Source organism: uncultured Tateyamaria sp., from assembly GCF_947503705.1.
Taxonomy (GTDB): Bacteria; Pseudomonadota; Alphaproteobacteria; order Rhodobacterales; family Rhodobacteraceae; genus Tateyamaria.
In genome coordinates this window covers 1-55641 of sequence record NZ_CANNES010000009.1, presented here as the reverse complement: position 1 = coordinate 55641, position 55641 = coordinate 1, and the positions used below count along the sequence as shown (strand labels likewise).

Annotated in this window: 54 protein-coding genes, 1 tRNA gene, 1 pseudogene and 1 riboswitch (1 of these 57 only partly in view); of the genes and pseudogenes, 30 read left to right on the top strand and 26 right to left on the bottom strand. The window is 58.6% G+C overall.

Annotated features, from left to right (window positions below; translation table 11 throughout):
• The 3 genes from lnt to Q1A44_RS17510 form a co-directional block, all read left to right on the top strand.
• Window positions 1-109, top strand: partial view of an apolipoprotein N-acyltransferase gene (lnt, locus tag Q1A44_RS17520; protein ID WP_299627875.1) — the final stretch only. Its footprint begins 1406 nt before the window's first position; 109 of the gene's 1515 nt are visible here — the last part of the coding sequence; the start codon falls outside the window, past its left edge; the stop codon is at window positions 107-109.
• 9 nt (window positions 110-118) lie between these two features.
• Window positions 119-169: riboswitch (SAM-SAH riboswitch) on the top strand.
• A 3-nt stretch (window positions 170-172) separates the two neighbouring features.
• Window positions 173-1354: a methionine adenosyltransferase gene (gene metK, locus Q1A44_RS17515; RefSeq protein WP_299627873.1), complete on the top strand. Its 1182-nt coding sequence runs from the start codon at window positions 173-175 to the stop codon at window positions 1352-1354.
• A gap of 116 nt (window positions 1355-1470) precedes the next feature.
• The gene (locus tag Q1A44_RS17510; protein WP_299627871.1) at window positions 1471-2013 is read left to right on the top strand and encodes a hypothetical protein; all 543 of its coding nucleotides are present in this window, start codon (window positions 1471-1473) and stop codon (window positions 2011-2013) included.
• A 51-nt stretch (window positions 2014-2064) separates the two neighbouring features.
• Here Q1A44_RS17510 and Q1A44_RS17505 read toward each other — a convergent pair whose 3' ends face one another.
• Window positions 2065-2637 carry a hypothetical protein gene (locus tag Q1A44_RS17505; RefSeq protein ID WP_299627869.1) on the bottom strand — a complete coding sequence of 191 codons (573 nt, stop codon included), beginning with the start codon at window positions 2635-2637 and terminating at the stop codon, window positions 2065-2067.
• Between the two features lie 602 nt (window positions 2638-3239).
• Here Q1A44_RS17505 and rpsA point away from each other — a divergent pair.
• The 6 genes from rpsA (at window position 3240) to trpB (ending at window position 8163) form a co-directional block, all read left to right on the top strand.
• On the top strand, window positions 3240-4916 hold the full coding sequence (rpsA, locus tag Q1A44_RS17500) for a 30S ribosomal protein S1 (protein WP_299627867.1): 1677 nt from the start codon (window positions 3240-3242) through the stop codon (window positions 4914-4916).
• 310 nt (window positions 4917-5226) lie between these two features.
• A complete protein-coding gene (gene ihfB, locus Q1A44_RS17495; protein ID WP_299627865.1) occupies window positions 5227-5511 on the top strand; it encodes an integration host factor subunit beta in 285 nt (94 codons plus the stop codon).
• Entirely contained in the window at window positions 5512-5862 is a 351-nt protein-coding gene (locus Q1A44_RS17490) for a LapA family protein (protein WP_299627863.1), read from the top strand.
• A gap of 9 nt (window positions 5863-5871) precedes the next feature.
• Window positions 5872-6522, top strand: a complete 651-nt coding sequence (locus Q1A44_RS17485; RefSeq protein ID WP_299627861.1) for a phosphoribosylanthranilate isomerase — start codon at window positions 5872-5874, stop codon at window positions 6520-6522.
• Entirely contained in the window at window positions 6519-6854 is a 336-nt protein-coding gene (locus Q1A44_RS17480; RefSeq protein WP_299627859.1) for a hypothetical protein, read from the top strand. Before Q1A44_RS17485 ends, Q1A44_RS17480 begins: the two co-directional genes overlap by 4 nt.
• A 61-nt stretch (window positions 6855-6915) precedes the next feature.
• Window positions 6916-8163, top strand: coding sequence for a tryptophan synthase subunit beta (gene trpB, locus Q1A44_RS17475; protein WP_299627857.1), 1248 nt, complete (start codon window positions 6916-6918; stop codon window positions 8161-8163).
• Here the strand turns inward: trpB and Q1A44_RS17470 are convergent, their stop codons facing one another.
• The 5 genes from Q1A44_RS17470 to Q1A44_RS17450 all read right to left on the bottom strand — a co-directional run bounded on the left by Q1A44_RS17470 (window position 8164) and on the right by Q1A44_RS17450 (window position 12462).
• On the bottom strand, window positions 8164-8532 hold the full coding sequence (locus Q1A44_RS17470) for a DUF2237 domain-containing protein (RefSeq protein WP_299627855.1): 369 nt from the start codon (window positions 8530-8532) through the stop codon (window positions 8164-8166). It abuts the gene before it with no gap.
• A gap of 4 nt (window positions 8533-8536) precedes the next feature.
• A complete protein-coding gene (locus Q1A44_RS17465; protein WP_299627853.1) occupies window positions 8537-9706 on the bottom strand; it encodes a serine hydrolase in 1170 nt (389 codons plus the stop codon).
• Window positions 9707-9724: 18 nt separating this feature from the next.
• Window positions 9725-10768: a DUF2332 family protein gene (locus Q1A44_RS17460; RefSeq protein ID WP_299627851.1), complete on the bottom strand. Its 1044-nt coding sequence runs from the start codon at window positions 10766-10768 to the stop codon at window positions 9725-9727.
• Complete coding sequence (gene pth / locus Q1A44_RS17455) at window positions 10765-11448, bottom strand: aminoacyl-tRNA hydrolase (protein ID WP_299627849.1); 684 nt, start codon at window positions 11446-11448, stop codon at window positions 10765-10767. Before pth ends, Q1A44_RS17460 begins: the two co-directional genes overlap by 4 nt.
• A gap of 369 nt (window positions 11449-11817) precedes the next feature.
• Window positions 11818-12462, bottom strand: coding sequence for a 50S ribosomal protein L25/general stress protein Ctc (locus Q1A44_RS17450; RefSeq protein ID WP_299627847.1), 645 nt, complete (start codon window positions 12460-12462; stop codon window positions 11818-11820).
• A 147-nt stretch (window positions 12463-12609) separates the two neighbouring features.
• Between Q1A44_RS17450 and Q1A44_RS17445 the strand changes: the two genes are divergently transcribed.
• Complete coding sequence (locus Q1A44_RS17445; RefSeq protein WP_299627845.1) at window positions 12610-13773, top strand: MFS transporter; 1164 nt, start codon at window positions 12610-12612, stop codon at window positions 13771-13773.
• Here Q1A44_RS17445 and Q1A44_RS17440 read toward each other — a convergent pair.
• The gene (locus tag Q1A44_RS17440; RefSeq protein ID WP_299627843.1) at window positions 13767-14357 is read right to left on the bottom strand and encodes a sulfotransferase family 2 domain-containing protein; all 591 of its coding nucleotides are present in this window, start codon (window positions 14355-14357) and stop codon (window positions 13767-13769) included. The two genes, Q1A44_RS17445 and Q1A44_RS17440, sit on opposite strands and share 7 nt — an antisense overlap.
• Window positions 14357-15523: an alpha-hydroxy acid oxidase gene (locus tag Q1A44_RS17435; protein WP_299627842.1), complete on the bottom strand. Its 1167-nt coding sequence runs from the start codon at window positions 15521-15523 to the stop codon at window positions 14357-14359. Before Q1A44_RS17435 ends, Q1A44_RS17440 begins: the two co-directional genes overlap by 1 nt.
• A 162-nt stretch (window positions 15524-15685) precedes the next feature.
• Here Q1A44_RS17435 and Q1A44_RS17430 point away from each other — a divergent pair, with 162 nt between their 5' ends.
• The 6 genes from Q1A44_RS17430 (at window position 15686) to Q1A44_RS17405 (ending at window position 20686) form a co-directional block, all read left to right on the top strand.
• Window positions 15686-16828: a twin-arginine translocation pathway signal protein gene (locus Q1A44_RS17430; protein WP_299627840.1), complete on the top strand. Its 1143-nt coding sequence runs from the start codon at window positions 15686-15688 to the stop codon at window positions 16826-16828.
• The gene (locus tag Q1A44_RS17425) at window positions 16821-17270 is read left to right on the top strand and encodes a MarR family transcriptional regulator (protein WP_299627838.1); all 450 of its coding nucleotides are present in this window, start codon (window positions 16821-16823) and stop codon (window positions 17268-17270) included. Before Q1A44_RS17430 ends, Q1A44_RS17425 begins: the two co-directional genes overlap by 8 nt.
• A gap of 169 nt (window positions 17271-17439) precedes the next feature.
• On the top strand, window positions 17440-18138 hold the full coding sequence (locus Q1A44_RS17420) for a tRNA (guanosine(46)-N(7))-methyltransferase TrmB (RefSeq protein WP_299627836.1): 699 nt from the start codon (window positions 17440-17442) through the stop codon (window positions 18136-18138).
• Window positions 18139-18249: 111 nt separating this feature from the next.
• The gene (aroA, locus tag Q1A44_RS17415) at window positions 18250-19596 is read left to right on the top strand and encodes a 3-phosphoshikimate 1-carboxyvinyltransferase (protein WP_299627834.1); all 1347 of its coding nucleotides are present in this window, start codon (window positions 18250-18252) and stop codon (window positions 19594-19596) included.
• A complete protein-coding gene (locus tag Q1A44_RS17410; RefSeq protein ID WP_299627832.1) occupies window positions 19596-20072 on the top strand; it encodes a hypothetical protein in 477 nt (158 codons plus the stop codon). Before aroA ends, Q1A44_RS17410 begins: the two co-directional genes overlap by 1 nt.
• Complete coding sequence (locus Q1A44_RS17405) at window positions 20069-20686, top strand: d(CMP) kinase (RefSeq protein WP_299627830.1); 618 nt, start codon at window positions 20069-20071, stop codon at window positions 20684-20686. Before Q1A44_RS17410 ends, Q1A44_RS17405 begins: the two co-directional genes overlap by 4 nt.
• A 38-nt stretch (window positions 20687-20724) precedes the next feature.
• On the opposite strand, the gene trpA is transcribed toward Q1A44_RS17405, so the two are convergent.
• The gene (gene trpA / locus Q1A44_RS17400) at window positions 20725-21519 is read right to left on the bottom strand and encodes a tryptophan synthase subunit alpha (RefSeq protein ID WP_299627828.1); all 795 of its coding nucleotides are present in this window, start codon (window positions 21517-21519) and stop codon (window positions 20725-20727) included.
• Between the two features lie 60 nt (window positions 21520-21579).
• Window positions 21580-22074, bottom strand: a complete 495-nt coding sequence (locus Q1A44_RS17395) for an acyloxyacyl hydrolase (protein ID WP_299627826.1) — start codon at window positions 22072-22074, stop codon at window positions 21580-21582.
• A 191-nt stretch (window positions 22075-22265) separates the two neighbouring features.
• On the opposite strand from Q1A44_RS17395, the gene ychF reads away from it, so the two are divergent.
• A complete protein-coding gene (gene ychF, locus Q1A44_RS17390; RefSeq protein WP_299627824.1) occupies window positions 22266-23363 on the top strand; it encodes a redox-regulated ATPase YchF in 1098 nt (365 codons plus the stop codon).
• Between the two features lie 178 nt (window positions 23364-23541).
• Here the strand turns inward: ychF and Q1A44_RS17385 are convergent, their stop codons facing one another.
• Window positions 23542-25161 (bottom strand): helix-turn-helix transcriptional regulator, encoded by a 1620-nt coding sequence (locus tag Q1A44_RS17385; protein ID WP_299627822.1) that lies wholly within the window; start codon window positions 25159-25161, stop codon window positions 23542-23544.
• A 166-nt stretch (window positions 25162-25327) separates the two neighbouring features.
• Between Q1A44_RS17385 and Q1A44_RS17380 the strand changes: the two genes are divergently transcribed.
• The 3 genes and pseudogenes from Q1A44_RS17380 (at window position 25328) to Q1A44_RS17370 (ending at window position 27048) form a co-directional block, all read left to right on the top strand.
• Window positions 25328-25495, top strand: coding sequence for a hypothetical protein (locus Q1A44_RS17380; RefSeq protein ID WP_299627820.1), 168 nt, complete (start codon window positions 25328-25330; stop codon window positions 25493-25495).
• Window positions 25496-25560: 65 nt separating this feature from the next.
• Window positions 25561-25650, top strand: a tRNA-Ser gene (locus Q1A44_RS17375).
• A gap of 130 nt (window positions 25651-25780) precedes the next feature.
• A pseudogene (locus Q1A44_RS17370) lies at window positions 25781-27048 on the top strand (tyrosine-type recombinase/integrase).
• A 704-nt stretch (window positions 27049-27752) separates the two neighbouring features.
• Here the strand turns inward: Q1A44_RS17370 and Q1A44_RS17365 are convergent.
• The gene (locus tag Q1A44_RS17365) at window positions 27753-28589 is read right to left on the bottom strand and encodes a DUF3883 domain-containing protein (RefSeq protein WP_299627816.1); all 837 of its coding nucleotides are present in this window, start codon (window positions 28587-28589) and stop codon (window positions 27753-27755) included.
• A gap of 281 nt (window positions 28590-28870) precedes the next feature.
• Between Q1A44_RS17365 and Q1A44_RS17360 the strand changes: the two genes are divergently transcribed.
• The 4 genes from Q1A44_RS17360 (at window position 28871) to Q1A44_RS17345 (ending at window position 36108) form a co-directional block, all read left to right on the top strand.
• Window positions 28871-29824 (top strand): DUF1403 family protein, encoded by a 954-nt coding sequence (locus Q1A44_RS17360; RefSeq protein ID WP_299627814.1) that lies wholly within the window; start codon window positions 28871-28873, stop codon window positions 29822-29824.
• Entirely contained in the window at window positions 29821-30420 is a 600-nt protein-coding gene (locus tag Q1A44_RS17355) for an SMC-Scp complex subunit ScpB (RefSeq protein ID WP_299627812.1), read from the top strand. The genes Q1A44_RS17360 and Q1A44_RS17355 overlap by 4 nt, the downstream gene beginning before the upstream one ends.
• 209 nt (window positions 30421-30629) lie before the next feature.
• Window positions 30630-31730 (top strand): Fic family protein, encoded by a 1101-nt coding sequence (locus Q1A44_RS17350; RefSeq protein WP_299627810.1) that lies wholly within the window; start codon window positions 30630-30632, stop codon window positions 31728-31730.
• A 313-nt stretch (window positions 31731-32043) separates the two neighbouring features.
• Entirely contained in the window at window positions 32044-36108 is a 4065-nt protein-coding gene (locus tag Q1A44_RS17345) for a hypothetical protein (RefSeq protein WP_299627808.1), read from the top strand.
• 131 nt (window positions 36109-36239) lie between these two features.
• Here the strand turns inward: Q1A44_RS17345 and Q1A44_RS17340 are convergent, their stop codons facing one another.
• Entirely contained in the window at window positions 36240-36725 is a 486-nt protein-coding gene (locus Q1A44_RS17340) for a hypothetical protein (RefSeq protein ID WP_299627806.1), read from the bottom strand.
• Between the two features lie 246 nt (window positions 36726-36971).
• Here Q1A44_RS17340 and Q1A44_RS17335 point away from each other — a divergent pair, with 246 nt between their 5' ends.
• Window positions 36972-38261 carry an MFS transporter gene (locus tag Q1A44_RS17335; protein ID WP_366942611.1) on the top strand — a complete coding sequence of 430 codons (1290 nt, stop codon included), beginning with the start codon at window positions 36972-36974 and terminating at the stop codon, window positions 38259-38261.
• 457 nt (window positions 38262-38718) lie between these two features.
• Window positions 38719-39351 carry a tyrosine-type recombinase/integrase gene (locus tag Q1A44_RS17330; RefSeq protein WP_299628072.1) on the top strand — a complete coding sequence of 211 codons (633 nt, stop codon included), beginning with the start codon at window positions 38719-38721 and terminating at the stop codon, window positions 39349-39351.
• 188 nt (window positions 39352-39539) lie between these two features.
• Here Q1A44_RS17330 and Q1A44_RS17325 read toward each other — a convergent pair whose 3' ends face one another.
• From Q1A44_RS17325 to Q1A44_RS17305, 5 genes are read right to left on the bottom strand one after another with little or no spacing between them, the layout of a single operon-like run.
• The gene (locus Q1A44_RS17325; RefSeq protein WP_299627804.1) at window positions 39540-40004 is read right to left on the bottom strand and encodes a nuclear transport factor 2 family protein; all 465 of its coding nucleotides are present in this window, start codon (window positions 40002-40004) and stop codon (window positions 39540-39542) included.
• A gap of 6 nt (window positions 40005-40010) precedes the next feature.
• Window positions 40011-40478 carry a cyanase gene (cynS, locus tag Q1A44_RS17320; RefSeq protein ID WP_299627802.1) on the bottom strand — a complete coding sequence of 156 codons (468 nt, stop codon included), beginning with the start codon at window positions 40476-40478 and terminating at the stop codon, window positions 40011-40013.
• 17 nt (window positions 40479-40495) lie between these two features.
• Window positions 40496-41401 (bottom strand): ABC transporter ATP-binding protein, encoded by a 906-nt coding sequence (locus Q1A44_RS17315; protein WP_299627800.1) that lies wholly within the window; start codon window positions 41399-41401, stop codon window positions 40496-40498.
• 10 nt (window positions 41402-41411) lie between these two features.
• Window positions 41412-42245, bottom strand: a complete 834-nt coding sequence (gene ntrB / locus Q1A44_RS17310) for a nitrate ABC transporter permease (RefSeq protein WP_299627796.1) — start codon at window positions 42243-42245, stop codon at window positions 41412-41414.
• A 3-nt stretch (window positions 42246-42248) separates the two neighbouring features.
• On the bottom strand, window positions 42249-43631 hold the full coding sequence (locus tag Q1A44_RS17305; protein WP_299627794.1) for a CmpA/NrtA family ABC transporter substrate-binding protein: 1383 nt from the start codon (window positions 43629-43631) through the stop codon (window positions 42249-42251).
• 198 nt (window positions 43632-43829) lie between these two features.
• On the opposite strand from Q1A44_RS17305, the gene Q1A44_RS17300 reads away from it, so the two are divergent.
• Window positions 43830-45683: a sigma 54-interacting transcriptional regulator gene (locus Q1A44_RS17300; protein WP_299627792.1), complete on the top strand. Its 1854-nt coding sequence runs from the start codon at window positions 43830-43832 to the stop codon at window positions 45681-45683.
• A 499-nt stretch (window positions 45684-46182) separates the two neighbouring features.
• Here the strand turns inward: Q1A44_RS17300 and Q1A44_RS17295 are convergent, their stop codons facing one another.
• The 4 genes from Q1A44_RS17295 to Q1A44_RS17280 all read right to left on the bottom strand — a co-directional run bounded on the left by Q1A44_RS17295 (window position 46183) and on the right by Q1A44_RS17280 (window position 48337).
• The gene (locus tag Q1A44_RS17295; RefSeq protein ID WP_299627790.1) at window positions 46183-46656 is read right to left on the bottom strand and encodes a GNAT family N-acetyltransferase; all 474 of its coding nucleotides are present in this window, start codon (window positions 46654-46656) and stop codon (window positions 46183-46185) included.
• Window positions 46657-46784: 128 nt separating this feature from the next.
• On the bottom strand, window positions 46785-47219 hold the full coding sequence (locus tag Q1A44_RS17290; protein ID WP_299627788.1) for a carboxymuconolactone decarboxylase family protein: 435 nt from the start codon (window positions 47217-47219) through the stop codon (window positions 46785-46787).
• A 23-nt stretch (window positions 47220-47242) separates the two neighbouring features.
• Window positions 47243-47653, bottom strand: coding sequence for a DUF6326 family protein (locus Q1A44_RS17285; RefSeq protein WP_299627786.1), 411 nt, complete (start codon window positions 47651-47653; stop codon window positions 47243-47245).
• Between the two features lie 159 nt (window positions 47654-47812).
• On the bottom strand, window positions 47813-48337 hold the full coding sequence (locus Q1A44_RS17280; protein WP_299627784.1) for a hypothetical protein: 525 nt from the start codon (window positions 48335-48337) through the stop codon (window positions 47813-47815).
• Here Q1A44_RS17280 and Q1A44_RS17275 point away from each other — a divergent pair.
• The gene (locus Q1A44_RS17275) at window positions 48336-48737 is read left to right on the top strand and encodes a helix-turn-helix domain-containing protein (protein WP_299627782.1); all 402 of its coding nucleotides are present in this window, start codon (window positions 48336-48338) and stop codon (window positions 48735-48737) included. The genes Q1A44_RS17280 and Q1A44_RS17275 overlap by 2 nt on opposite strands.
• Window positions 48738-48772: 35 nt before the next feature.
• Here the strand turns inward: Q1A44_RS17275 and Q1A44_RS17270 are convergent, their stop codons facing one another.
• The 3 genes from Q1A44_RS17270 to Q1A44_RS17260 form a co-directional block, all read right to left on the bottom strand.
• A complete protein-coding gene (locus tag Q1A44_RS17270; RefSeq protein ID WP_299627780.1) occupies window positions 48773-49549 on the bottom strand; it encodes a hypothetical protein in 777 nt (258 codons plus the stop codon).
• Window positions 49546-50244, bottom strand: coding sequence for a DUF2306 domain-containing protein (locus Q1A44_RS17265; protein WP_299627778.1), 699 nt, complete (start codon window positions 50242-50244; stop codon window positions 49546-49548). The genes Q1A44_RS17270 and Q1A44_RS17265 overlap by 4 nt, the downstream gene beginning before the upstream one ends.
• 69 nt (window positions 50245-50313) lie before the next feature.
• Entirely contained in the window at window positions 50314-50955 is a 642-nt protein-coding gene (locus Q1A44_RS17260; RefSeq protein WP_299627776.1) for a methyltransferase domain-containing protein, read from the bottom strand.
• An 87-nt stretch (window positions 50956-51042) separates the two neighbouring features.
• Here Q1A44_RS17260 and Q1A44_RS17255 point away from each other — a divergent pair, with 87 nt between their 5' ends.
• Both Q1A44_RS17255 and Q1A44_RS17250 read left to right on the top strand, forming a co-directional pair.
• The gene (locus tag Q1A44_RS17255) at window positions 51043-51951 is read left to right on the top strand and encodes a LysR family transcriptional regulator (protein WP_299627774.1); all 909 of its coding nucleotides are present in this window, start codon (window positions 51043-51045) and stop codon (window positions 51949-51951) included.
• Window positions 51952-52261: 310 nt separating this feature from the next.
• Window positions 52262-53068, top strand: coding sequence for a class I SAM-dependent methyltransferase (locus Q1A44_RS17250; RefSeq protein WP_299627772.1), 807 nt, complete (start codon window positions 52262-52264; stop codon window positions 53066-53068).
• A gap of 441 nt (window positions 53069-53509) precedes the next feature.
• On the opposite strand, the gene Q1A44_RS17245 is transcribed toward Q1A44_RS17250, so the two are convergent.
• On the bottom strand, window positions 53510-54376 hold the full coding sequence (locus tag Q1A44_RS17245; protein WP_299627770.1) for a tyrosine-type recombinase/integrase: 867 nt from the start codon (window positions 54374-54376) through the stop codon (window positions 53510-53512).
• Window positions 54377-55641 lie beyond the last annotated feature (1265 nt).

Sequence of the window (55641 nt, the reverse complement as noted above, 5' to 3'; positions counted from 1 at the left end):
CGACGCACCTTGGGCCGTCCTGCTTTTTTTAGGGCTGGTGGCCGCAGTTCTGACACGCGCCCGGCTGCGGCAAAGTGGTGGCATTGACGCGGGCGAACCACACGCGTAAAGCATCCCGATCCTGTTGCAACGGCTTCCTGACGCGACGGGCGAACATTTCATTGGAGCGCACATGTCCCGTCAGAATTACACTTTCACCTCGGAATCCGTTTCCGAGGGCCACCCGGATAAAGTCTGTGACCGTATCTCGGACGCCGTCCTTGACGCCTTTATCGCAGAAGAGCCAGAGGCACGTGTGGCCTGTGAAACCTTTGCCACCACAGACCGTGTTGTGATCGGCGGCGAAGTGGGCCTGAGCGACCAGGACAAGCTGCACGACTATATGGAGCAGATCGAGGACATCGCTCGCGCCTGCATCAAGGACATCGGTTACGAGCAGGACAAGTTTCACTGGGAAACCTGCGAAATCACCAACCTGCTGCACGAGCAATCCGCCCATATCGCCCAAGGCGTGGATGCGGCGGATGACAAGGACGAGGGGGCAGGCGACCAGGGCATCATGTTCGGCTATGCCACCAACGAGACCGACGCGCTCATGCCCGCTCCCATCCACTATGCCCATGCCATGCTGCGCCGTCTGGCCGAGGTCCGCAAGAACGGGACCGAACCGGCCCTTGGCCCCGACGCCAAGTCGCAACTCTCGGTGGTCTACCGCGACGGCGTGCCGGTGGGCGTCAGCTCCATCGTGCTGTCCACCCAACACCTGGACGAGGCCCTGACCAGCGCCGACATTCGCGCCCTGGTGGCGCCCTATATCCACGAAGTCCTGCCCGAAGGCTGGATCACGGACGAGACCGAATGGCACGTGAACCCCACGGGTAAATTCGTCATCGGTGGCCCGGACGGGGATGCAGGCCTGACAGGGCGCAAGATCATCGTCGACACCTATGGCGGTGCGGCCCCCCATGGCGGCGGCGCGTTCTCGGGCAAAGACCCGACCAAGGTGGACCGATCGGCGGCCTATGCCGCGCGCTATCTGGCCAAGAACGTTGTGGCGGCAGGGATGGCAGAGAAATGCACCATCCAGCTCAGCTATGCCATTGGCGTGTCCAAGCCCCTGTCGATCTATTGCGACACATTCGGCACCGGCCAAGTGGCGGATGCAGACATCGAAGCCGCCGTGGCATCGGTGATGGACCTGACACCACGCGGCATCCGCGAGCATCTGTCGCTGAACCGTCCCATCTATCAGCGCACTGCGGCCTACGGCCACTTTGGCCGGGCACCGGACGCGGATGGCGGGTTCAGCTGGGAACGCACCGATCTGGCCGACGCGCTCAAGGCCGCCGTCTGAGGCGCACACATAAGTGCGCCTTACGGGGATGCGTTACAGCCGTTCACCAAAGGGTGCGTGGCATTTGAATGCGGCAGGGCTTAGCCTTTCATCACGTCAGATGAAAGGTGACCCCCATGCCCCGTATCCTTCCTGCCCTCGCCCTCATGGTCTTGGCCACCTTCGCCGTGGCCCAGGACACCCCCAACCCCGAACCAACCGCCGAGCCGAGCATGACAATGCTGCGCCTGGCCCAGATCATCCGGGCGATTGACCCCGAGGCCACGCCATCGGGCAACATGATCGAGCTGACCATCGACGACATCCCCGTGATCGTGGTCGCAGACCCTGTGGCCGACCGCATGCGCGCCATGGTCCCGATCCGCTCCGCCCAGGGGCTGACCACGGAAGAGCTGATGCGCCTGATGCAGGCCAATTTCGACACGGCCCTTGATGCGCGTTACGCGGTCGCCCGTGGACGTCTCTGGGGTGTTTTCATCCATCCGCTCGGCCCGTTGGAAAAGGACCAGTTGATCTCTGCCCTGATCCAGACCGTGAACGTGGCCCGCACCTATGGCCAAACCTATTCGGGCGGGGCCACGGTGTTTGGCGGTGGCGACAGCAACGGGATTTATCAGGAGCTGTTTGAGGAGTTGCAGGAACGGGGCGAAGAAATCTGAAGGGCTGCTATGCGGACCAAGCGGACCTTTCCCTTACGATTTGCAGTTCTTCTATTCCGGTCTTGGTGCATTGCCTACATCCACCGTGATTACGCTTGCATCCTCGGAAATGTTCCACGGCAGAACTTGAAGGTCCGCTTCAGTGGGGCCGGACTTGACCCGTCCCCAAAGATCAAAATGAACGCCCTGGCACGGGTCGAAAAAGCCGCCCAAGTCTCCGGCACCCGCGAGTACAACGCATCCATATCCGCCAGTGTTGATTGGACTCACAACGAACCATTCCAAATGCAAAACGAGATCAGGTTCGATTTCTATCTCGTCGGTCCTTCGAACTTCCTCAAGAAGCTCGGTGTTTCCGCGTATTTCGACGCCCAGCAGCTCAAGAGCCTGAACTTTTTGTTCAAAACTCCTTCGCCAAACCACCACAGGCACTCCGTCAAGCCTATACGTTGCAGTCTGTCTGGGTTCAAAACCCTGTACGTTTAGAGTATACACGGTATTTCTTGGAGCGCTGGTAATGTCTGCAGTAGGCGACATTGTTTGGAACAGAAAGAACAGCCCTACTGCGACCGTTAGCACCAACATCCCGCCTGTAGCAAAATATAGGGCGTTAGACTGTTTCATGTTGGTTGGTCTCTGCAATTCTTGATCCAGCTGCGCTCCCATTGACGTGTCAAAAACCTAATCTTGGGTCAAGCCAGTCGTGTTGCTCGAACCCATTTCTGCCCATAGCATTGAAGCTGTCGGCAGCTGACACATTGGGCTCAAAGCGGACTTTGGCCATCTCCCAGCGTGTCATATATAGATTGCCAGTGTCCAGCCCAATGGATCCCACCGCCCGTCTTCGGGCAGCAGGGTGCCAGATATGTGGTTAACATGCGCTAACGGACCGCACGGTGCGCTATCTCCTTGATCCACGGCGCATCCCCGAGATCATTGAAATACCACTAACCCACCGAACGGGTTGTCCCCGCGGGGACAGACGGTAAAAAACGGGGAAAGGCGCCCGAAATTAGGGACGACATCCCAAACCCTTGCCCTTCGTCCCAACCCCCGCTATACGCGCGCCTGTCGCTAAGGTGTAAACACCGCAAGACATCGAGATGAGCAGGGTCGGAAACTCCGGCCCTCTTTGTTTTGCGATATGCCTGACCAATGGAACCCCAAGACCGGCGGAGACAACCGCACGGCCCGAAAAACACAAGATGTTAGGAAACCGACGCCACATGGCTGATAAAATGATGGAGGAATTCGAAGCCCTCCTGCAAGAAAGCTTCGAAATGGACACGCCCGAAGAGGGGACAGTTGTCAAAGGCAAAGTCATCGCAATCGAAGCGGGCCAAGCCATCATCGACGTCGGCTACAAGATGGAAGGCCGCGTCGAGCTTAAAGAATTCGCAAATCCCGGTGAAGCGCCAGAAATCAACGTCGGTGACGAAGTTGAAGTGTACCTGCGCTCGGCCGAAAACGCCAAAGGCGAAGCCGTAATCTCGCGCGAGATGGCCCGCCGCGAAGAGGCCTGGGATCGTCTGGAAACAGCTTACGCTGGCGAAGCGCGCGTCGAAGGCGCGATCTTTGGCCGTGTCAAAGGTGGCTTTACCGTTGATCTGGGCGGCGCCGTGGCGTTCCTGCCCGGCTCCCAGGTTGACGTGCGCCCCGTGCGTGACGCGGGCCCTCTGATGGGTCTCAAGCAGCCGTTCCAGATCCTGAAAATGGACCGTCGCCGGGGCAACATCGTTGTGTCGCGCCGCGCCATCCTGGAAGAATCGCGTGCCGAACAGCGCGCCGAAGTTATCGGCAACCTGACCGAGGGTCAGACTGTCGATGGCGTGGTCAAGAACATCACCGAATACGGTGCGTTTGTTGACCTGGGCGGCGTAGACGGCCTGCTGCACGTGACCGACATGGCATGGCGTCGTGTGAACCACCCGTCGGAAATCCTGACGATTGGCGAAACGATTAAGGTGCAGGTCATCAAGATCAACAAGGACACGCATCGCATCTCCTTGGGCATGAAGCAGCTGCAAGAAGATCCATGGGATCTGGTCGCCGCCAAATACCCGCTGGAATCCAGCCATACTGGCCGCGTGACCAACATCACCGATTACGGTGCCTTTGTTGAGCTTGAGCCCGGTGTCGAAGGTCTGGTCCACGTCTCCGAGATGTCCTGGACCAAGAAAAACGTGCACCCCGGCAAGATCGTGTCGACCTCTCAGGAAGTCGAAGTCATGGTTCTGGAAATCGACGGTGCCAAGCGCCGCGTGTCTCTGGGCCTGAAACAGACCATGCGCAACCCATGGGAAGTGTTTGCAGAAACGCACCCCGAGGGCACGGAAGTCGAAGGCGAAGTCAAAAACATCACCGAGTTCGGTCTGTTTGTTGGCCTCGACGGCGACATCGACGGCATGGTGCACCTCTCCGACCTGAGCTGGGATCAGCGCGGCGAAGAAGCGATCCAGGACTACCGCAAAGGCGACATGGTTCAGGCCATCGTCTCCGAAGTGGACGTCGAGAAAGAGCGCATTTCGCTGTCGATCAAGGGCGTGGGAGGCGACAAGTTTGCGGAAGCCGTTGGCGGCGTGAAGCGTGGCTCGATCGTGACGGTCGAAGTGACGGCGATCGAAGACGGCGGTGTAGAAGTGGAATATGAAGGCATGAAATCCTTCATCCGCCGCTCTGACCTTTCCCGTGATCGTGCCGAACAGCGCCCCGAGCGTTTCTCGGTCGGTGACAAGGTCGACGTGCGCATCACCAACATCGACAACAAAACCCGCCGTTTGGGTGTGTCGATCAAGGCGCGCGAAATTGCCGAAGAGAAGGAAGCCGTGGAACAGTACGGCTCGTCCGACAGCGGCGCGTCGCTGGGCGACATCCTCGGCGCGGCCCTCAAGGGCGACGAATAATCGTCAACCTCACTGGTTAGAACGATGCGAAAGGGGCCCCATGTGGGCCCCTTTTTTTTATGCAATTACCCCGGCGGCAATCGACTGAATTGGCCGAATCAATTCCCCGTGAATTCGGCCCGGGCCGCATGACCAAGCGGTGGCGCGCCTGCACCACGCACATTATTCCGCCCAGAAACCAATTCAGTTGCCCGTCATGGTGGAAAAAACCCGCTTGAGCCAAAGGCTTCCTATTCACGAGTGGCACTATTGTTCCTATAGTCAGGGTCGGAAAATCAAAAGAATTCGCAAAACGCGGGGGGAGTACGCCATGATCCGGTCCGAGCTGATCCAGAAGATCGCTGACGATAATCCGCATCTTTATCAACGGGATGTCGAGCGGATCGTGAACACCATCTTTGACGAGGTGACCGATGCCATGTCGCGGGGCGACCGGGTCGAGCTGCGCGGCTTTGGGGCGTTCTCGGTGAAAAAGCGAGACGCCCGCACTGGACGTAACCCCCGCACCGGTGAGACAGTCGAGGTCGAGGAAAAGCACGTGCCATTCTTCAAGACAGGCAAGCTGCTTCGGGATCGTTTGAACGGGAAAGCCTAAATGCGCTACATCCGCTATGCCTGCATTGCCATCTTTGCATTGGCCCTGATCGCGGTCGCCTTGGCGAACCGTGGATTCGTGACGGTGCAGCTGTTGCCGAACGAGATTGCTGGTCTCTTTGCCGTGGCGCCGGAAATCCAACTGCCTTTGTTCATCATCATCTTTGGTGGCATCCTGACCGGCCTGCTGGTCGGCTTTGTCTGGGAGTGGATGCGTGAACATGCGATCCGCGCCGAAAATGCACGCAATGCCCGCGAAGTCCGTCGCCTTGAGCGGGAAGTGAAACGCCTCAAGGGTGAAAAGCACGAAGGCAAGGACGAAGTCCTCGCCCTGCTGGACGAAGCAAGCTAAGTCACCCTCATGCCCCCCGTTTCGGTCAAGATATGCGGCATCAGCCAGCCCAAAGACGTGGCCGCCGCAGCGGCTGCGGGGGCTGCATATTTGGGCTTTGTTTTCTTTGCCAAATCACCGCGCAACATTGCCATAGATGCCGCCCGGGATCTGGCCGTGGATGTGCCGCCGGGGCTGGCAAAGGTGGCTTTGGTCGTAAATGCGGATGATGCGTTCCTGGATGATCTGGCGGCCAACGTTCCGCTTGATATGCTCCAGCTTCATGGTTCCGAAACACCCCAGCGGGTGGCAGCGATCAAGGCACGGTACGGCCTGCCGGTGATGAAGGCAGTCGGCGTGGCGGATGCTGGCGACCTCGATGCCATCGACGCCTATGCGCGCGTGGCTGATCAACTGCTGATCGACGCCAAGCCGCCCAAGGGGGCGGATTTGCCCGGTGGTAATGGCCTGGCCTTTGATTGGCGGTTGATGGCGGGGCGGCGATTTACCGTGCCGTGGATGCTTGCAGGCGGCCTGCGCCCCGACAACGTGGCCGAAGCATTGCGCCTCACTGGTGCGCAGCAGGTCGATGTCAGTTCCGGCGTGGAAAGCGCGCCCGGGGTCAAGGACACGGGCCTGATCACCTCCTTTATCGAAAACGCAAAAGGCACGGCGCAATGAAAATACTTGTCACAGCAGGCTTTGCGGCCATCCTTGCCGCGATCCTCTTTGCCACAAATCCGACAGAGGCCGATGTCGAGGCCCAGATCGAGGCGCAGGTTCTGGAACAGATTGACGCGGCAAATGCCGACGAGATTGCCGACCCGGTTGAGAGCATGTTGGTCGCCACCTGCAAGCTGGGCCGTCGGCAATGCGCCAGCCTGATCCGTAACCTGATCAGCGTCGAGTACACCGACAACGTCCTGTTCTCTCAGGTGTCTGCCCAATTGGGCAATGGCCCGGCAACCAGCTGCATCGGTATCCTGACACGTCTGCTCTGCCGCGACCTTTGACCGCTTGCCCCGGCGCCGCTTGCAGGCTAGGCAACACCCCTGACATTCAGGAGCAATCCACATGGCAAATGACCTTTTCAATTCCTTCATGACCGGCCCGAACGAGCAGGGCCGCTTTGGCGACTTTGGCGGGCGCTTTGTCTCCGAGACGTTGATGCCGCTGATCCTCAGCCTTGAGGAGGAGTACGAAAAGGCCAAGACCGATGACAGTTTCTGGGCCGAGATGGACTTTCTGTGGAAGCATTATGTGGGCCGCCCCAGCCCCCTTTACCACGCCGAGCGCCTGACCGAGCATCTGGGCGGCGCCAAGATATACATGAAGCGCGACGAGTTGAACCACACCGGGGCGCACAAGATCAACAACGTGCTGGGCCAGATCATCCTGGCCCGCCGCATGGGCAAGACCCGGATCATCGCGGAAACCGGTGCGGGCCAGCACGGCGTGGCCACCGCCACCGTTTGCGCAAAGTTTGGTTTGAAATGCGTGGTTTACATGGGCGCCCACGATGTGGAGCGCCAGGCCCCAAACGTGTTCCGAATGAAGCTTTTGGGCGCCGAAGTGATCCCTGTGACCTCGGGTCGTGGGACGCTCAAAGACGCGATGAATGACGCGCTGCGCGACTGGGTGACCAATGTGCGCGACACCTTTTATTGCATCGGCACCGTTGCGGGCCCGCATCCGTACCCCGCCATGGTCCGCGATTTTCAGGCCATCATCGGCAAGGAAGTGCGCGAACAGATGGTCGAGGCCGAGGGCCGTTTTCCCGACACCGTGATCGCAGCAATCGGCGGTGGATCGAACGCCATGGGCCTTTTTTATCCCTTCCTGGACGACCCGGAGGTGGGCATCATCGGCGTCGAGGCAGGCGGCAAGGGCGTGAACGCTAAGATGGAGCATTGCGCCTCGTTGACCGGTGGTCGCCCTGGCGTTCTGCATGGCAACCGCACTTATTTGCTGCAAGACGATGATGGGCAAATTCTGGAAGGTTTCTCAATCTCCGCCGGTCTCGACTATCCCGGCATTGGGCCAGAACACGCCTGGCTGCACGACATTGGCCGCGCGCAATATGTGTCGATCACAGATGTCGAGGCGCTTGAGGCGTTCCAACTCTGCTGCACGCTCGAAGGGATCATTCCCGCGCTTGAGCCCAGCCACGCGCTGGCCCACGTGATGAAAATCGCGCCGGACCTGCCAGCCGATCACATCATCTGCATGAACATGTGTGGGCGAGGGGACAAGGATATCTTTACCGTGGCACGCGCCCTGGATTTCGACATGTCGGGTCCCGAAGGGCGCAACGTCGAATAATCAGGCGGCGTTCTCGCGCAGCACTTCAAGCGAGACGATTTCGAGGGCGCGTTTGTGCGTCGCCTCGAGGCTTACGCGCGGCGCGCACCCTTCGTCATGGGCCTGCAAGAACCGCGAGGCACACAGGCACCAGGCGTCGCCGGGCTTTAGCCCCGCAAAGCCGTATTCGGGGCGTGGCGTGCTCAGATCGTTGCCCACATATTTCGAGAAGGCGAGGAACTCTGCTGTCATGACTGCGCAGACCGTGTGGCTGCCTTGATCGGCGGCGCAGGTGTTGCAATGGCCATCGCGGAAAAAGCCGGTTACCGGGTTCATGCCGCATACTGCAAGCGCTGTGCCAAGCACGTTTATGCTGTCGTCAGGCTCCATGCCCTTACCCTTTCGTTGCCGCCACGATCTGGCGGAACATGTCCACATTTGTGTCGTTTACGCCCGGATCGCGAAATTGCCGGTCTGCGCCCGTAGTGACGATTACAACGCCCGCCTGCTTGTCGATATAGAGGTATTGGCCATAGATTCCACGCCCCATGAACTGGCCGGGGCCTGAGCCCACTGGCATCCACCACTGATAGCCATAACCGATCTTGCCGGGCTGCGTCGGCGCGCTTGGGATGGTGGAGGCCGCGACCCAATCGGCGGGCACCACTTGCGTGCCCTGCCACATGCCGTCCTGCAAGATCATCTGGGAAAAGCGTGCATAATCCCGCGTGGTCACGTTCAACCCGCCCAGGACAAAGGCAACGCCGACGCCATCGGTGATGTAGTAAGGTGCCCGTTCCAAAGCCAATGGCGCGATCAGTTTTTCCTGCATCAAATCGGCAATGCCCCGGCCCGTCGCGCCGCGCGCGACCATGCCCACGACATGGGTGTCGATGGAGGTGTATTTCCATTGTTCCCCGGGAGTGGCAAAGTTTTCGGTAAGGGCGGCGGCAAAGTCATCCATCTTGCCGCCCAAGGCAAGAACGCGGCCCATCCGGTTGATATCGCTGTTATAATCGAGATAGTCCTCGTCAAAGGTGACGCCACTGGCCATCTGCAGGACGTTGAGAACGCTTGCATTTTCATAAGCGCCCCCGGCCAGCATTGGTGCGTATTTCGTGACCGGATCGTCCAGCGAGGCGATGTGCCCTTCTTCGACCAGAATGCCAAAGAGCGCAGAGAGATAGCTTTTGGCCATGGACCAACTGATCCTCAGATCGTCTGGCCCGGTGCCCTGGTAATAGGCCTCGTGCACGATTTCGCCGTCTTGCAGGACGAGCATGGAGGTCACGCTGCGGTCGCGAACCCAGGCGTCATAGCCTTCGGGCATGGTGAGCGGCGCGCCTTGGGGCAAGGGGCTGACAGGGCTGTCGCCGCGCGCGAGGTCCACGTGTAAGAACGCGGCATCCATGTTAGAAAAGTTGTTCACAATCCGGTCTGCATCGAAAAGCGAGTTCACCGCGAGCAGGCGGCCAATCTCTTCCCGTTTCCAAAACCCGACAACTGCAGCAGCAATTATCAACGCCAAAAGCGCCCGGATCAGCCATTTCAGAACATTGCTCATGCTTTATCCCATCTGTGCTTAAAAGTTATGAACAGGCCGTTCGGCCCAGTTTAGCCACCGCCCATGAAAGTCCGCACGCCCCAGATCGAGTGTCAGATCGCCGGGCCAAAGCCTGAGTGTCAGCGCCGCGCCGACGCCTTGGCCGTCTGTCTCCATCTGCATCCAGGCCAGCGGCGTGTCCGGGGTGGCCCGCGCGCCTGCCGCCTCGATCAGCGCGGTGCCGTGGGTCTGGGCGTCTTGGGAGAAATACTGCCAGGCCACGGTATGCTGGATCATGTGCATGTGACCTGTCGGGGCTGCGTTCAGGCGCGTTTCCAACCAGTCGATGGCGTCGCCGCGCGCAACTTTTGTGTCCACGACACTGGCTGCGGCGCGTGTAAGCTCGGCGCGGTGCGGTTGATCCGCCCATAGGTAGGCCATGAGCCTAAGGAGCTCATCGCCGTCCTTTGGATTCAATGGGTTAAGGTCCACACCTGACCTATCCACAACCTGTGGAGAAGCCTGTGGAGGCTGTGCCCCTTGCCAGTTGGGCGACAGGGTCAGGACGGCATCGGGCGGCCCGAACGTAGTGGTGCCGGTGGCGAGTGCGAAGCGATCCCACATGAGGTTCAGACCGCCGCTGGCACCCAGTTCGGAGAGGACGATGGGCCTGTCGAAATGGCTGGCTGCGACCTGGGCCATGGCGATCAGGGCTGCACTTCGGCGCACCTCGTTGGTTTGCGGCGGGCTTTGGGTCCAGTCGAGAAGGAAATCCTCGTTTGTTTTCAAAGCGTTGAGGGCTGCATTTCGAAGTGCCGCATCATCGGCCATGTTGGGCGGATAGACGGCGGTCAGCTCGGGCGCTGCGTTTTGCAGGACAAGGGCATGCAGACCGCCCGCAATCCGCAGGGGGAGGGAATGCCCGGCTGGGCCGATATCCCCTTGATATGTTGTCATTTTCTGACCCAAGGCGCTGCTCGCGTCCCAGTGATCCGCGAGGATCGTCAAGAGCCTGCCCATGAAGGGAGAGCCCATGCCGGTGCAGGTTTTGGCCTGTGCCTGAAAGGCCCGAACGAGCCTCATGAAAAGCGGTCTTTGAGCTTTTGAAAGGGGCTGCGCGTGTCGGGTTCTGGTTCAGGTTTTGGGGTTGAAGGCTTTGATTTCGCGACAGATTTCTCGCCTGTGCCGGAGCGGGGCGGGGCCACGCGCAAGGCGACCGCGTTCATGAATTTCGAGCCGTCGCCCCGCGCCAGATGGGGTGCACCGTCGGAGCACCCGCGCAGCACATCGTCGAGCCAGCCCTCGTCCGCCTTGGGAAAGTCGCGCAGGACAAAGCCGGGCACGGCGTCCTTGTGGCCGGGATGACCGACGCCCAGACGGACGCGAGCGTAGTCGGGACCGATATGGGCGTGGATGGATCGCAGGCCATTGTGACCGGCGTGACCGCCCCCGACTTTCCACCGAACCTTGCCGGGGGCGAGGTCGATTTCGTCATGTAAAACAATGACATCCTGCGCGTCGAGCTTGTAGAACCGCATGGCGGCACCGACGCTGTCGCCGGATTTGTTCATGAAGGTTTCGGGCTTGAGAAGGACCGCGCGATCAGAACCAAAGCGCCCCTCGCTGACTGCGCCCTGATGCTTGGATTTCCAGGCGGGAAAACCGTGATCGGACGCGATCTGGTCCAGCGCCATAAAGCCGATATTGTGGCGATTGCGCGCGTATTTGGGGCCGGGATTGCCCAGGCCAACGATCAGTTTCATAAGATCCTCCGCACGTGTTGCGGCGCAGCATAAGGGGGCCGCTGGGCCGGGTCCAGTGGCGCGGCGTTAACGCAGCGTCCGTTGGGGGTTTGCGCGGTCTGCAAGGTGGAAACGTACAGTTTGGCGAATGAAATATGCGTTTTCGGGGGGCTAAAACGGCGCTTAGAACAAAGGTTTCCAGCGAAGTGAGCAGTTTAGCGGCCAGACTGTACGTTTTGGCCGAACTGCGGCCGTTAACACTCTGTCAGGTCTTAACCTTTGCGGCCGGACGTTCGGGAAACGTTAACCTTTGTACCCCAATAGCCCGGATGACACGAAAAAGGCCGCCCCCGAAAGGACGGCCTGATCTGATCCCGAAAGGGGCAAAGATTACTCTTCGCCGCCCTCTTCGGTTGTTGCCTCTTCGGCGTCGTCTTCACCTTCTTCGTTCTCGGACGAGCGCAGACCCGATGGGGCCGAGATCGTGGCGATCACAAAGTCACGGTCGATCGTGGGCTTGGCACCGGCGGGCAGGGTCACCGACGAAATGGTGATGCTGTCGCCGACTTCGGCCTCAGAGACGTCGATCGAGATGCTTTCGGGGATATCGCCCGCTGTCACGACCAGTTCCACCTCGGGACGAACCAGCGACAGTACGCCGCCCTTTTTCAATCCGGGGGAGATTTCCTCGCCTTCGACTTCGACGCCGATGAACAGGTTGATCTTGGTGGTGCGGCGCAGACGCATGAAGTCCACGTGTGTGGGCAGGTCTTTTACCACGTCACGCTGCACGTCGCGGCAGATGACGCGGACGTCGTCGTGGCCTTCGACTTTCATGTTGAAGAGGGTCGATTTGAACCGGCCGGCCTTCAGCATTTTCAGCAGCTTGTTAAAGGGCAGATTGATGGGCAGCGGATCTGTGTCGCCACCAAATACAATCCCTGGAACCATGCCGGCACGACGTGCCTGACGAGCGGCGCCCTTGCCTGTCCCCGTCCGTTCCAGAGCTTCGAGATCAGGAATCTCTCCAGCCATGATAATTCTCCAAAGTTAGGGCGGGATGCCTCCAAGGCTGTCACCCCGCGTGAAGCCGCGTCCTTAGACCGGATGGGGCGCGTTGAAAAGAGTAAAATCGTTCTGTTTGCGCTGGACGCGGCGCGGTCTGCATGCCACCGCTTGCCCATGCGGATTTGGGACGATCTTGTGGCCTCGCGCCGGGCCCTCGCGGGCTTTGTGGTGATTGGCATCGGCTGGGCCAGTTTTTCGGCGCAGATGCCTGTGATCAAGGCGCAGGTGGGCGTGGGCGACGGGTTTTGGGGCACCTTGTTGCTGATGGGATCGACCGGCGCGTTGATGGCCATGTGGCTGGCCCCCTTGGTCTACCGGTTGGTGGGGGCCTGGGCGTTGTTGCTGGGCATCGTGACCATGGTCGTCGGCTTCTTGCTGGCGGGGCTGTCGCAGGGCCCCCTTCTGGTGGGCCTGGCCCTGTTTCTGGCGGCAGGAGGGTCGGGCGTGGCGGATGTGTTGGCCAATGCCGAAGTGAGCGAGGCGGAGGCCGAGACCGGCACGTCGCTGATGAATTTGAACCACGGGATGTTTTCGGTGGCCTATGCGGTGGCGGCCGTGTTGGTCGGTATAGCCCGCGAGGCGGGCATCGGCCCGGTGGGCGTGTTTTCGGGCATGGCCGTAGCCATTGGTGCGTTGATGTTCTGGATGAAGCTGCCCGATCGCCGTGCCTTGCCCGAGGACGAGATTGCGGGGGCGGCGGGCATGCCTTTTTTGCTGGTCTGGGTCGGTGGTCTGGTTGTTCTGGCCGCCTTTCTGGGCGAGGCCGCATCGGAGGGTTGGTCGGCCCTGCATATCGAGCGCACCTTGTCGGGTGGCCCGGCAGAGGGCGCGATGGGCCCTGCGCTGCTGGCCATCGGCATGGCGATTGGCCGCTTGGGCGCGCATGTCTTTGGCGCGGGCTGGCCGCCTTTGCGCGTGATGGTCATCGCGTCCTGCATTGGCGGCTTTGGCCTGGCATTGGCAGGGGCGGCCCCAAGCATTCCGGTGGCCTTTGTCGGCTTTTTGCTGGGTGGTTTGGGCGCATCGGTGGTCGGCCCTCTGGCCCTCGGCCTGGTGGGCCAGGCGGTGCCACCGAAATACCGGTTGGCTGCAATCTCCCAAGCCGCCGCCCTGGGCTATGCCGCGTTTTTCCTGGGCCCCGTCATCATGGGTTATGTGGCCGAAGGGTTTGGCCTGCGCGTGTCGTTTTACGTGATCGCGGCGATCCTGTTTGTGGTCGCAGCTGTGTTGCTGCCGCTGTGGGCCCGGATGCTGGGGGCGCGGCGGGCTGCTCAGTAAGTGGCGTTGCGCACTTTGTCGTAAAGGTCGAATTCTTCCGCCCGCGCGCTCCGCAACGCGTTGAGCGTTTCGGGCAAGGCCGGTGTGGGCACATCGGGCGAGACATTCTTGACCTTGAATGTCAGCGCGGCCCCGATCCGTTTGCTGAGAAAATCGCGCAGGATCGGTTGCCGTTCGTAGGCAAAAAGGTGGTCGACCAGCACCGTGCCGTCGCTGTCGCAGACAAAGTCGTGCTGGTTGCCGACCTGGGCGTGGGTTGGGGGATTATCCGAGATCACATCGCGGATAAAGGCGTCAAAGCTGAGCTGGCGCGTGCTGTGCTCTGCGTCGCTGCGATGCCGGAACCGGTACCAGCTGCGCAGCCGCTCGACCGGGTCGCGGATCACGGCCATGGTTTGCGGGCGCACGCCCAGCGTGTCGTTCAGGAAGGGCGCGATGATCTGGTGGTAGCGCCGGGCCGTCATGTGCTTGCGCCCTTTGCCAAAGACGATGTCGGCATGTTTCATCAGCGCCACTTCGATGGCCGTGCTCCCCGTTTTGGGGACCGCGAGAAAGACCAGGTTCGCGGCCGAACAGACCAGCATCAGCTTTGCCAGCGCCCCTCGAAATCCTCTGGGATCAGCAGGTTATGTTTGCCAAGGTCGTTCACATTGGTCTCGCCACACAGCGCCATGGTGGTGTCGAGTTCCTTGTGGATGACCTGTAGCGCCTCAGTTACGCCTTGTTGGCCCATGGCCCCCAGCCCGTAGATGAAGGCGCGCCCGATATAGGTCCCTTTGGCCCCCATCGCGAGCGCCTTGAGCACGTCCTGGCCCGAGCGGATGCCGCTGTCGAGGTGCACTTCGATCTGGTCGCCTACGGCCTCCATGATGGACGGTAGCGCCCGGATCGAGCTGAGCGCGCCATCGAGCTGGCGACCGCCGTGGTTGGACACGATGATGGCGTCGGCCCCGACCTTGAGCGCCATTTTGGCATCATCCGCGTCCAGGATCCCCTTGAGGATGACCTTGCCGCCCCAGCGTTCCTTGAGCTTGGCGACCTTGTTCCAGTCGAGCGAGGGATCGAACTGTTCCGCCGTCCAGGCGCCCAGTTGGGACATGTCCGACACGCCCTGGACGTGGCCCACGATATTGCCGAATTCGCGCCGCTTGGCCGAGAGCATTTCGATCCCCCAGCCCCATTTGGTGGCGAGGTTCGCGATGGTTTTGGGTGTGAGTTTGGGCGGGGCGGAGAGCCCGTTTTTGATATCCTTGTGCCGCTGGCCGAGGATTTGCAGGTCGAGTGTGATGACGAGGGCCGAGCAATTGGCGGCCAGCGCCCGTTCGATCAGCCGGTTCACGAAATCCTCGTCCTTCATGGTGTAAAGCTGGAACCAGAAGGGGGCCTTGGTGAACCCTGCCACATCCTCGATCGAGTTGATCGACATGGTGGAGAGGGTGAAGGGCACGCCGAATTTCTCGGCGGCGCGGGCGGCCTTCATCTCGCCATCGGCGTGCTGCATGCCGGTGAGGCCCACAGGGGCGAGCGCCACGGGCATGGCCACGTCCTGGCCGATCATCTGGCTGGCTGTGCTGCGCCCCGTCATGTCCACGGCGACGCGTTGGCGCAGGCGGATATCGTCAAAATCAGAGGAGTTGTCGCGGAAGGTCTGCTCCGTCCAGCTGCCGGATTCGCAGTAGTCATAGAACATCTTGGGCACGCGGCGGGCATAGATGCGCTTGAGGTCGTCGATATTGGTGATCACGGGCATGCTGAAACCTTCATATTGGTAATATTTGCTTACCAATAAGGCAGATTTGACGCAACGTGCAATTCGCCGCAGAGAAAAGTGCGATGTTGCACTTGTTTGGTGCGATGTCGTTCTATATCTGTCTGGTAGTTCGAAATCGCACGATATGATCGGAGGCAACACATGACCCTTTCACGACGCAAGACCCTGGCCCTGTTGGGCGGCGGCGCCATTCTGGCCGCAGGCGGTGTGGCCGCCTATGGCGTGACCCGGACCCCGCAAAGCGCGCTGAAACCCTGGACTGCGGCGGGCGGCTATAGCGAGCCGCGGATGCGCGCGCTGAGCTATGCGATCCTGGCGCCCAACCCGCATAACCGGCAGCCCTGGCAGGTGGATTTGCGCACCGAGGGCGAGGTCACCTTGCGCGTGGATACCGCCCGTCTTTTGCCCCATACGGACCCGTTTAATCGCCAGATCACCGTTGGTCTGGGCTGTTTTCTGGAGCTGATGACGCTGGCGGCGGCCGACGATGGCTATGGTGTCGAGCTTGATCTGTTTCCCGATGGCGAAGACCCTACAGGCCTGGACAGCCGCCGGGTGGCTGTCGCCCGCTTCACCCAAGCGGGGGCTGCGCCTGACCCGCTCTTTGCGCATGTGATGGACCGCCGGTCGCTGAAGGAGCCCTTTGACACCGAGGCCCCCGTGGACCCCGGGGCGCTGGATGCGGTTCTGGCCGTGGCACAGCGGACCCGCGTTGCAGGCTCTGTCGCGGCTCAGGACATTGCCACCTATCGAGAGATCAGCCGCGAGGCCCTGCGCATCGAGATTGAAACGCCGCATACTTATAAGGAAAGCGTTGACCTGTTTCGCATCGGCAGCCGCGAGGTGGATGCAAACCCCGATGGGATCGACTTTACCGGCCCGATGTTCGAGGCTATGGCCCTGACGGGCACCTTTACCCGCGAAGGTGCGCTTGACCGCACGTCGATGGCCTATACCGAAGGGCTGAAGGCTGTTTATGCCAATGTCGACACGGCCATGGGCCACCTGTGGCAGGTCACGCCCGGCAACACCCGCACGGATCAGATTGAAGCGGGCCGCGACTGGCTGCGCCTGAACCTGGCCACGGCGCGGGCAGGCCTGGGGATGCAGCCGCTGAGCCAGGGTTTGCAGGAATATCCCGAAATGGCCGCGATCTATGCCGATCTGCACGACAGGCTGGCCCCGGAGGGCGGAACTGTGCAAATGTTTGCCCGGATCGGATATGGTCCGGACATTGGGCAAAGCCCCCGCTGGCCCTTGGAAAGCAAGATCGTGAATGCCTGACACCACCCCCGCCGATTTCTTTGATTTCTTCACCGAGATCGGCATCCTTGAACAGCTCAGCCGCGCCCTGTTGGAGGCGCGACTGCCCCATGGGCTGATTGCGCCGCATTTCACCGTTTTGAACCACCTGACCCGGGTGGGCGATGGGCGGACGCCCATCGACATGGCGCGCGCCTTTCAGATCCCCAAGACGTCAATGACCCACACCCTGAAGGGCCTTGAGGCCCAGGGTTTGGTGGAGCTGCGCCCGAACCCGGAGGATGGCCGGTCCAAGACGGTGTGGCTGACGGATGCCGGCCGCGCCTTGCGGGCCCAGGTGATCGCGGAACTGGGCGCGCAGTTTCAGCAGATGATGACCGAATTCGACGTGCACCGCCTGACCGAGATCAAGCCCGTGCTGACCGATCTGCGCATTTACCTCGACAATGCGCGCAATGGCTGAGGCGGCCTCTGCCTTAAAGGACCAGACTGAGCACCACGCCCCATTTTCATGTTCCAAAAATACTTCCGGGGGAGGCCGCAGGCCGGGGGCAGAGCCCCTTATGTCCTCTTCATCCATCCGGGCCGTTCCAACCTTGCCCCCACGGCCCGCCCGCGCTAAACGCGCGGCCATGACGACACGCCCCCATCGCAATTTTTATGGCCGGATCAAGGGCAAGACCCTGAAGGACAGCCAGCGCACCTATCTGGCCGAGGATCTGGCCGATCTCTCGCCCGGCCCGGTGTCCTGGGACGACAACCCGGAGCGGACCCCGCTGGACCTTGACGCGCTTTTTGACGGCAAGCCTGTCTGGCTTGAGGTGGGCTTTGGTGGCGGCGAGCATATGGTGCATCAGGCGGCCCAGAACCCGGACGTCGGCATCATCGGGGCGGAGCCTTACATCAACGGTGTGGCCATGCTCTTGGGCAAGATCCGCCGTGCAGCCGTGACCAACCTAGCCGTGCATCCGGGCGATGCCCGCGACCTGATGGATGTGCTGCCCTCGGCCAGTATTGCGCGGGCCTTCCTGCTGTATCCTGATCCCTGGCCCAAAGCGCGCCATCACCGCCGCCGTTTTGTCACGCCCGAGCACCTGGCCCCGCTGGCGCGGGTGATGAAACCCGGGGCGATGCTGCGTGTGGCGACCGACATTCCCGACTATGTGCGCCAGACCCTCGAAGAGGTGCCAAAGCAGGGCTTTGACTGGACCGGCGAGACCGCAGCCGACTGGCGCATTCCGTGGGATGATTGGCTAAGCACGCGTTATGAGCAAAAGGCGCTGCGTGAGGGGCGCACGCCCCATTACCTGACCTTTGTGCGGCGGGGCTAGGCCCGCCACATAGCCCGTAAGGCGGACGTGTCGTCCGCCATCGCTGGACGTCCGCAAAACGCTGGGTTAGGTGTGCGCCATACCAATCTGACCCCAGGAACGAGCGCGCATATGTCCAGCCACGGTGACCCAATCCCGATGATGTCCGAGGCCTGTGGCCCCCTGACCGGCACCGCCAATGTGCCCGGCGACAAATCCATTTCCCACCGCGCCCTGATCCTTGGTGCGCTCTGCGTGGGCGAGACGACCATCACCGGCCTGCTCGAAGGGCAGGACGTGCTGGATACCGCCAAGGCAATGCAGGCCTTTGGCGCTGAGGTCACCAATCACGGGGGCGGAAAATGGTCCGTCCACGGCGTGGGCGTGGGCGGCTTTGCCGAGCCGGATCAGGTCATCGACTGTGGCAACTCGGGCACTGGCGTGCGCCTGATCATGGGTGTCATGGCGACCTCGCCCATTTCGGCTACGTTCACGGGCGATGCGAGCCTGAACAAGCGCCCGATGGCGCGTGTCACGGACCCTTTGGCCCTGTTCGGCACCCAGGCTGTGGGCCGGTCCGGCGGGCGCTTGCCCATGACGTTGGTGGGGGCAGCGGACCCTGTACCGGTGAATTACACCGTGCCTGTCCCCTCCGCCCAGGTGAAATCCGCCGTCCTCTTTGCGGGCCTCAATGCCCCCGGCGAGACCGTGGTGATCGAGGCCGAGGCCACCCGTGACCATACCGAGCGGATGCTGGCCGGCTTTGGTGCCGAAATCAGCACCGAAGTCACGGATGCGGGCCGCGTCATCACCCTCAAGGGTCAGCCGGAACTGACGCCGCAGCACATTGATGTGCCCCGCGATCCGTCCTCGGCCGCCTTTCCCGTCTGTGCGGCGCTCATCGTGCCTGGATCGGATGTTTTGGTGCCCACCATCGGCCTGAACCCCACCCGCGCGGGCCTTTACGAGACCCTGCGCGAGATGGGCGCGGACCTGACTTATGAGAACGAGCGGACCGAAGGCGGCGAGCCCGTGGCCGACCTGCGCGCGCGCTTTTCGCCCGATCTGCACGGTATCGAAGTGCCGCCCGAGCGTGCTGCCAGCATGATCGACGAATACCCCGTCCTGTCGGTGGTCGCGAGTTTTGCCAAAGGCAAGACCCATATGCCGGGCGTCAAGGAATTGCGCGTCAAGGAAAGCGACCGGATCGACGCCATGGCCGTGGGCCTGCGCGCCGCGGGCGTCACCGTCGAGGACGGTCCCGACTGGTGGACCGTCACGGGGCTGGGCCATGGCAATGTGCCGGGCGGCGTTACCTGCGCCAGCCATCTGGATCACCGGATTGCCATGTCCTTCATGGTGATGGGCATGGCCACCAATGCGCCGATGTCTGTCGATGATGGCGGGCCGATTGCCACGTCCTTCCCCATCTTTGAGCCTTTGATGACGGCCCTCGGGGCGCGCCTGACGCGCAGCTGATGGTGCCCCGCGCGGCCCTTGTCGGAACGGGCGCTGCGGCGGCGATCCTTGGCGTGTGGGTGGGCGTATTTTCGGTCACCCTGTTGCGGCAGGAATTGGGCTGTTCCTATGGGCCGGAAACTCAATTCTGGGGCTATGATACCGTCGATTTCACCGCCTGTTTCGCGACGATGTCGGAGGCCGTCATCGCAGCCTATCGCGATGTCCTGACGGGGACGGATCGGGCGCTGGCCATTGCCTTGGCCGCCTTTCTTGCGCTCTGGTCACTGCACCTGAAATCCCTTTTTGGTGTGCTTGCGGCGCTGACCTACGGGGTTGCCGATCTGGGCGAGGGGGTGTTTCTGGTTCGGGCGTTGGATGGCGACCTGAGTGCGGTGGCCCTAGCCTCAGTTCTGACCAGCCTCAAGGTCGGCAGCCTTGTTTTGAGCGTCGCGATCTGTTTTTGGAAAGCCCACGTCAGTCGGAGGATGACATGACCGAACCTTTTACAGTGGCCATTGACGGGCCTGCCGCTGCGGGCAAGGGCACCGTGTCGCGGGCCGTGGCCGCCCATTTCGGGTTTGCACATCTGGACACCGGTCTGCTTTACCGCGCAGTGGGCATTCAGGTGCTGCACGGGGTGGACCCGATTGACGCGGCGCGCGGGCTGACGCCTGATGGCCTCGATAACCCCGATTTGCGCAGTGCCGATGTGGCGCAGGCCGCGAGCAAGGTCGCGGTCATCCCCGAGGTGCGCGCCGCCCTGCTGGATTTTCAGCGCGCCTTTGCCCGTCGGGCCGGGGGGGCGGTGCTGGATGGGCGGGACATCTGCACCGTGATCGTGCCGCAAGCCGAAGCGCAGCTGTTTGTGACGGCCAGTGCCGAAGTGCGGGCCAAACGCCGCTGGGCGGAGTTGCAGGCGCGCGGCGATGACGTCGCCTTTGACCAGGTGCTGGCGGATGTGAAAGAACGCGATGCGCGGGACAGCGAGCGGGCGGCGGCCCCGTTGAAACCGTCGGAGACCGCGCATGTTCTGGACACGTCAGAGATGACCATCGACGAGGCGGTGGCCGCCGCCATCGCAGTCGTGGATCAAAAGCGTAAGGGCTAAATCATCCCCGTAAGGCGTACCTGTTGGTACGCCATCCTTCAGGCTGCGTGCGCGCCGTCGGCCAGGGATTTCACGAAGGCCAGAACCTGTTCCGTGCTGTCGCCTGCCGCGATTTTGCTGACGATGGCCGAGCCGACCACAGCCCCATCGGCCACAGAGGCGATGGCCCGCGATTTTTCGGGCGTGTTGATGCCAAAGCCTACGATGACCGGCAGGTCGGTGGCCGCCTTTATCCGCGCCACTTCAGGCCCCACGTCTACGGCCTCGGCCTCTGCCGCACCGGTGATGCCTGTGATCGACACGTAATACACAAAGCCGGAAGTGTTTTGCAGCACGCGCGGCAAACGCTTGTCATCCGTGGTGGGTGTGGCCAGCCGGATAAAGTTCAGGCCCGCAGCCTGGGCAGGCAGGCACAATTCGCTGTCTTCCTCAGGAGGCAGGTCCACCACGATCAAACCGTCAATGCCTGCGGCCTTGGCGTCGGTCAGAAACCGGTCAACACCGTGCGAATAGATCGGGTTGTAATAGCCCATCAGCACGATGGGCGTGGTGTCGTCCCCCTCGCGGAAGGCGCGGGCCAGATCGAGGGTCTTGTTGAGGGTCATGCCGCCCTCAAGCGCGCGTTGCCCCGCCAGCTGGATCGTGGGGCCATCGGCCATCGGATCGGTGAAGGGCAGGCCCAGTTCGATCACGTCCACACCTGCGCCAGGCAAGCCCCGCACAATTTCGAGCGAGCGGTCAAAGTCCGGGTCGCCCGCCATGATGTAGGACACAAACGCCTTGCGGCCTTCGGCGGCCAGGGCTTGGAATTTGGCGTCAATGCGCGTGGTCATGTGGCGTCTCCTTTAGGTCGGCCCTGACCTGCCTCAGAGACGCGGGAAAAGCAAGCGCCCTCAGAACGGCATGTGATAGCGAATGATATAGGCATTCATGCCGGGGTTGTCGGTGGCGATGCTGGCATTGGATTTATGGGTAAAGGCCGCCGAAATCGCGCTGCCATTGTCGAACTGATACCCCACGCCCAAAAGCGATCGGATTTCAAAGACCGATCCCAGATCGTTGCCTGCGGTCCCCTCGGAGTGCAGGCCCGGCATGATGCTGTTGTCGATGAACCAACCGCTGTCCCATTGCCAGCGCGTCCAGATCCCGCCGCCGACAAAGGCATCCCCTTCGGCCGAGAGCGACGCATTGGCCCCCCAGGACAGCGACATGACCCGCCGTTGCACGAAAGGGGTGTGCTTGTATTCCAGCTCAAAGACGGCGCTGTCGGTGCCCGCGTCTCCGTAATCGGTGGAGCCGAGGCCAAACGTCCATTCCTGGGCGTTGGAGACAGCGGGTGCGCAAACGGCAAAACAAGAAACCAATACAGCAACGCGAAGGGGTGTCATGCGGTTGCTCCTGCGTAAATCAATCGAAACCGTGGCCCGACAATCGCGCCACCGCGCAGTCATGGCCGATTCTTGCCCTGCCTTTCAATTGCTTTCCCTGCTTTTGGCCCCGATTTCCCATCAGATGTCGCCGTCTTGCACCTACTGGCCGTCCTGCTAGAAGCGGCTCAAACGCGAAAAGGATGATCGTGATGGGTTTCAAGATGGGAATTGTGGGTCTGCCGAATGTGGGCAAATCGACCCTGTTCAATGCGCTGACCAAGACCGCCGCCGCGCAGGCGGCCAACTTTCCCTTCTGCACGATCGAGCCCAATGTGGGCGAAGTGGCCGTGCCCGATGACCGCCTCGACAAGTTGGCGGCCATTGCGGCCTCCAAGAATATTATTCCGACCCGCATGACCTTTGTCGACATTGCGGGTCTGGTCAAAGGCGCCAGCAAGGGCGAGGGCCTGGGCAACCAGTTTCTGGCCAATATCCGCGAGGTTGACGCCATCGCCCATGTCTTGCGCTGTTTTGAAGACGGCGATGTGACCCATGTTGAGGGGCGCGTGGACCCGGTGGCCGATGCCGACACCATCGAGACCGAGTTGATGCTCGCCGATCTGGAGAGCATCGAGAAGCGTTTGCAGAACCTGGTCCGCAAAGTCCGTGGCGGCGACAAGGAAGCCGTGCAGCAGGTGCGCCTGTTGGAGGCGGCCAAGGCTGTTTTGGAAGATGGCCAGCCCGCCCGTGTGGTCGAGGTGGATGCAGATGATCTTAAGGCATGGAATATGCTGCAACTTTTGACGACCAAGCCGGTTTTGTATGTCTGTAACGTCGGCGAGGCCGAGGCGGCCGAGGGCAATGCCCATTCGGCGGCGGTGGCCGAAATGGCGGCGGCGCAGGGCAATTCCCATGTGGTGATTTCCGCCCAGATCGAGGAAGAGATCAGCCAGTTGGAACCCGACGAGGCGCAGATGTTCCTGGAGGAAATGGGGCTGAGCGAGGCGGGTTTGGACCGGCTGATCCGCGCCGGTTACGAACTCCTGCATCTTGAGACATACTTTACCGTCGGCCCCAAAGAGGCCCGCGCATGGACGATTGCTTCGGGCACATCCGCGCCCAAAGCGGCGGGGGTGATCCACGGCGACTTTGAGAAAGGGTTCATCCGGGCGGAGACGATTGCCTATGACGATTTTGTTGTGCTGGGCGGAGAGAGCGCGGCCAAAGAGGCCGGCAAAATGCGCGCCGAGGGCAAGGGATATGTGGTGAAGGACGGGGACGTCCTGCACTTCTTGTTCAACACCTGAGCCTGGTGGTTAATGGGGTGGGAACCTGCCGTGCGAGGTTTTGGGCCTGAGCTGGCGCAGTCCCAGCAGTTTCAATAGGTTAACGGCTGTTTCGGGTCGAAAACCCATGTCGGTATTACATCTGTATCGCGTCTGTGCGGGCGTCGGTATGGTATGGGGTTAACGCAGCGCGCGGTGGTCAACGGCCCGGATCGGCAGCGTCGATCTGCCCCAGCAGTTCATCACAACGCTCGGTCTGATAATCTGACCCATCCACAAAAAACGCACGGGCCTTGGCGACGTGATGGCGGGCTTCGGCGAGCAGGGCCGGGTCCGGATCAAGGCGGAACCGCGCAAGGGCGAGGTCGGCGATGTTCCATTGCAGGACGGCCCAATCGAAGGGCGCTTTGCCCTGAAGGTCTAGAGCTTCGCAAGCAGCATACCCAGTGCGCGCCGTTGTCAATTTGGCCAAATCGCCCTTCATCTCGCCAAGCCATCGTTGAGCTAAGGCAAGGTTGTTTAGGGTTGCCCCCCAGTTCAACGGTTCAGCATTTTTGTTTTTCAGACAGAGAGCTGTGCGCAGCGCGTCTTCTGCTTCCTCCAGTGGCTCTTTGGCCCCAGAAAATTCGCCGAGTTTTGACAAGGCGCTACCGAAGTTGTTCCAGAAATGCTGCAGTCCACTTGCATTTTCACTGACGGCCGCTTTCAAAGCTGCACGAGATGCCACTACTCCGTCCCGAAGCATCGCGATGTCGGCTGTACGCTCTCCCATTTCCAAGAAAATCATCGCAAGAGCGTCCTGAGAAATGGACCAATTCACTGGCGTACTCGACTTGGAGGTTTTCCGAAGGGCGGCTTCAATCGCATTCTTTGCAACAGTCAAATGCCGGAAACTGATAGAGCGTTCTGCAATACGGTAGTGACAGTTAGCCAGGGTATGAAGTGCAGCAGCTTCCAGGTTTTTTTTACCTTTGCTCCGGTATTCATAATTTACCTTTGCCATACAAAGAGCCGTACGCAGAGCAAACATGTCGCCTGCTGCATCGCCGTCTTCTCCCCATTTATGAATGAGTCTATTTGTAGCCCAGAACACTCCGCCCGGCGGCGCTTTGCGAAAAGTGTCTTTGATCAACCGCGCGGCGGCTGCATCAGGGTCGTTGCGCAAGCGGTCTTGGTCGAGCCGTCGGTCCAACAGCGCCTTGGCTTGTTGGTCGAGCCGCTCTTTCTCCGTCTTATGCGCCTCGCGCATCCGTTTTTCTTCGGCATCCAGCAGCGCATCGGCATCTTCAAGCGCGCCCAGATCGTTTAGCTTGGCCACTTCGGCCATTACGGCGTTCAATTGGCTGCCTGTGTTGTCCGGGGGCATTTCGCCGCGCTTGCGGATGTCTTCGGCGGCCTCAAGCGCCTGACGCAGGCTGGTATAGGCGGTGTGAATGTCGCGATATTGCCCGCCCGCAAATTCATAGGCCAGGGTGGTCAGCAACGCCTCTGCCACCGGGCCGATGCTGTCGTCCTTGGCGGCTTTGACCAGCAGGCGTTCAGCGTCGTGATCCCGTTTGTCCTCATCCACGCTGGTTTTTGCGAGCGGCGGTGCGAGATGGGCCGCTTTGACGATCTCGCTGGGTAGGTCCAGCGCTTGGTCAAATTTGTCGATGGTTTCGGGCTTTAGAGTGCGTAACCCTCTTTCGACTTGGCTTACATAGCCTTTGCGAGAGCCTTCATCGAACGTTTCTTCGGCTAGTTTTTGCAAAGTCCAGCCCATATCGAGACGCGCTTGTCGGACTGCGTAACCGAAGTTTTCCCAAGCGTTGAATGTCATTGGGTGTCACCTGCTGCTCCCCGATGTCACGCGATGTTTTGACCGGTGTGTTCCGGTGTCATCGCTGTGCTCTCGGCTGATCCCTCTCGTCGCTAAATTACACCTGTCCGGACAACGCCTTAACCCTAGGCGGGGCCTCGCCGCATCTACAGGAGATTACCTGAATATGTGGTATCTGCAACTCTTGGTCGAACATGTCAGCCTGGTGCTGGCGGATGCGACTGCCTTGAACCTGATCTTTGCTGCGCTCGCCCTTTGGGCCGGGTTCGGCAAGTACCCCAGAACATGTGCCATGCTTGTGGCGCTGATCCATGCGCTGTCAGGTTTGATGTAACGAAAGCGGGTGGGGCATGGGAAATCCCCTTGCCCTCCCGATTTGCCTTGGATAGACGGGTCAGCGGAGACGTGGCCGAGTGGTCGAAGGCGCTCCCCTGCTAAGGGAGTAGGCCCGGAAGGGTCTCGAGGGTTCGAATCCCTTCGTCTCCGCCATTTTCCTCAATATCGTGATCTCATAATCGCCTGATAGTAGGGCGAAATTCGGCGTTTTCGCGCTGATGGTGGTTCTCGGTCCGCTGGATTTGCTGCACATTTTGCTACACAAAGGGGGGATTTCTCCGCCATGAGCATTGCCAAACGAGGCCGCCTTTTCCACCTCCGCCGCCGCGTGCCGCGCCGGTATCGGGTATCGAGCCGCGCGAAACCGTCTGGATCAGCCTTCACACCGACTCGGAGACCATCGCTCGGAGCAAGGCGGATCGGGCGTGGAGCCAGATGATCGAGGCCTGGGAGGCGCGCTTGGCCGGGAACAGCGCGGATGCGGAGGCGCGCTACGAGGCCGCACGTGACCTGGCCCGGGCTCGAGGCTTCCGGTATCTGGATGCGGGGGCTGTCGCCAGGCTGCCGGTCGAGGATGTCATCGAGCGCGTCGAGGCGATCCCCGCCCCGGCGAACCATCCCGATGCCGTCGAGGCCGCCGCATTGCTCGGCACTGTCGCCGAACCTCGCATCACGGTCAGCAAGGCACTCGAGCTCTATTGGAGCCTCGCCAAGGAGAAGACACTCGGCAAGAGCGAAGACCAGCTCCGCCGTTGGGAGGCCCCACGCAAGAAGGCGGTGAAGAACTTCGTCGCGGTCGTTGGCAACAAGGAGATCGCCAACATCACCCGCGACGACATGCTGGACTTCCGCCAGCACTGGCTCGACCGGATCGAGGCGAGCGAGGTCACGGCAAACTCGGCGAACAAGGACCTGATCCACCTCGGCGATGTTCTGAAGACCGTGAACACGATGAAGCGGCTTGGGCTGACGCTGCCGCTGGGCGAGTTGTCCTTCAAGGAGGGCGAGAAGCTGACGCGTCCGCCGTTCAGCGAGGACTGGATCAGGACGCGGCTGCTCGCGCCCAGTGCGCTGGACGGCTTGAATGGGCAAGCGCGCGCTTTACTGCTGGGGATGATCAACACCGGATACCGCCCATCTGAAGGAGCGGCGCTGACGGCGGAGACGATCCGGCTCGACTGTAACGTTCCCCATATCTCCATCGAAGCGGAGGGACGGCAGTTGAAGAGCCACTACGCTCGCCGCGTGATCCCGCTAACGGGTGTCTCGCTCGAGGCCTTCAAGCAGTACCCTCAAGGCTTCCCGCGTTACCGCAATCGGGCGACCCTCAGCGCAGTCGTGAACAAGTTCCTCCGCACCAACGGCCTACTCGAGACGCCGCGCCACTCGATGTATTCCCTGCGCCACTCTTTCGAGGACCGGATGCTCGCCGCCGGGATCGACGACCGGATCAGGCGTGACCTCTTCGGTCATCGGCTCGACCGGGAACGATACGGCAAGGGCGCATCGCTGGAACATGTCGCAGAACTTGTTGCCCGCATCGCCTTTTGAGCCAGTAGCGCCCGCGCCCGACGCTGCGCCTCCGACAGCCGCTTCTCTTTCTTCACGGCCGCGGCCAGTTCTGCCTCCAACCGCTCGAAGATCGGCGCGAAGGCTGGTTCTTCCGCGACCAGCGCGGCGACCTTCAAGAGTGCAGCCTCGATCCGTGCGGTCGCGACCGACTGGGTCGGGTGAGCGCACGGTCCAAGGATGCGAGGCGTTGGCGTCATGCCAAATAGCATGGGGGCGCCTACTCACGTTGTGCAGGGTTCAACACCCGTCATCGCGGTCCGACAAGCTGCGACGTGCAAATCGGAGGGTGAGCAGTTTCAGATCGAGACACGCAGACTGATTAGAGGCGGCGACGAACACGGACCATCTGATAGACTGCAAGATAAAAGAGGTGCGGCAACACGTGCCTAGGTGTCTGATGTTGATGAAGAAATCGCACGGTAACCCTCCAACCCTTGCCGCTTGAAGGCACCTAAATTTCTGATTTTGCGTTGAATTTGACGCCGCAAAAAGCGCCCATGGGGAATGTGCCGCTGAACTATTCCCGCAAAGTCAGGGCCTTAACCGTATAGTCGCCGCATTACGTAAGGGGGTGCGGCTGAATTAAGTCAGTCACCACAACCGGTTGCGTGCCGAATGCGGCAACCCTTTTATCTCGCGCTCCATTGATGCGCTGCTTTCAGGCCATGTCTCGTCAAAACAATTCAGTGAAAGCTAGCTTGAAAGCTGGTCGCCGTGAGCGACACATGAGCATCAAGCGGCGGGCGCAACTCGAAAGCCTTGGGCGTCCGTGCGAAGTCCCAGAGGCGAAACAAGCACCATTCCTCGCGCCGTTCATCTGCCACTGCAAGCTCATTGCGGGAGATATGAAACGGTGTGCGTTCCCACCCGTTTGTGGTCTTCACCTCGATGAGACGCTGCCGTCCATCTGCATCGAAACTGGCGATATCATAGCCCGCGCCATCGCCGTCTTCTTCGGAAACCCAGCGGATTTGACGCGCTAAATCCTCACGCCCAGATGTAGTCAGCGTGTCGCGCTCGTGCTTCAAGACACGTTCCTCCCCAGCCTTGCCAAGGGCACGGTTGCGCTCATCCCGCGCGGCCACGTCGAATTTCTTGGCGATGTGGAGCATCTGCTCAAGCTCGTCTGGCGGCGGTTGGTTGGTCAACGTCGGTGCAGGCCCGACCCAGAGTTGCGCCGCCTCGGCCATGCCTTCCATCGGCCGGGAAGAAAGGGTGCGGTGCGTCCAGCCGGGGTTAATAGCCAGCCATCGTGCGACGGCGTCGACCAGGCTGGCCTGGAAGTTGAACGCCGGTTTGTACCCGGTGATCCAGACCTCACCGAGCCCCTTGAGCACAGCGCTGATATTCTGATGTTTGAACTCAACCGACCCGTCCGAACGGTTGTTGAGGAGCGGCAGAAGCTGCCGCCGATGCTCGGCCTTGTTGTAGGGACGGCCTGCCACATCGTCAGCCAGCATCGCGAAGTAATCCCCGACGATCAGGTCATTTTCAGCATCTGTCCACGCTTGGCTCGACATTTCGCCAGGCTAGGGGAAGGTTTGCTGGTTGTCATTGAGAGTGTGGAACTAAAGCACGCCAGCGACCGGAAATGGCCTTCAGGTGGCCCGATAATCAGTACGGTTCAATGCTTCAACACTGTCCCGCGTCGGTGGGCTTGCAAGACGAAAATCGGCAGCAATCTGCGGCGGGCAGAGCGTCCGATAAGGCAACCTTATTGGACATAGCCGGGAGCCGCAGGGTGGGGCGGTTTATACACTATATGGTGGCGGAAAGCGCCGTGAGGGTCTAGTGTTGTGGCATGACATGCCAGCCCGCTCCCATCTCGGACGACCTGAACACTTTACCGAAACTGCCGTCCTGGGTCACCTCCGCACGTGCAGAAACCCTTGAAACTGTGGCCTTTCGGTCAGGCGCGGCGCTGACGGTGCTCGACCAGCTCGTATCCGATCCGCGGCATGGCGTGCCGGCGAGGTTGCTTGCGAACCGGCTGGCATTGAGTGCCGCGACAGCGGCCTCGAAACTGGAGGGACGCCTGGCGCGAAAGGCGGATATCCGCGATGCCTATCACCTGACGCCGCCGGGCGAGGCACGGGGCCCGGACGGTGATCTCCTGGCGTTCTGGCGCGAGGTTGTGCGCGTGAGGACAAGCGGTCTGGGCGAGATCGCTGACTTGGTTGGAGCGGAGTTCGCGGGCGAAGTAGGTATCTGGCTTGATGTGGGTCTGGAGCAGGCTCGAACCCGCGGGCCATTGGCGGGTTGCAGCGCCGTCCTGCGCGCCGTGCTCGAGACCGACGACCGGGCGGAACGGGTCGCCTGCCTGCTATCCGATGTCGTCCTGGCGAGCACGCTGAACTGGAAGACTGTGCTGCCTGTGTCCGCGCAGCGACTGGCAAAGGCGGCGCTGCTGAACCTGACCGAAGAAAGGCGGGGGGCCGAGCTAGCGGTCCAGGTGCGGATCCTCGAGTCCATCGAGGTCACCGTTCGGTTGGCGCGAGACCATGCTTGCCGCGCCGAGGCCCTTCGCACCGTCGCGCCGAAACTCAGGGCGAAGGGTTCGGAGGCCGCAGTAGACCTGTTCATGACCGAGGATACCGTGGTCCCCGCCTCGATGCTCTCGCCGCGCATTCGGGGCACTTCGATCCCAATGACTTCCCGCGCCGCGCGGCGGTTCTGTGACCGTCTGGTCGAGTTGGGTGTCGCTCGGGAACTGACCGGGCGGTCGACCTTCCGGCTTTACGGGATCGCATCATGAATGTTGCGACCAGGAAACGGAAACCGGCGGAGGAAGGCGGCGCCGTCTTTGACCGGGAGCTCGACGACCTGCCACAGGAGCTGCGCTGGCGCGAATGGATGGGGCGGATCGAAGCGGTGCTCTTCGCGAGTGCGTCGCCGGTCGGCCGCGACGATCTGGCCCGCGTGGTGGGGCAGGGGGCCTCGGTCGAGATGCTGATCGAGGCCATTCAAGCCGAGCTGACCGGTCGTCCCTACGAACTCGCGCAGGTGGCTGGCGGCTGGATGTTCCGCACTCGGACGCAGTTTGCGGACGCGATCAAGGCTGCCGCCGATCTTGCAGACCAGTCCCTGGCTTTCACTGAAATGGAGATGGGGGTACTCTGCGCCATCGCTTATCACCAGCCGATCGACCGGGCTGGACTCGCCGATATCTTCGGGAAGGAGGTAAGTCGTGATTTGCTGTCCCGGCTTCGGTACAAGGACTTGATCGCCAGCGGTCCGCGGTCGCCGCGCCCCGGCGCGCCGCATACCTTCGTGACGACGGAGACGTTTCTGACGATGTTTGATCTGCAGAGCCTGCGGGACTTGCCGGAGCTGGAGCTATCGAAGCCTTGATGTCCGAAATATGCAGTAAACTTCGGAAACGTAACGCCGCCCGCTTTCAATCGGTCGGGCTCTGACTTTCAATCAGTCGGCCGCTTATGACGAATTGAGGTCCACGGGTATCAGGTTGCTACACGGCGTTCTCGCCGTGAGGCATAGAATTGACTTCTATAACTCAAAAATGGTCTATATGTGAGCTATAGAAAGGAGTTCTATAACTCATGGCATGGAACTGGCAGGTCCCCGGTTGGCCGGATTTCCGGTACGACGACGCAGAGCTTGCGCCACTCGAGCAGCGGTTCCTGCTGTCGTCAGGCGAAGTTCTTGGTGCCGTTCAGCATGTCAATTCGGCAGAGCGTGATCAACTCCGCATCGACCTGCTGAGTGATGAGGCCATGAAAACCAGCGCCATTGAGGGTGAGATGCTGGACCGACGCAGTGTGCAATCCTCGCTTCGCCGAAATCTCGGATTGGAACCGGACAGCTATCCGAACAAACCCAGAGAGCAGGGCGTGGCAGAGATGATGGTCGATGTTTACTCGACCTATGCCGAGCCTCTCACGCACGAAACGCTGTTTCGGTGGCACGAGATGCTCTTGTCATTCGATAAGCGCTTGGAGGCCATCGGGCCCTATCGGCAGCACGAAGATGCCATGCAGATTGTCTCGGGTCGTGTTGATCGTCCGGTCGTGCATTTTGAGGCCCCGCCATCTGCGAAGGTTCCGGATGAGATGGAACGGTATGTCGACTGGTTCAACCGGACAGGGCCGGATGCGGAAAAGCCTTTGCTGGCATTGACGCGCGCGGGCCTGAGTCATCTCTACTTCGAAAGCATCCATCCATTTGAGGACGGGAATGGTCGCTTGGGTCGGGCCCTGGCCGAAAAGTCCCTGGCTCAGAACATTGGGCAGCCGAGCCTCATCGCGCTCGCCTTCACCATCGAGCGAAAGCGGAAGGACTACTACGATCAGCTTGAGCGGCACCAGAAAACGCTAGATGTCACGCCTTGGCTGGTCTGGTTCGCAGAGGCAGTTCTGGAAGCGCAGCAGGTTACCTTGGACCGCGTGGGCTTCTTCATTGCAAAGGCGCATTTCTACGACCAGTATCGCGACGCGTTGAATAAAAGGCAGGCCAAGGTAATCGAGCGCATGTTCCGGGAAGGGCCTGACGGGTTCAAAGGTGGCCTGAGTGCGGAGAACTATATTTCGATCACTGGGACGTCGCGGGCGACGGCGACCCGAGACTTGCAGGACCTCGTTGAAATGGGTGCGGTCACACGCACTGGCGAACGCCGGTACACGCGGTACTGGTTGAACGTGTAACCCAAGCAGATATGAAAAACTTTCGAATACGCCTACACGTCGTGTCTTTGAAATACTTCCTGTTGCAGCGTTGCTGACACCGAAACTTGGATTTGCCCGAAGAGAGGGCGGAAAGCCGACTTTCGCCGCAAGTGCGAGACAAACCAGTTCCAAACACACAAAGCGGACGTCGCGGCAATAGGTGCCGACCTTCGGCCTCGTTCGGCACGCCAAGCGAGAAATGCTCTTTCCCTTTTGGCAATAGGTTATGTCCGTTCATTTGGAGTTCGGCTTGAATTGACGCCCACAAGTTGTAGGCTCTCGAGAACTACTTTTGATCGGAAAATATTTGGCAGCCCTCCCCCCGAAAGGCACGACAAAGAGAGACGCTGTAGCCGCGCTAAGCGGCTACGTTTATCAGATCTATCAGTCAGCCCTTGCTTGGATAAAGGGATCACCTGAGGGTGTCATTTGGCTAGAAGTCTCTGAAGATTATCTGATGGCCGCTGGCAATGCATTGAAAGCCGTTCAGGTCAAGGAAACAAGCAGCAGGGTGACGATAAACTCGCCCGGCGTTTTGGCCGCTATAGACAGCTATGTCGAACTTCATCTCGACAATCCCATGCTGCAAGTGTCTTTGCGGTACCTAACGACTTCAACCGTTGGTTTGGAGCGCAAAACAGAAGATCAAATAGACGGAAAGCCCACACTGCAAGAGTGGCGACGCCTTGCAAATTTTGGAGACCTTTCGGAACTTCGCAATCTATTGGGTCGAAAAAATCTCGATACCCGCACTCATACATTTATCAACGAGAGTTCCGACGACTACCTGAGGGCTCACCTGCTTGCACGAGTGCACTTTGATTGTGGCGCGCCGGACAGCCAACAACTCGAAAAGCTATTAAAAGCTAACGTGTCAAAACTACTCATTGAGCGAGGCGGCGTTTACACCCAAGCAAAAAATTGTGTCTCGAGTATCGTGATGGAACTTTTGCGTGTCGCGACCGAGCCAGATCGAAATGATCGCTGCGTGGATCGAAATGCGCTTGAAGAAATTCTCGAGACGGCCTCGCATGTTGTTCAGCGTCGTGATCAACTTGAACAGCAAAACATGCTGATCAACAAAGCGCTTGCTGCGGTTGTGCCGACAGATGGTCGTCTGTCAAACAAAACCGAATTGACCCCGCGTCCTGCTGATACAGCCCAAATCCCCAAGGCGCTAGCGTCTAGGGAAGAGTTTATGGGGCAAATCACCAAAACCACCAGAGAACGAGGCTTGTGCTGGATTTTCGGCGGCGCTGGTATGGGCAAGACTATCGCGGCGAGAGCAGCGGCTAAGGCCTGGGGTGGAGATTGGGCCACCGTAAACTTTCGAGGCAAAGGAGCTGATTTTGTAGCTAGAGCTCTGGAAGACATCGCCGGTCAACTTCTACACGCACAGATCGCTGGACTTACAATAGACGATCTGGAATGCGAGCTAACTTCAACCGTTTCTGAAAATTTGGCGTATGTGTTCGCTTCTGCCGAATATTCCTCAATGCCAGTCACCATCACATCTCCTAGGAGGGCATCAGCCAATTTTCTTTTTGACCAAAATCTCAGTTCGGATGTGTGTATCCAAACTAGTGACTTTACTGAGGACGATATCTTAGAGATTTTGGTGGGCTTGGGGGTCAAATCACGAAACTGGGCAAAGTATATCCATCTAATCTCTGGGGGCGGGCATCCTCAATTGGCTGTGGCTGCTATCCAAAGTATGCAAACCTCCGAGTGGCCCAGCTCAGAATTGGCATCGCTAAATTCTCTTTTTGTCGGCAACCCGGAGGTCGAGGAGGTCAGGCGAATAACGCGGCAACGCTTGCTGGAAGAATTGCCGCAGACCGCGCGGCACTTGTTGGAAAGACTGTCGCTTAAGATTGGAGGTTTCAAACGAAAGCTGGCTTTGGATTTGGCCCATTTGGCCCCCGCATTCTCCGATGCAGGGACGGTTTTCGATAGCCTTACGGGAACTTGGATAGACCAACACGCGACAGATAGGTTCTACCTATCACCATTGCTTTCAAATTTCGCGACAAAGAACCTAAGCGATTCCGAGCAAAAAGAAATCCACCACGCCATTGCTGCCTCACTTACGCAAGGCAACGTATTTGACGGCAGTGAGGTTAACGCTGCCATGTTTTCCGCTTGGGTCGCAGGTAATGAAGATGCACTCCTGAAACTGTGCATGATGATCTTCGGCGCGGATCATGAAGACCTAGAAGCGTTGGCACCGCACATAGACAGCCTCACTCTTATGAGAACGGATCAAGCTGCTTATTCTAGTGATCCAGCCGTGAGCCATATGTTACGAGGTGCACAATTGCTTCTGGCAAGTCAGCAGTCTGATAGCAGCTTGAGGTTCTGGGATATCCATGAACGGTTTGAGCTAGAGGGGCAGGCTGTCCAACCAGTGCAGCGCGGATCATCCCTAGATTTAATGATCTACGTCAAGTTGCTTCTCATCACGCCTAAGCAGTCTTTGGGCGCAAAGTTCACCGACATCATTGTTAAACTCGATGCCCTTTTAGCTGACAACAATCTCCCGAGTGAAATTCGAGAGAGCTTCATTAAACAAGAGATGGATGGGGTAACTGTTGCTGGTTTCATGTTCTTGAATCAATGTCGCAGCTTGAAAACGCTCGACGATCTTGAAGGTGTGTTTGGCTTTCTGCATCAATGCTCGGCGGACTTCCGCGATACACTTTTGAAAGCCTACCGGCACAATGACTTTGAAATCGATATGCTGGTTTCTACGGCGTGGCTGGCAGAACACGAGGCGGACACAATTGAAGCAAAAGTACATGCGCCATTATTCCAGCGCTTGGAAGAAATGGCGATATCTTGGGGGTACGTTGATCTTGCCGTTTGCTGCTGCAAGTACCAGTCCACAATCCTAAATGAGTATGGATCAGACAAGCAAGGTGCTCTCGATGCCATTGAACGCGGGCTGACCGAATACGGTGAAACCAACTCTGAGTTGGTAAGGGAAAAGGCGAAGGTGCTTTTTCTTTCTGGTGATCACGCGGCCAGCCTCACCGTGGCTAACATGCTGGTCGAAAACGAGTCTTCGCTCAATCCCGTGGAGAAAGCCTTTTTTGGGCGACAAGCGGCAATCAGCGCGGAAAATGAGGGCCAGTACGAACTTGCTCGCAAGTACTATCTGTTCGCAAGTGAAGCCGCGAACACAAGTAAAGTCGAAGACATGGAACCTATGCACGTCGGTCTCTTAGCCGATGCCGCACTGGCAAGCTGGTTGGGCGGAGACAGGGAAACATGTTTAAGGGATTTTGCTGTCGTGCTCGGCCAAGTAACCAAATTTCCCCCAGACCGGAGTTTGCGTACGGCTCACTGCCACGCTGTCGTTAGGCATCTTTTGCTTTGGTTGGAGCAGGATGCAACAGGCGTTCAGAAATATATCCGTGATGGTGAAGAAACGCGCATTTATCCCGGTATGGTCAGCCAACCGGAGCCCCACAAAGACATCGGTCAACAAATGATTATGCCGATAGAAATGGCCTGGTACATGCTTGCCCGCGTCGAATGTTTTTCAGAGCTAGATGTTGGGATAACCACCAATTTGTATGCTCTGTTGCCCAAAGGTGAAGTCCGGGAAGGTGAACTGCTTTTCACCTCTGCGAAAATGCATAAGGCTTTTTCTGCATTGGATTTGGGTGCGTTCGATGATGCTATGCGCTCTTTGACAACTACAGGTGCTTTTTTGCAGCAATGCGACATTCCGCAAGACTCATTTAACATTGAAGCGGTGACATTTGGCTCCATGCGAGCGGCGACACTCGATCAGCAGAAGTCCATGCAAGATCATTCAGCACGCCAAACTTTGCTATTTGCAGCATTGTGCGTTTTCAATAATCAAACCAAAAAAATCTCTTGCTTGATAGAATTGTGTCGTGAAAGCTCTGGTTTTTTTGTCGAGCCTGAAGTGCTTGATCGGCTATCAACACCGGGGCAACAAAATTGCTTTTATTCAAACATGGCAGATTGGTTGCGGCAAGCAGTCGATGCCGCTGTTAGTTCTGAAAAGCTCTCGCCCATTCAGGTATTCGTTCTGGCGCTCAAAACACTTCAGATCGCAGAGCATTCGCAAGAATTTAGACTAGCAGGCTCCGCAGTTTGTGCATGGTTAGTGCAAAGATGGACTTTCGTATGGGAACGCCAGAGATTTCGACTGAATCGGCCAGGCTTGCACGAGGAACAAGTGAATGCCGCGCTTGCCGAGGCTCGCAACCCATCTACCTCTTTCGCAATAGAGTTGCTGGCTGCATTTTTGCCAATGCTTGCCATAAACAACGCCAGTGAAGCCCAAGGCATATTGAACCAAATGCGAGAGAATGTAAAATAAACGGGCCGAAGTGTGTTTTTATGGACTGCCTTTGCTCTGAGCTTCCCCGGGAGTGGTTCCCCTTTGACGGGCCGCACCGCAGCATTGGGTCAAGTGCATGAATGTCGACAAAGGGCCAAACGTTGGGCGCCCTAGCCAGGTTTCTGCCCACCGTAGGCATCAAGTACCATCTTGAAATAAGTCGTCGTTTTGTCCGAGTGCTCACCAAGACCAGGCCATGCGAACGGAAATGTTCCTGAGGTCGAAGACCAGTCAATTTCCAGCCAAAGCATTTTTGCAATTGCCTCGGCCTGTGGGGAATCTTTGTCCTCGGGCCAAAGGTCCATGTCCAGCGTTATCCACGCTTCGCCATCATCTTCAACGCGGATGTCGGCACTTAATGCGGCCAGCCGTTCTCCAATGTTGCTCGCATCGTCCAGTAGGGCGGAACGCAACAAAAGCTCGGCCTTCTGCGCATCCATGTCCATCACTAGTGCCATTCTGATCCTCCAAGCAATTTCTCTAAGATAAGCATCAAAACAAGAAATCAAAAGGAGTGCGCAGTTAAAGTCCGCTTTACCATCAAAACGCCGCGTCGCCCTGCGGTTGCGGGTGATCCTCAAATACTTTGCAGACATTCAAAGGCGACTGCGCAATGGCGGGTATGCGGGCTGCGACTGCAAAAACCCACTTGGGCGCTGAATGTCTTTTATGGGCCGCTCGCGTCGTCGCGCCGAGGCCAAGATGAGCAGATGCTGCGCCGCATCCGATGGCGGCTGCGAGCCCACACGTACCAACGCTGCGTCCTGCACAAATGTCCGCTTCGACGGAATGTGCTGCAATGGCCATTGCGCTTTGTTCCGTTGTGACTGACGTTCCAAGATATGATGTCCGATATAGATTTACCCTTCGCAAAGCTGCCGACGCCCGTGCGTCGGCATGTCTATCTCTTTCAAGGACACCAGTTTCTGGACCGTTTTGCCATGGGCGTGATCGTTGCCGTAACGGCTCTTGCCCTTCAAGGACGCGGCTTGGGTGTTGGTGAGATTGGCGCGCTCTTTGCCGTCTACGCCGCAGTCGCCATGATCGCTGAATTGCCGTTTGGCGGGTTGGCCGATGGCGTAGGGCGCAAGCCGGTCTTTCTGATCGCGACAGTTGCGAGCCTGATGGCCTCCACTGTGTTCATAACATCCGCCGCGTTCTGGCCGCTGGCCGCGTCTTTCGCATTGGTCGGCTTGGGGCGTGCCTTGCGGTCGGGAACGCTGGACGCTTGGTATGTCGAAGAACTGCATGCACGCGCGCCCGGTGTCGAAATCCAGCCCCTTCTCGCGCGCGCTCAGACCGCAAACTTCGCCGGTCTCGGATTTGGCGCGATTGTGGGCGGATTCCTACCTGGCCTCGTCGCTGGGAATGATCCGTCCGACCCATTGGTTGGCCGCACAGTCTATGACGTGTCGTACGCTGCTGGAATTTTGCTCACGCTGGGCGTGATTGTGTACACGGTCCTTTTGGTCCGGGAACCGGCGCGCCCGATGTATGGTGCTGTCGTTCTGCGTGAGATACGCGCCGTGCCGAGCACGATCATCGATGGTGCCCGGCTTGCGATCTCACACCGTGCGCTCCTCCTGCTTCTCGCGATCCTGACCCTCATGCTCTTCGCCACCAATCCGGTCGAGGTGCTCTGGCCCACCGTCGTGCAAACCATGCTCGATCCCGAACGCCCGGCGGCCATAGTGGGACTTTTGACTGCAGGATATTTTTTGGCGATTGCAGTGGGCGCGAGCCTCGCTGGACGGGTGGGTCGCCTGTTTGGTCGCCGTCACGCGGTGACGCTTGCGACGGTACTTGCAGCGCTGATCGTCTGTCAAATCGCGCTCGCCCTGCAGGCGTCGCTTATTGGGTTTATCGCCATATTCCTCATTTTTTCCGTGGTGCTCGGGCTTTCAGAATCTCCTGCCGCAAGCATCCTGCACGCTCATGCGCCGGACAACCGTCGCTCTACGATCCTTTCGGTCCAGTCGCTCCTGAAACAACTCGGTGCGATGGTCGGTTTGCTTGTCCTCGGCGCGATCGGCGAGACGGAAGGTGTGGATATTGCTTGGATTTTTGGGACCCTCGGCCTTGCATCAGCCGTCGCTCTTGCGATGCTGCTGGCTCGGCAAATGAGACGTTAGCAGTTGACTAACTGTTGCGGCGTCTAAAGCGTGGATTTACGTCTCCGCCACTTCGGACTTGGAACAAGCGGACCTTCAAAACTAATCCATGGATGGCAGCAAAGTCCGCGATCTGTGAGTTCGAACCAACCCAGATTTCGCTGTTGCAGCGAATGACCGCAAAGCGGGCTGCGACCGCAGCATCTGAGTTGGCTGCTAGATGTCGGCTTTGGGCCGTCCATGCAGGTGCAGGCGCGCCCCGAGTGCGAACATGCTGCGCGGGCCCCAACGGCGGCAGTGAGCCCATCCTGTGAATTCAGTTTTCTTGCTGCGTGCGCACGCAGCAAGAAGATTGCTGCAATGGCCACATCTAGGGCAATGTTCGTTTGTGAAGAAAGCGGCCATTCAACATATGCTATGTTTTGCCGTCAGCGCGGTGCTGATGACAGGGCACGGAGGGAGGATCGGAGGGCAAATCATGCCAAGAGTCCAACTTCCCGCAACTACCCCAAAACGCAGGGCCTGGAACAAAGGGCGGATCATTGGTCAGAAGCGGCCGCTGTTACCGAAGCAGGTCTGGGCAATCCGGACACGGCTAGAACTAGCGGGCAATCTCAGGGTTCTGTCTTTGTTCAACGTTGCCATCGACAGCAAGTTGCGCGGCTGTGATTTAGTCAGACTTGAGGTGAGCGATCTCGTAAAAGAGGACCAGGTACGGGAACGTGTTTCCGTGATCCAGAGCAAGACCAAACGACCTGTTCAGTTCGAGCTAACAGAAAATACACGTGAGACTGTGCTGGTTTGGGTCAAATCTCCTGAGATGTTCGCGGGCCGTTTCATGTTCCCTAGCCGCTTCCACGACCTGCCACACATATCGACGCGTCAGTACGGCCGGATTGTACGCGATTGGGTGACCGCGATTGGCCTAGAGCCGAGCGGCTACGGCACGCACTCGTTGCGCAGAACTAAGGCTGCGGAAATATATCGTAAAACTGGCAATCTCCGAGCCGTCCAATTGCTGCTTGGCCACACAAAGGTCGACAGCACTGTTCGATATTTGGGCGTCGAACTCGAAGATGCACTGACTATCGCAGAGCGGATCGATATTTGAGTCAACTTGGCGAACGGTCCTGCCGTTCGCCATCTCAAAGCGGCTGCCTGCCCCTTACGCGGCGTTGGTCGGTGCCGAGCCCAACCTGTGAATTCGAGTTTCTCGCTGCCTGCTGGCGTCAGCGTCCAAAGGCTACGGAAATTTACCGTAAAGTTGGCGATCTTTGGGCTGTCCAGCTGGCTGGTTCTTTACAGACCCAGATCCGACAATCCAGCATGATCTACTGGCCGTGGTCCGTGTGGCCAATGAAACAGCCGTTCCGACTCTGCGATTGCGACGTCATTAATCGACGCGTGACGCACGGCCATGTAGCCCTTAGCGTCAAATTCCCAATTCTCGTTGCCGTGTGCGCGGAACCAATTGTTATCCGTGTCGTGATATTCGTAAGAAAAGCGCACGGCGATGCGGTTATCGCCATGCGACCAGATTTCCTTGATGAGCCGGTACCCGTTTTCTTGTGACCACTTGCGGGTCAGAAAATCGCGTACCTCGTCCCGACCGTTCAGGAATTCAGAGCGGTTGCGCCACTTTGTGTCTGGTGTGTAGGCCAGCGCCACCTTTTCAGGATCACGCGTATTCCACGCATCTTCAGCCATGCGGACTTTCTTGACCGCATCGTCAAAGGAAAAGGGGGGCACTGGCATACGGGTCATAGCGGATCACCAGCTGTTATAGCCAAGGTACTTGCCTGACATCTCGACCTTCACCCGATCCCCTTTTGGGTTTTCAACGCGGGTCACAGTCATGTCGAAGTCGATGGCGGACATGATTCCATCACCAAACTTTTCCTGGATCAGCGCCTTGAGGGTCGGGCCATAGACGCCAACGATTTCGTAAAAACGGTAGATGCAGGGATCGGTCGGCACGGCTTGTTCCCAAATCTTGGTAGGGCTTTCGGCCAAGACGCTTTCAGCTTCCTGCGGCAGGCCCATGACACCCACCATCAACTTGGCTTTTTCGGGCGGAAACGCGTTCATTCCCATTGCTGCGGAATGTGTCCACACCGGCGACATATCGATCTTTTCGGCGATCTCTTCCCATGTCAGTCCGGCCTGTTTCTTGGCGGACAGGATCATGGCGGTGACGTCTTCTTTGGTCATCATCTCAGTCATTACGAGGTCTTTCATGTTGGTCTCCTCCGGTCTTAGCTATTCACGGCCTTCAGGGCAGGTCGTTTGTCTTCGGGGTCTTCTGTAGGCTCTGTCAGGTCGATCCGAACGGTTTCAGGCGCATTGGTCTGGCCTACCTCCGTTGGCTGTCCGGCCAGCTCCTTTGATCGCTTGCCCAGGAACTGCACCAAATGATTGCGGATCGCGTAGTAGTTGGGGTGTTCCACGATTTCGGTTCGGTTGCGCGGGCGCGGGATTGTGATTTCAACACTTTCCGCCACGCGTGCATTTGGCCCGTTGGTCATCAACAGGATGCGGTCGGCCAGCAGGATCGCTTCGTCGATGTCATGAGTAATCATGAACACCGTCTGTTCCATCTGGCCCCAGATCTTGAGCAGCTCATCCTGAATGGTCCCACGTGTCAAAGCATCCAGCGCGCCGAAAGGCTCATCCAACAGCAACAGTTTGGGATGGTTTGCAAAGGCGCGCGCAATCGACACCCGCTGGCGCATGCCGCCCGACAACTGGCTTGGCTTGCGGTGGATCACATCCCCCTCCAAACCCACCATCGCAAGGAACTTGGCAGCGTGATCTTCGACCTGCTGCTTGGTCCACTCGGGATGCCGCGCCTTGACCCCGAATGTGACGTTCTTCAGCGTCGTCAGCCATGGCAACAGCGAGTAGTTCTGGAACACCACGCCACGATCAAGGCTTGGGCCTTTGACCTGTGTGCCGTCCATAATCACTACGCCACTTGTCGGATCCGCCAGCCCTGCAAGGATATTCATGATCGTTGACTTACCGCAGCCGGAATGGCCGAGGATGACCACGAATTCGCCTTTTTCGACCCCAAAGGAAGCGTTTTCGAAAACGGTTAACTCGCCACCGTTCCCATCCGGGAACCTTTGGGTTAGTTTCTCGATACTTAAGTACGGTTTCATGGAACTTCCTTTATTCGGCGTAGGTGACACGGCGCTGCAGCAGGCCGAACATGGCGTCGAGCAACATGCCGACCACACCAATCATGAGGATTGAGAAAACGACGGACGTCAGATCAAGATTGTTCCATTCGTTCCACACGTAGTACCCAATACCAGTGCCGCCAACGAGCATTTCAGCCGCCACAATTACCAGCCACGCGATGCCGATCGAGATGCGCATACCGGTCAGAATGGTCGGCGCAGCCGCAGGCAGGATGACCGAGAAGGCCGTCTTGATTGGCCCCAGCTCGTGGGTTCGGGCGACATTTACCCAGTCCTCACGCACGCCAGCTACGCCGAAGGCGGTGTTGATCAACATCGGCCAAATCGAGCAGATAAAGATCACAAAGATCGCCGAGGCTTCACTGTCGCCAATGATGAACAGCGCAAGCGGCATCCATGCCAGCGGAGAGATCGGGCGCAGCACCTGAATAAACGGGTTGAAGGCTTTGTATGCCACCTGGCTCATCCCGATCAGGAACCCAAAGGGAATAGCGATCAAGGCGGCTAGGAAATAGCCGGTCAGGACACGGTAGATCGAATAGCCGATCTGAATGCCGATGCCTTTGTCGTTGGGCCCAGCATCATAGAACGGGTCGCTGAGTTGTTCCCATGCCTTGGCAATGACCTGACTGGGCGGCGGCACGCCAGCCTTGGCCGAGCCCGCGCCGGTCAGGCGTTCGTATTCCGTCAACTCTTCAGCAGCCTTTTGGGCAGGAATGGCGGCCTCCCAGATCAGGAGGCCGACAACCAACATCAAGACCGACAACAAAGCCGCGCGTTGGTTTAAGGAAAGGGTGCCCATGGCTTACCCTTTCCCGATTGGGAAGCTGCTGACGTATTCTTCCGGCTTCGCAGGATCAAAGGTTTTGCCCATGATCGTGTGCGACTTGTAGGTGATGTCCGGTGCCTCATAGCCGAGGTCTTCCATCACTTTCTTACAGTCAGCGGCAAGGTAAACCCGCTCCGCCACGCCGCGGTAATCCACATCACCTTCGATATAGCCCCACCGCTTCATCTGCGTCAGGATCCACACGCCCATAGAATGCCAGGGGAACGGGTCAAAATCGATCCGGTCAGGCACGCGCTTCACCTCGCCCAGGCCGTCGGCGTAGGTTCCCGTCAGGACCTGTTCGATCACCGTGACGGGCTGATTCAGGTAATTGGTCGGCGCTATTGCTTCTGAGATTTCTTTGCGGTTCTCTGCCGCCGAAGCGTATTGCGTCGCGTCGATGATCGACTTGAGAAGGGCCCCGTAGGTGTTCGGCAATTCTGTTGCGAATGACAGCGGCGCGGCAAAAGCGCAGCATGGATGGCCTTCCCAGATTTCCTTGGTCAGCACATGGATGAAGCCGATGCCTTCGTAGACGGCGCGCTGGTTGAACGGATCAGGCGACAGATAGCCGTCTAGATTACCGGCTCGCAGGTTCGCGACCATCTCTGGCGGCGGAACAACGCGGATCTGAATGTCGACATCGGGGTCGAGCCCGAATTCTGCCACGTAGTAGCGCAGCAGGAAGTTGTGCATGGAATACTCAAACGGCACGCCGAAGGTGAAACCCTTCCACTGGCTTGGATCGCGCTTATCAAGGTGTTCGTTTGACAACACGATGGCCTGTCCATTGATATTTTCAACAGCGGGCATAATGTAGGGTTCCGCAACCGACCCGGCACCAAGCGTCATCGCCAAAGGCATCGGCGTTAGCATGTGCGACGCGTCGTATTCTCCGTTTAGAGACTTGTCGCGGGCGACCGCCCACCCGGCGGTTTTGATCACCTGAGCGTTCAGACCATAGCGTTCATAGAAACCCAAAGGCTGGGCCATAATAATCGGGGTGGCGCAGGTGATCGGCACGAAGCCGATGTTCAGGTCTGTCTTCTCAGGCGGTCCAAGTTCATCGAGGATCGCGGCTTTCGCCTCATTCAGCGGAAAGACTGACGCAAGTGCTGCGGCCATTGTGGATCCGCCCATCATCCCCATGAACGACCGGCGTCCGATGTCGCTTTGGCCGAAGACCGACCTCACAATCGCGCTTTCAATAGCGCGCTCCATCATGCCTTCGGATGTGGACAGGTCGATGCTGTCTTCGGTGTCTGGCGTAGATGCGCTGCAGGTGTGGCAGCTACAATCTGCAGCGTGTCGCAGATCGGTTTTAGACGAGAAGGGATTTCCAAGTGATTTGACAGACATGATGCAACCTCTTTGTTGTTTCCATCATGTTGGCAGCGAGAAATCGACAAATGAAGGCACGCGCCAAAAACGCAAAAAATAGATTTTTCGATTAATTTCAGTGCAATGCAGAAGGTTGACAGCCGAAAAGGTTACGATAACTCGTAATTTACGAAATTTCGTATTGCGGCTTTGTGCGTTTGCTGACCGCATAAAAGGATGCTCGATACCGATACATCTTACGATTCTTTTCTTGCCGGGGCATTTGGTCCGACCCTTCTGATTGATCTTGGCCAAGATCTCATTCTGGCCACGACGGCAGAAGCTCAATCACTGCTTGCAGACGATCTAACGGGTACCAATTTCGCCCCGTTCATCGCCGATGGACTGGATATGTTCGTTGTCTTCCTCACTGAGGTCGAGCACCGGGGGGTGGCAAGGACACGACGAGTGACCCTGCAAAGCGCAAATCAAAAACCCCTTAACAGCGAGATCACGGGGCGGTCGATTCGCCACGAAGGAAGTCCCCTGCTGCTGCTTCACATGCTGGACCTTGAGACCCTCGAACGCCGCGCTGTCGACACCGCTGCAGGCAACCTATACAATGGCGGTTTGCTGGAATGGCAAAGGGCGCAGAGCTTCTTTTCAGATCTCGAACGTGAAAACCAATTGATCCTCAACGCCGCTGGCGAGGGCATTTATGGGGTCAATGCCGATGGCAAGACAACCTTTGTGAACAGAGCCGCTCAAGAGATGCTCGGATGGACCAACGAGGATCTTCTCGGTCATGATATCCATTCGAAGATCCACCATCATCACCTGAACGGAGAGCATTACCCCTCACATGAATGTCCGATCTACCAGTCTTTCCGATTTGAACAGGTGAAACGGATCGAGGACGAGGTGTTCTGGCGCAAGGATGGCAAACCGATCCGCGTCGAATATGTCTCGACCCCGATCTATGACGGCACCCAGCTGGTCGGCGCGGTGGTGATCTTTCGCGACATAACAGAACGCTGGGAGAGCGAACGGAAATTGCGCGAGGCGATGGATCAGGTCGCGGCCCTTCGCGATCAGCTCGAAGAGGAAAACGCGTACCTTCAGGAAGCTATCAACATCGAACGCGCTCATCACGACATTATCGGGCGCTCTGAGGCGATACAGGGGATCATCAAACAGATCGAGCTTGTAGGACCGACGGACACAAACGTTCTGATCCGGGGCGAAAGCGGCGTTGGCAAGTCTCTTGTGGCGTCCGCTGTTCATGACGAAAGCAGCCGCAAGCGCCGCCCCATGATCCATCTTAAGGCTGGGGCCGTGAATCCCGAGAATATCGAAAGCGAGTTGTTCGGGCAGGTTCGTGGCGCTTTCGCCGGTGCGCTGAAAGATCGGCCAGGCAAACTGGAACTGGCGCATGGCGGAACCTTGTTCATTGATGAGGTCGCGGACATTCCTTTGGAAGTTCAAGGGCACCTTCTTGATGCCCTTCAGAAACGTGAGGTTGTCCGCTTAGGGGATGACCGTGCCCGTAGCCTTGACCTGCGCATCATCGCATCAACGACCCGAGACATTGACCGCGACGTACAGGCGGGCCGCTTAAGACAAGACTTGATGCTGCACCTTGGTGTATTTCCCATTTTCTGTCCGCCGTTGCGAGATCGTCCCGAAGACATTCCAATACTGACAGCTCACCTTCTGCGCATCGCTTGCAAACGGCTCGGGCGCAAGTTGCCAATCGTAACGGAAGGCGCAATGCGCAGGCTGCAAGACTACCACTGGCCCGGAAACGTACGCGAACTCGCAAACGTGATTGAACGCGGTGCCATTGTTTCACAAGCCAACAAGTTACAAGTAGAGATCCAAAGCCAGGTTGTACCAGGTGCTTTGCCGACTTCCGCGTTGCTAACGGAAGCTGATGTAGAACATTTCCGCAGAGCGAACATCATTGCCTGTATGAAAGAAGCAAACGGCCGGGTTGCTGGAAAAGACGGTGCAGCAGCACTGCTTGGGATCAAACCGACCACACTCTATTCACGGCTCAAGAAGCTGGGGCTGAGTGAGAGGGATTGGTAAAAGATCGACCGCTCATTCACTCTTTCAATTAAACGACTACAGGCGGAAAGCTTGTTTCAGGCGTGGACGAGTCCAACACCCGTGAACGACCAATCTCGCGACATGTGCTACGCAGCGCCGAAACGTTGCTGCACGAGCGAGAGAATGCTGCGTCAGCAACATGCCCAAACAGCAATGTCGGGATTGTCCCGCGATGTGTGAGTTCGAGGGTACCGAGATCATGCACCCGCAGCGAAAGTCCGGTCTGGTGAAGCTGCAGCGCGGCACTTGACTGCCTCGCCAAGGTCCGCAATGGGCCGTCCTGAGCTGAGCACGAGTAAAATTCCGATCAGATGCAGCTCTAGCTCCGAGGTTGGCCGTGATCCCACCACGGACACCCTATGATGTTGTCGCGTGCGCAAAGGGACAGAGTCTCGCTGGACCGTAAAGCTTTGCGTTATCGCTCTGAGGTGAAGGCGATTGAAAGTGCGACCAAGAGCATTGCGATCTCGCGCTGCAGCTAAGCTGTTTCAAGACGAAATTTGAGGAACCTCTCCCCATCGTACTCGATCTCGTCAACTTGCCTTGCTCCTAGTCTACGAAGCGCGCTCAAGTTCTTGCGAGATGGCGGCAACAGAAAGGTCACAAACGGAATGCGGTCGTCTGACGTGGCGAACTCGATGGCCGTCTTTGTGATGCGCCGCCCCAGACCGAATGAGTCCGGTCGCAGGACGAGCCCGAAATCCCACTCGTCTCCTTCTTTCTGAAACCCGCCCCATCCGACGTATTTGCCGTCGACCAGAAACGCCCAGTGCCCAAGACCGTCGCGCGTCCAGCAGTCTTCCTTCTTGGCGACAAAACCAGCGGCAACCTTGGCGTTCCACTCAAAGTTCAGAAGTGGCATGTGCTCGGCGACCTTGGGGTCGGACATGTGATCGACAATTTCGGCGGGGTCAACTTCGGTGAGCCTTGCGAACGTGATTTCGTTTTTCAAAGTCGCCTCCTTCGGCGTTCATCTGCGGCCAGCTCCGGTCACGGAGGGCATATTTCCCGGCGCTTAGACGGTGGTGCCCGGAGAGCCGGGCACCACCGTCGTCGTTATACTTGCTGGGCAGGGCAGGGTCAGTGCTTCGATTTCTGAACCCGATTCCAAAGACTGATCATGCCAATGTCTGCCGTGATGACCGAGATCTCTTCATCCGAAAAGTGCTTTCGCAAATCCCGCCGGAGGTCTGACAGATCCTGGTCCCGATCGAGGTAGGTCAACGCTTCGGTCCAGGCGAGAACGGCCTGCTCGGATGGCGAGAAATGGTCCACTTCGCGCCAGACAACGAGCGTGTCCAGCTTTGCCTGTGCAACACCTGCCTTGCGCGCTTGGTTGAGGTGCAGGGCCACACAATAGGCACACTGGTTGATTTGCGACGCGCGAAGCTCGATCAGGGTCGACAGAGCATGATCCAGGCCATGATCGGCCATGAGTGCATGGGTATTGCCGAGATGCCCGAATACCTCGGGTTGGTTCTTTTCGTGCATCAGAGTTGCGTTGGTATCAGTCATGGGTTTGTCCGTTTTGGTTGGGGTTAAGAGTAATGCGCGTTGCCGACGGTCGCTGCCGGTTTCCACCGCCATGCAACCACGACGATGGCCAACATCGCGATCAATTGAAGAGCGAGGTGGTACGCGTCATCGAGGTCGATGGGTGCGGGTGGGATCATGGTGACCGTCGTGATGAGCGCCGCGACGAAGGTGAGGGGCCGGGCGAAACGCCGCTCCAGCAGAAGTGACAGCGGCACCATGGAGATTGGCACCGAGACCACCACACCGCCGATCAGCATCAACTCCGGCGTGATCTCCATGCCGTTGAACTGACCTGTCATCACGGTTTCGAGGAAGCCGGGCATCACGAATTGGTGGAGATCGCGAAAGATGATGTTGAGCAGGATGAAAAGCCAAAGGGCGGCGAGTTTGAGGTGAGCTTCTACAGGACGCATTTCGTGGTCTTTCTTCAGCCTGAAAGGGCGTTGATTGTAGGTTCGGGGTCGAGACGTTCTGGGTTCACATGCACGTTTTGTTGCGGCGCCAGCGAACAGTCTATTGACCAAAAACGGACAGCGGCCATACGCACGTGTATGAACTGGAGCGACGTTTTCTTACCCCGATAGCAACGGGTGCATGGCGCCAGTCGGAGACAGCGCGGCCCAGATGAGAAGAAGACCGATCGTTCCGAAAATAACTGCATAAACGCGTGACGAAGCGGTTCTGGCAAAAGCAAGAATTCCGGCGGCACCAGCGTTTGACACGAGACCCATCAGCACAGCTGCCCATGGAAACTCGCCATTCATGCTTTGCCAGAGCCCCACGCCGTAGCCCACGAGCAATGCGGAAGCAGCCATACCATAGAGCCTGAAAAGGCTCCCGGATGTTGCGGAGACACCAGTCATTGTCTCAAGCCGGGGCCGGGGCAAAAGCAAGAACGGCCCCGCCACCAGAATGACCGTGACCACGATCTTTACGGTAAGTATTAACGATATTGCAGACATGGGTTGAAACCTTATTATGAACTCAGCCAGCACATATTGGACCTGAAACCGAATGTCAAACTCAGATATCAAATACCGTCGCAATTCTCCTGTCCCCATAGACAAATGCGGAGCAGCCCTTGCGACCGACATCATGTCGGATCGCTGGACAATCCTGATCATGCGCGAGGCATTCTATGGAGTAATGCGGTATGACGACTTCCGTGCGGACATTGGCATCCCGCGATCGGTTTTGACGGACCGTCTCAAGCGTCTGGTCGACGCAAAAATGCTTGAGCGGATACCTTACCGAGAAGGCAATTCTCGAACCAGATACGGATACGCGCTTACAGACATTGGTCAAAGCTTTGGCCTGCCGCTGCTTGCCCTTATGGCATGGGGGGATGCGCATTTTGCGGAACATGGAAGTGCGATCTCGATCGTCGATCGGTCAACGGGGCAGAAATTGAAAGTCGCCATAGTGCCCGAAGACGCGCCTGAACTGGGAATACGCGAAGTGAGGATTGTACCAAACCTGCCGGAAAAGGAGAGTTGATCCGTTGCGGAGCCCGCCGCAGGACGAGGCGGCTGTCATGAAAAGCGCCCCAACCACTCGTGCATCCACGCTTCCAAGCCGATGGTATCGGCCACGAGAAACAAAGCAGGCACGGGCGCGACCGCGACCGCGGCGCAAGCAAAAAAGCCTCTGAACGTCAGCGTCCGGCTGTAGCCCAACACCATGGCGATTCCGCCGCCGCCGCCAAGGACTGTGTTGCCCGGCATATTTATCATGACAATCACGGCCAGCCCGCGAAATCGCAGAATACGCCGCAGGACAGGCCGTTCGCGGAACCGCTCCTGCAGAATGGTAAGGACATCAGAGGTTTGCAGACCCTTACCCCCGGCGTCGCCGAGCCGGTATCGATGCCCAAGACGCCCGATTTCGAAAGCAATGGTGAGGCCGAGAATGGTTGCTGCGTAGACCGGAATGGCCATGGACGACCCAAGGGCCAGCATGACTGCGACGCCTATTTCCGCGCTCGGCACGAACGGTATGGCAAGAAGGATCACATAGACCAACAGAACGGCCCAGCCGACGTATGCCACGGGCAACCCGGTCTCAAGCCGCGCGACAAGCGCCGATGACATCCCAATCGTGCTGAGCAGGAACCACAGTGCCGCCGCGATCAACAGGGCCAAGCCAATCTTTCGGCAGTGACGCGTCATTATCGACGCTTTGCCGGTCCAGACGGTACGCATGGCGGGATGCGACGTCAGCACGAATGGGTGGATGTCCCGAAAGATGATGTTCGACAGGATGAACAGCCAAAGCGCGGACAAAGGGGTGTGAGGGTCAAGCTTTCTCATTTCTCAGCTTTCGTGTGACGAAACTGACCGTGCCCTTGCGGTCCAGCAGCATGTGACACGCGTCGAGGCGCAGCACGGCGGATGAATGCCTCTGCGACCGCAAGATTTAGCACCCATGCGGCGACCATCAGGACGTCGCGCGAAAGTCCCAGCGGCTCGGCACCGAAAATGGCCATGGCTGCTAAGAAGAATACTGTCTGTGTCGATGCACCCTGGCCAATGGCGTAGGACCGCAGCATTGCCGCCCGGTGCGCCGCGACGTTCCGAACCCGGATCGCGAACACTGCCCAGACAATCAAGGCGCACATTGCAAGGCTCAGAAGGACGCGCGCGCCATAAAGCAGCGGGCCCTGAAGGGCATCAGGAAAGACGTAAGAGGTCGTCATCCAGAGCCCTGTCAACGCGCTGATACAGCCGGCTGCCGCCAAGAGACGGCCAAGTCCTCTGTGAACGGCGGGGTGATCGCGGCGAAGGCTCGGCAAAAACTGCACCGCCCCCGCGAGGCAGAAGAACGAGCTTGCCAGAATGTGGAGGATGATCGGGACCGGATCAATGACCGCGCGCGGGTTGGGCGGCACGATCGTCGGCCCGCCCAAAAGCTCGGGTATCCGGACAAGTGCAAGGACTGCCGGAATGAAGGAATAGACGACCACAATCGCCAGAAACGTCCATTCGGATCGGGTGAAGCTACGCAATTCTTCGGCTCCGGTATTTTTTGGCGCTTGTCGCCGCAGGGGGATCGCAACGGTTGCCGCCGCATGAGGTCAGCTCGGGCGTTGCGCGATGATGAACGGGTTCAGCCGTCCCTTGCCGAAATATCGGCATTCGACGAGATCAAAGCCTGCGCGGACCAGCGCGCGGCTCAGTTCGGCTCTGCTCAGGATTGTCACGGGCGGCGCAACACCAATCATGCCCAGGGCACGAACGACGAAGCGCAGTGGTGCGCTAGCGTCGCCAAGGCATACGGTCTTTGACAGGAACACCCCGCCAGGTTTCAGCTGATCGTGAACGGACGCTAGAACGGAGGGCATATCGGCCACGAGGTGAAGCAGGCTAAATGCCGCAATGACGTCGAATGGTGCCCCAGGCAGTCTTGCGTTTGCATCAGCCAGGACGAAACTCAGATTGGAAGCCTCTGCGGACACGCGTTTGTCTTCTGCGATTTCAATCATTCGGCTTGAAATGTCCGTCGCGGTGATCTCTGCGACATCCGGGGCCAGCCTGAGTGCGGTGCTTCCTGTTCCGCACCCGATCTCGAGCATCCGATCCTCCGCTCGTAGAAGCGCACGGATTCGGTCGATCTTGGCATCATACGCCGCGGGATCGGCGACCGGTTTACCGGCATACTTCGCGGCGGTCTTATCCCAGAATGCTGCGGAAGGGTTTGACAACGTGGTGGTGTTCATGGCGGGTCTCCAATGCTGGAGACCGTTTAGCTGTGCGGCGAAAAATGGTAGATTGCCCAATTTCATACATTTGCTATACGCAGATGTATGAACTGGCAGGCGATCTCCTTTGATTGGAACCAGGTGCGCGCGTTTCTCGCGACGGCCGAGAAGGGTTCGTTCAGTGGTGCTGCCCGGGCTTTGAGAACGACTCAACCGACCATCGGCCGGCAGATCGGCGCGTTGGAAGAGGCGCTTGGGGTGACGCTTGTCGAGCGAAGCGTTCGGGGACTGACACTGACCGAGGCGGGTCGCAATCTCCTCGACCATGTTCGCGCAATGGGCGAAGCGGCCACGCTGATTTCCATGGTGGCCGACGTAAACTCGCAAGATGTCACTGGGGAGGTGACCGTCACGGGAACCGATCTGTTGTCCGCTTCGGTGCTGCCCAGCGTGCTGTGGCCGCTGCGCGACACCGCACCTGGCGTCCGGGTTCGCATACTCGCGTCGAGCGAACTTGAGAACCTGACCGAACGTGACGCAGACATTGCGATCCGTCATGTCTGGCCCGAACAGCCGGATCTGATCGCACGGCATCTCGGCGATTTTCGTGCCAACCTTTATGCCACCTCGGACTACCTTGATCGGGCAGGCCGCCCGGAGAGTATGCGCGATATTGCCGACTGCGATTTCGTCGGCAACGCAGATCCGGAACGTCTGATGGCACCGCTCCACAACATGGGCATCCCGGTGCGACCTGAGAGCTTCGTCATGTCCAGCGCCAATGGCGTTGTCGCTTGGGAATTGGTCAAGGCCGGATACGGTGTCTCCATGCAGCCGGAGGTCATCGGCGAGGCGGAGCCAACGGTCGAAAGGGTCTTCGCCGATTTTCCCTCGCTTGAGTTTCCGGTTTGGCTAGTGACGCACCGTGAATTGCAGACAAGCCGACGGATCCGCGTCGTTTTTGATACCGTGGCTCGCGGGCTTTCAGAGCGGTTGGGCCGACGGCAACCGTAAGAAGCGGTCAAAAATATGGTGGGTGAGAGGGGCAGGCTTGGTGTCGTTGATTAAGCAAAAGTTGAGCGGCATGGCTTGAACGGCGGAGGTTTGGTCGCCTTCGGTCAGCACACGCGGATCGGAGGGGGTGTGAAACGTACGCCCCAATGACCAGGCAGGACCCAAGGCTCATCTGTCGGTGTATGGCTGCTGTTTAGGTTTAAGCGATGGTACCTGTATGGGTGAATGGGCATGACCAGTTCCGAAAGCGGGTCACGCCGCAAACCTGGGACCATGAAGACCGTAACGGAGCCAACTGGACATGAACGACTTGAGTAACGCCGACCCTTGGGATCGCGTGGCGGATGGCTATGAAGCTTCTGCCAAGCCTGTTTTTTCGGAGTTTGCGGCAGCCACGTTAGATTTGGTCGACATTCGACCGGATCAAAACGTTGCCGACATCGCTTGTGGCCCCGGGACGTTCACAACTTTGCCTGTTGAACGCGGCGCGGGTGTCAGCGCGATAGATTTCTCGGCACGCATGCTGCGGATTTTGGAAAGAAACGTGGCCCTCGGAAACCTAGACGGCGTGTCCATCCACCAAGGGGACGGCCAGGACCTGCCGTTCGAGGACAACCAATTCGATGCGGCGTTCTCGCTGTTTGGGCTGATGTTCTTCCCTGATCGCGAAAAGGGCTATTCGGAGATGTTTCGCACGTTGCGCGACGGCGGGACCGCCTGTGTCTCGAGCTGGGCGCAACTTTCGCTTTGTCCTTTGTTCGACGTGATGGCGCAATCGATAACGCGTTTGGATCCGTCGCGACGACCCCCAAAGTACGACATCAGCTCGTTGGAGAACCCCAACGTTCTTTCGGCGGAAATGCGGACGGCGGGTTTCGAGAACGTTGTCGTCCATCGAGTTGAGCGCAGCTTTGAATTCGCGTCAGCAGACCGGCTTTGGCACGGTCTTACTGAAGGAAGCGCGCCGATTGCGGTCATGAGATCGCGTTTGCCTGCGGCGGCATGGGAAAAGCTGTGTGACGACGCGGTATGCTTCATCGACTCTTATGCCGGGCCATTCCCGACCAAGTTGGGCGCAACCGCATGGATCGGAATTGGACGAAAGCCGGTGGCCTGACCAAGCGCGGCACCATGGATGCCGAAAGAAATATCATGATCAGCCTGCCGGAAGAGGCCTGCGGGACAAGGCCCGCATCGCCGGTCTTGGTCACTGCGACGTCGCCAGATCCCTGCGGTCTTTCGAGGCTGAAGCGTTCCACATCCGGTGCGCCCGCCACGTCTGCAAGCGCTTTCGCAACATGGCGTCGGCGCACGTTTAATCGAAGTGCATTCGCGGCTGCGCAGGTCCTGTCCACAGCCGTGTCGCGCGTCAGACAGACACCGCAAGGTGCATTGCGCTACGCGGTTCTGACGGTCGAGAAAACATTTCAAGCGCGAGGCAGGCTAGTAATACATCAGGCGGAAAGTCGGTTGCAGGATGTCTGCTATGAGGACGCTACAAAGCAGCGTAGGATGCCTAGATGAACGACAACTTCGGGCCATCACTGCCGCAGTTCGCTCAGCACATCGACTCGCTCCAAGGCTCGTCGGAGTGCATGGTTTGAAACCCGCACATAGATTTCCGTGGTTTTGAGGTTCGCATGCCCGAGGAGTGCCTGAACCGGTGCGGGGTCAGGTGGGGGTCGATGCCAAGGCGTTTTGAAAGTGCTCTCAGCCGCTTACGGAAGGTGGCCGCTCGGAGCCGACGTCCCACCGTGTTGAGGAATAACGGCGCCGCAAAGGAGCCGTCTTCAGAACGCTTCTGACAGTAGCGTCTAAACTCTTCCTGCAGCTTCCGGTTCGGCACAAAGACGATCCGTTCTTTGCTGCCTTTACCTCGCACGAGGACCTGGCCGCCGTCCTGCGACACGTCGCGGACCTTTACTTTGGTCAACTCACTGATCCGAAGCCCGGTCACGATCAGCAGTTTGATGATAAAGAGCGTAACAGCATCTTGCGAGGTAGGCGCCGCGTTGTCTGCGCCTCGCGCCGATTGTGCAGCGATTGCGTGTTCACCGGTTTGAAGAACCGCTCTGAGGATGTCTCGATCGATGGGACGCGGCAGGCGGCGCGGAATCCTCACCGAGATATGGACATCGGCAAACGGGGAGGGCAGGGCGCTGTTTCGATCCTCGCGCCAAGCATAGTACGACTTGAGGGTCACCAGCCGCCGCTCGATAGTCGCGGGCCTGGCGCCCAATTCGTCGCGCAGATGCCGGTGGTAGGCGAGGATGTCGTCTTTCGACAGCGGGTCGGTGAGCTGGTGCGCCTTGGTGAAGCGCGCGAAAGTGCGCAGATCCTGAGAGTAGGCGCAAAGCATATGGTGGCCGAGGCTGCGCTCGTCGCGGCGAGAATTGACGAAAGCGGTGTGATCGAGATCGGGCATGCTGAACTCCTTTGCTTGAGTTCAGCCAGTTCAACACAGGCGGGTCAGAGCGCCGAAATTGCCCGCTTCAGCGGTAACGATAATGGGACCCAATATCGACTAAGGGTGGAACTCGCTACTTTCCGCGTAAACCGTTCGATACAAGGAAAACGTGCCGCAATCACCCGGATCATGCAGCCTGCGCCTAGATCTTGTCATGGTCAACTTAGACTTCCAAGCGCTCACCGATGTGAGGCTCCCGCACAGACTCCGTTACATGGCACCGCATACTAAGGTAACTCTACCGTTTTCTAGCGCGACACGAGCTCAAGTATTGATAGATGCGACCGCGTCGCGGATTCAACAACAAACTACAACGTGTGATGTCTTCCGAAGCACCGCTGCTCAGTGTATTCATTATAGAAGCCGTGTAGCGACAAATAGAGGAAAAAATGTACGATAGGATTGCTCCAGTATTGGCTTATTTCACACGAATAAATTTTTTTGTCGACGCAATAAAGACGAATGTCAAAACAGAGTCGCAGGGTGAGCTCCTTTGGTTGTTTAACGAAGGGCGAAAATCTCTCAACAAGGGCCCAATCGATCGCGGTAATCTACACCATCGCTTGAAGGCTGCTAGCCCGGCATCTAAGCGGGACCTTCTGTATTGTCTTGGTTTAGACGAACTAGGGTTCGGACCAAGCATATGAAACCAAACACCTCAAAAGGTCCTTCATGATATGAAATCTGCGATTGAGGGTGGGTTACTGTCCATCTTATCAGGACATACCACAATACCTAAACTGGTTTCAGTTGAAAACACAAAGTCAATGGGTCTCGCGAAGCTAGACCCACATGCAGGGATTCGAACACGCCTTTCGATTGAAAAGATTATTATTCCCGAGGAGGCTGGACTTACGGTAAGTGTGCATCTCCCAATTTCTGCGCAGCTACGGCTTCTGTGGATGGAGGAAGGGTACGTTGTAGGTCTAAACGATGAACTTGGGATTCCGCATGGCACAATGGCGGCCGGTGAGTACCGGGACCTACCAAGCGTCGAACTAACTCCAACAATACCTGGCGCCTCACTAATTGCACTAGCCGCGGAGGACTTTGATTTTTCGAATTGGCCGACAGCATTGGACGCCGACGGCGCTATTGACCCATTCTCTGCAGCAAAACTTGCTCGCAGTTTTCTGTCGGTTGATCCTAGGGTCAGGACTCATAGCCAATAGATGACGATGGCGGCGAGAGCGATGGCAGAGAGGAAGACCTTGGGGCATCTG

Excerpts from the sequence above, each read along its gene's own strand:
- metK (WP_299627873.1), top strand. The coding sequence starts at position 173 with ATGTCCCGTCAGAATTACACTTTCACCTCGGAATCCGTTTCCGAGGGC.
- Q1A44_RS17510 (WP_299627871.1), top strand. The coding sequence starts at position 1,471 with ATGCCCCGTATCCTTCCTGCCCTCGCCCTCATGGTCTTGGCCACCTTC.
- Q1A44_RS17505 (WP_299627869.1), bottom strand. The coding sequence starts at position 2,637 with ATGAAACAGTCTAACGCCCTATATTTTGCTACAGGCGGGATGTTGGTG.
- rpsA (WP_299627867.1), top strand. The coding sequence starts at position 3,240 with ATGGCTGATAAAATGATGGAGGAATTCGAAGCCCTCCTGCAAGAAAGC.
- ihfB (WP_299627865.1), top strand. The coding sequence starts at position 5,227 with ATGATCCGGTCCGAGCTGATCCAGAAGATCGCTGACGATAATCCGCAT.
- Q1A44_RS17490 (WP_299627863.1), top strand. The coding sequence starts at position 5,512 with ATGCGCTACATCCGCTATGCCTGCATTGCCATCTTTGCATTGGCCCTG.
- Q1A44_RS17485 (WP_299627861.1), top strand. The coding sequence starts at position 5,872 with ATGCCCCCCGTTTCGGTCAAGATATGCGGCATCAGCCAGCCCAAAGAC.
- Q1A44_RS17480 (WP_299627859.1), top strand. The coding sequence starts at position 6,519 with ATGAAAATACTTGTCACAGCAGGCTTTGCGGCCATCCTTGCCGCGATC.
- trpB (WP_299627857.1), top strand. The coding sequence starts at position 6,916 with ATGGCAAATGACCTTTTCAATTCCTTCATGACCGGCCCGAACGAGCAG.
- Q1A44_RS17470 (WP_299627855.1), bottom strand. The coding sequence starts at position 8,532 with ATGGAGCCTGACGACAGCATAAACGTGCTTGGCACAGCGCTTGCAGTA.
- Q1A44_RS17465 (WP_299627853.1), bottom strand. The coding sequence starts at position 9,706 with ATGAGCAATGTTCTGAAATGGCTGATCCGGGCGCTTTTGGCGTTGATA.
- Q1A44_RS17460 (WP_299627851.1), bottom strand. The coding sequence starts at position 10,768 with ATGAGGCTCGTTCGGGCCTTTCAGGCACAGGCCAAAACCTGCACCGGC.
- pth (WP_299627849.1), bottom strand. The coding sequence starts at position 11,448 with ATGAAACTGATCGTTGGCCTGGGCAATCCCGGCCCCAAATACGCGCGC.
- Q1A44_RS17450 (WP_299627847.1), bottom strand. The coding sequence starts at position 12,462 with ATGGCTGGAGAGATTCCTGATCTCGAAGCTCTGGAACGGACGGGGACA.
- Q1A44_RS17445 (WP_299627845.1), top strand. The coding sequence starts at position 12,610 with ATGCGGATTTGGGACGATCTTGTGGCCTCGCGCCGGGCCCTCGCGGGC.
- Q1A44_RS17440 (WP_299627843.1), bottom strand. The coding sequence starts at position 14,357 with ATGCTGGTCTGTTCGGCCGCGAACCTGGTCTTTCTCGCGGTCCCCAAA.
- Q1A44_RS17435 (WP_299627842.1), bottom strand. The coding sequence starts at position 15,523 with ATGCCCGTGATCACCAATATCGACGACCTCAAGCGCATCTATGCCCGC.
- Q1A44_RS17430 (WP_299627840.1), top strand. The coding sequence starts at position 15,686 with ATGACCCTTTCACGACGCAAGACCCTGGCCCTGTTGGGCGGCGGCGCC.
- Q1A44_RS17425 (WP_299627838.1), top strand. The coding sequence starts at position 16,821 with ATGCCTGACACCACCCCCGCCGATTTCTTTGATTTCTTCACCGAGATC.
- Q1A44_RS17420 (WP_299627836.1), top strand. The coding sequence starts at position 17,440 with ATGACGACACGCCCCCATCGCAATTTTTATGGCCGGATCAAGGGCAAG.
- aroA (WP_299627834.1), top strand. The coding sequence starts at position 18,250 with ATGTCCAGCCACGGTGACCCAATCCCGATGATGTCCGAGGCCTGTGGC.
- Q1A44_RS17410 (WP_299627832.1), top strand. The coding sequence starts at position 19,596 with ATGGTGCCCCGCGCGGCCCTTGTCGGAACGGGCGCTGCGGCGGCGATC.
- Q1A44_RS17405 (WP_299627830.1), top strand. The coding sequence starts at position 20,069 with ATGACCGAACCTTTTACAGTGGCCATTGACGGGCCTGCCGCTGCGGGC.
- trpA (WP_299627828.1), bottom strand. The coding sequence starts at position 21,519 with ATGACCACGCGCATTGACGCCAAATTCCAAGCCCTGGCCGCCGAAGGC.
- Q1A44_RS17395 (WP_299627826.1), bottom strand. The coding sequence starts at position 22,074 with ATGACACCCCTTCGCGTTGCTGTATTGGTTTCTTGTTTTGCCGTTTGC.
- ychF (WP_299627824.1), top strand. The coding sequence starts at position 22,266 with ATGGGTTTCAAGATGGGAATTGTGGGTCTGCCGAATGTGGGCAAATCG.
- Q1A44_RS17385 (WP_299627822.1), bottom strand. The coding sequence starts at position 25,161 with ATGACATTCAACGCTTGGGAAAACTTCGGTTACGCAGTCCGACAAGCG.
- Q1A44_RS17380 (WP_299627820.1), top strand. The coding sequence starts at position 25,328 with ATGTGGTATCTGCAACTCTTGGTCGAACATGTCAGCCTGGTGCTGGCG.
- Q1A44_RS17365 (WP_299627816.1), bottom strand. The coding sequence starts at position 28,589 with ATGTCGAGCCAAGCGTGGACAGATGCTGAAAATGACCTGATCGTCGGG.
- Q1A44_RS17360 (WP_299627814.1), top strand. The coding sequence starts at position 28,871 with ATGACATGCCAGCCCGCTCCCATCTCGGACGACCTGAACACTTTACCG.
- Q1A44_RS17355 (WP_299627812.1), top strand. The coding sequence starts at position 29,821 with ATGAATGTTGCGACCAGGAAACGGAAACCGGCGGAGGAAGGCGGCGCC.
- Q1A44_RS17350 (WP_299627810.1), top strand. The coding sequence starts at position 30,630 with ATGGCATGGAACTGGCAGGTCCCCGGTTGGCCGGATTTCCGGTACGAC.
- Q1A44_RS17340 (WP_299627806.1), bottom strand. The coding sequence starts at position 36,725 with ATGTCTGCAAAGTATTTGAGGATCACCCGCAACCGCAGGGCGACGCGG.
- Q1A44_RS17335 (WP_366942611.1), top strand. The coding sequence starts at position 36,972 with ATGATGTCCGATATAGATTTACCCTTCGCAAAGCTGCCGACGCCCGTG.
- Q1A44_RS17330 (WP_299628072.1), top strand. The coding sequence starts at position 38,719 with ATGCCAAGAGTCCAACTTCCCGCAACTACCCCAAAACGCAGGGCCTGG.
- Q1A44_RS17325 (WP_299627804.1), bottom strand. The coding sequence starts at position 40,004 with ATGACCCGTATGCCAGTGCCCCCCTTTTCCTTTGACGATGCGGTCAAG.
- cynS (WP_299627802.1), bottom strand. The coding sequence starts at position 40,478 with ATGAAAGACCTCGTAATGACTGAGATGATGACCAAAGAAGACGTCACC.
- Q1A44_RS17315 (WP_299627800.1), bottom strand. The coding sequence starts at position 41,401 with ATGAAACCGTACTTAAGTATCGAGAAACTAACCCAAAGGTTCCCGGAT.
- ntrB (WP_299627796.1), bottom strand. The coding sequence starts at position 42,245 with ATGGGCACCCTTTCCTTAAACCAACGCGCGGCTTTGTTGTCGGTCTTG.
- Q1A44_RS17305 (WP_299627794.1), bottom strand. The coding sequence starts at position 43,631 with ATGTCTGTCAAATCACTTGGAAATCCCTTCTCGTCTAAAACCGATCTG.
- Q1A44_RS17300 (WP_299627792.1), top strand. The coding sequence starts at position 43,830 with ATGCTCGATACCGATACATCTTACGATTCTTTTCTTGCCGGGGCATTT.
- Q1A44_RS17290 (WP_299627788.1), bottom strand. The coding sequence starts at position 47,219 with ATGACTGATACCAACGCAACTCTGATGCACGAAAAGAACCAACCCGAG.
- Q1A44_RS17285 (WP_299627786.1), bottom strand. The coding sequence starts at position 47,653 with ATGCGTCCTGTAGAAGCTCACCTCAAACTCGCCGCCCTTTGGCTTTTC.
- Q1A44_RS17275 (WP_299627782.1), top strand. The coding sequence starts at position 48,336 with ATGTCGGATCGCTGGACAATCCTGATCATGCGCGAGGCATTCTATGGA.
- Q1A44_RS17280 (WP_299627784.1), bottom strand. The coding sequence starts at position 48,337 with ATGATGTCGGTCGCAAGGGCTGCTCCGCATTTGTCTATGGGGACAGGA.
- Q1A44_RS17270 (WP_299627780.1), bottom strand. The coding sequence starts at position 49,549 with ATGAGAAAGCTTGACCCTCACACCCCTTTGTCCGCGCTTTGGCTGTTC.
- Q1A44_RS17260 (WP_299627776.1), bottom strand. The coding sequence starts at position 50,955 with ATGAACACCACCACGTTGTCAAACCCTTCCGCAGCATTCTGGGATAAG.
- Q1A44_RS17255 (WP_299627774.1), top strand. The coding sequence starts at position 51,043 with ATGAACTGGCAGGCGATCTCCTTTGATTGGAACCAGGTGCGCGCGTTT.
- Q1A44_RS17245 (WP_299627770.1), bottom strand. The coding sequence starts at position 54,376 with ATGCCCGATCTCGATCACACCGCTTTCGTCAATTCTCGCCGCGACGAG.